Consider the following 45,192-nt stretch of genomic DNA (forward strand, 5'->3'; position numbering starts at 1 on the left):
ACGAAGTTGATCTGGCTCAGCACCGCCGTGCCGCGGATGCCCATGGTGGCGACCGGCGTGTCGACCTTCATGTCGCCATGCTTGGCGGTCTCACCGGCAACGAAGGTGATGGTGCCCGCGACCAGACTGAGCAGAGAGGAATTGTTCGACCCGTTGGGGTCGTAGACCATGTCGTTCAGCACCATCCGCGCGTTAGAGGACAGGCCGAACACCGTGCCGTCGATGAACGTGATGCCGAGCGTCGAGTCGCCACCGGTCGAGACCACGTCGCCCTTCTCGACGTTGTCGCCGTTGTTCAGGATGACGGAGACGCCGTTACGGACCGCGGTCGCGCTGCCGGAGAGCTTGGTGACGTGACCGATGACCTGCGCGGCGGCAATGCCGGAGGCGGCCTGCGCGTATTGCACATGGCCGGTGAGTGCGTTGACGACGTCGCCGGTGAGATGCGCGCCGTCGGGCGAGGCGATCGCCGCGCGCTTGTCGCCCCTGAAATAATCGTGAACGACGTGATCGTGCCCGTCATGGGACAGCACGAGGTCGAGACCGGCGCGCTTGAAATCGCCGTTGAAGATCAGGTTCGGGTCGGGAACGACGAAAGCGCCGTCAGGCACGTGGCCGTGTGCCTTCGCGGTAAAGGAATCGACGTGGCCATCGGCGGGCGATCGGGAACCCAAGCCGTCCAAGGAAATCGCGGCGTCAAATTTGCCAGCGTAATTCAATCGGGGCACCAAAAAAGGAGTTAAAATCTAAGTAAGTATCGCTCGCCTAAACTTGCATATCATTACCAAGTCCTTAGCGAAACCACCTATTGCTTGTGTGATTTGGCATCACCAAGCGGTCGATGCTCTCAGGCGGCTGGGCGTCCGCAGAGAAGCCAAAGTAATTTTTGAAATACTCATAAGTAAAGTAGCGCTTATTTCCGCTCATTTCCAGTAACCCCATGTATTCCATTGTAGAAATTCTACAATAGATACTTCTGTCATCTTTTGTTCGTGGTGCCCCGCACCACCCTGCGGCAAATACGGAGCCAAATCTGTGATCCAGCTAACAGAACTCGTGAAATAGCGGGCCGTTAGCCATAAGGCGCAGAATCAGTTCCGCGACAACTTGTGCCTGCAATTGGTCCTTCTTCGCGGCAACTGCCGCCCTCCTAGCCGGCTAATCGTAAAATTTTACGCAATTTAAGCAGGCCCGTTTCAGCCTGTTGCCCGGTTTTGGGACCCCGGCCGGGCGCGTTAAGCAGAACAAAACCGCCTGCCTCGCACTATCTCCGCGAAAGCAACAAAGCCCGGCACGTACAGGTCGAGGGGGACCTGGCGAAGCCGGAAGGGGATGTCAGATGGAGACCGCTGCTCGCTCGCGCGCTTGGCGCGCAATCCTTGTGCTGTGCGGATTGATCCTGCTCGGATCGGCCGCCGAGCTTCGCGCTGGCACTCTGCTGTCGCCGGGAGCCGGCGTCCTCGTGCGCAAATCCGCCGAGCCGTTCGGCGTGTTCGCCTTCGCCATCTCCGCCGGCAGCCTGCAAGAGAAATGGCTCGCGCTGAGGTCCAGGCTCGACGATGACATGGTGCAGCTCGCGCTGTGCGACGGCGACCGGGACAATTGCGCTTCGCCCGCTGCGCTGAAACTGCTCGCCATCGTCGACCAGGCCCGCAGCCGTGACGGCCGCGCCCTGCTCGGCGAAACCAATCGCGCCATCAACCTCGCCATCCGTGCCGCCGATGACGGTACCGAGGACGTCTGGAGCTCACCGCTCGCGACCTTCGCGCGTGGCGCCGGGGATTGCGAGGACTATGCCATTGCCAAGCTCGCCGCCCTGCGGCTCGCAGGCGTCGCCACCGAAGATCTCCGCATCGTCGTGGTGCGTGACGTCAGGGCCGGCGAAGAGCATGCGGTTGTCGCTGCACGGCTCGACGGCCACTGGCTGATGCTCGACAACCGCCGCATGGCAATGGTCGAGGACGATGTCGCACGGAGCTACCAGCCGCTGTTCGTGCTTTATCAATCGGCCGTGCTGAAATATGTCGACGAACCTGTGCGATTCTCGATGATCGCCGCCGAGGCGCGTTGATCTTGTTGTCGCCCGGATGGAGCCACCGGGTCGGCGCATAGCGCCGACCCGGTGGCTCCGTCCGGGCTACCAGTATAAAGTACGCTTACCCCACAAAGCCATTTCGCCGCGCGATTCGGGACGCTAGCATGACCGCGGCTATGCGGGGGCGACTGGAATGCAGTTCATCGTGCTGACTGTGCTTGCGCTGCTGGCCTTGCCGGCGGCTCCAGGCTTCGCACAATCCAGCCCGTCCGACCGCTCCGTCGCCGACAGGCTGCCGCTGTTCGCCAGGAACAACTGCCAGCAGATCCGCGATCCCGGCAATCAATTGTTCTGCGGTGATGCCGAGCTTGCCGCCGCCGCCGAGAAGCTGAGCACGGGAATCGAGGCGCGGCTTGCCCGCCTGCCCGATCGCCTGCCTGGGATCGAGGAGAACGCGATCTGGGTTCGCCAGCGCAATCTCGGTTGCGGCATCGTCGGCCAGACCGCGATCCGCACCGACGATTTCGACCGGGTGAAGGCATGTCTTCTCAAGGTGACCGATGAGCGCGCCGCGATCGTGCGCGATCCGGATTTCGACTGTCTCGCCGCTAACACCGCCGCGGGCGCGCTGATCTGCGCGGACCCGTCGCTGGCGCTGGCCGAGACCGAGTTGAACAGCCAGGTCCTCGGCCTGATCGGCAAGCTCGATCCGACCGCGGCACGCTTTGCCTTCGCCGAATATGGCCGGTGGACGCGGGAGCGCGATCGCAAATGCAATCTGGTCGGCAAGGAGAACGTGCCGCTCGGGGAGCTCGAGTCGGCGGAGGACTGTCTCGCCGGCTATCTGAAGCACAAGGCCGACGAGATTGGCGCTGCGAAAGGCGACCCGAAGAAGGTGTTCGGCCGGCAGGTCGCAGCCCGCGCGCCCGATACCGATGCCGTCGATTTCTGCGCCGCGCGAATCCACGCGGCCAATTCCTGCGGCAACTTCCTACGCATCAACCGCGTCTACGCGCTCGACAGCCAGGTGGGCGAGCAGGAGGCGCAGGTCACGGGCGAAATCGAGATGGCCGTGCTGGCACCCTTCGCCACCTGTAGCAAGATCGCCACGACGTGCACGGGCACCTGCTGGGACGCCAGAACGGGCCGTCCGCAGCCAGGCGTCGGCACCAAGGAGCGCTCCGCAGACGCCTTCAATGTCACGCGCCGCCTACGGATCCAGCGCACGTTTGCGTTTGTCAAAGCCGCCGATGGCTGGCGCTGCCGGGAAGACGAGTTGGCCCCGGTGAATTCAGGCACCGCGGGTGGGGGATCGTAGGGCTGTGTCCTCTCCCTCGCCCCGTTCTTACGGGGTCGCGACGAGCTTCGCTCGCGCTGAGAGGGTTGGGGTGAGGGGCTGCTTCAGCGGATCCGGCGACAGTTCGACTCGCGGAGAGCCCCCTCACCCGGAATTTGCTGCGTAAATTCCGGCCTCTCCCCGCATGCGGGGAGAGGCGAAGAAATCAAAACATCAGATTGTCCTTCACCAGAACCCAGCGGCCGCCCTTGACCTGCTGCACCTGGGTGATGGTGTTGGCGAGGTGGTCGGTCTTGGAGAATTTGGTCGGCGGCGAGTTGAAGATGTCGAGGAACTTGTCGCCCGATTCCAGCGCGTCCAGCATTTTCTGGCCGGTCAGATCCTTGCCCGCCTTGTTGGCGTAGAACGCGAACGTCATCACCGCGTTGTAGCCAATGATGGCCTGCGTGTTGGCATCGGTGCTGAACATCTTCTTGTAATTGACCAGCCAGTCTTTCACCTTGCCCTTTGCGGTGTCCTCGTAGGGGATCTCGAATCCGGACGCCGCATAGAGCCCTTCGACCGCCTCCTTGCCGAGCATGGGCACCTCCATCACATTGGTTGGCGTCGCGCCGAGGAAGGTGACGTCCCAGCCGAGCTTCTTGGCTTCCGTCATCGCGCCGATGGGCTCACGGAGCACAGCGCCGAGCACGACGAGGTCGCAGCTGTCGGACTTCATCTTGGCGACCTGCGCGCTGAAGTCGGAGGCACCGCGCTTGTAGCTCGTGATCGAGGCCGGCTGGACCTTCATGGCAGTGAGCTGCTGGTTGAAGCCGTCGAGCACGTTCTTCCCGTACTCGTCGTCCTGATGCATGATGCATGGCTTCTTGAAGTTCTTCCACTCCATCATGTATTTCAGCGCCGCCCGCGTGCTCTCCACATAGGGCAGCAGATTGTTGAACTTCAGCCGCTCCTGCGGCTTGGCGGGATCGAACTTGAACGTGAACTCCGCCGCCGTCAGCGGGAACAGCTGAAGCACGCCGGCGTCGAGCAGGATATCCTGCGCCGCCAGGACAGTCGGCGAACCCATTGGCCCCACCATCGCGAAGATCTTGTCGCGCTCGATCAGCTTCTGCGATGCGAGCACAGCCTTCTTCGGGTCGTAGCCGCTGTCCTCGACCACAAGCCGAATCTTTCGCCCCTGGACGCCGCCGGCGGCGTTGATCTCCTCGACCGCCATCTTCATGCCGTTCGAGACCGGCACGCCCCAGCCTTTGATCGGCCCCGACAGATCTTGATGGGTGCCGATGACGATCTCGGAGGCCGAGATGCCTTCATTGGTGACCTTGGTTTGCGCGACGGCCGGCAAACAGGTGAGCACCACCGCGCCTGCCGCAAAGCCGAACGTTCTCAACGATCTCGACATTGACGTCTCCTCTCCTTGGGGCCCTTATGGTGCGAAGGGTGGGGCCATCACTCCTTCGCTGTTGTTCAAACAAGATTGTTCAAGCCACCGCCCGCGCCGGGTACATCGCGTCGATTTCGGCGGCGTAACGCTTGTTCACGAAGCCGCGCTTCAGTTTCATGGTCGGCGTCAGCTCCTCGTCCTCCGGAGTGAGCTGGCGTTCGATCAGATAGAATCTCTTGATGGTCTCGACACGGGCGAAATTGGCGTTGACCGCTTCGATCTCGCGCCAAATCAGGTCCTGGATCTCCGTCGCGCGGCACAGGCTGGCATAATTGGTGAAGGGGATGTCGTGGTCTTGCGCGAATTTCTCGACATTCTCCTGGTCGATCATCACGAGGCAGGTGAGGTATGGCCGCTTGTCGCCGATCACCACGGAGTCCGAGATGTAGGGCGAGAATTTCAGCTGGTTCTCGATCTCGGACGGCGTGATGTTCTTGCCGCCGGAGGTGATAATGATGTCCTTCATTCGGTCGGTGATACGGACGAAGCCCTCATTGTCGATGGTGCCGACGTCGCCGGTATGCAGCCAGCCGCGATGGTCGATGGTCTCTGCTGTCCTCTCCGGCTGGTTCAGATAGCCCATGAACAGGAAGTCGCCCCTGATCAGGATTTCCCCGTCGGGCGACAGCGCCACTTCACCCCACGACACCGCCTTGCCGACCGAGCCGAGCTTGATCCGCTCCGCCGGCATCATGGTGGCGACCCCGCAATTCTCGGTCTGGCCGTAGACCTCGTGGATGTCGATCCCGAGCGCGAGATACCAGCGGATCAGCTCCGGCGCGATCGGCGCCGCGCCGGTGAAGGCGATGCGGCAACGATCGAGCCCGATCATGCGCCGGATGTTGCGGAAGGCGAGCCGGTAAGCGATGCCATTGGCGAGCCGCAACAACAGCGGCGGCGGCTTCCCTTCCATCCTGCAATCGACCATGCGATAGCCGATATCGATGGCGCGGCGGTAGACCCATTGCTGCAGCGGCGTCGCATCCTTCAGGGCGATGGTGATCGCGGAATAGAATTTCTCCCAGATCCGCGGCACCGCGAGGAAGATGGTCGGCTGCACCTCGCGCAGATTATCCGGCACGGTCTCCGGACTCTCGGCAAAATTCATCACCGAGCCGAGCGCGACCGAGATGTAGTAGCCGCCGATCCGTTCGGCGACGTGGCAGAGCGGCAGGAAGATCAGCCGGTCCTCGTTCTCGCGCGCCGGAATGAAATCGTTGGCGTGCCGCATCTGGTGCGTGACGCTGCGGTTGGCGTGCATGGCGCCCTTGGGCGGGCCCGTGGTGCCGGATGTATAGACGAGGACCGCGAGATCGCTCCCGCTGCGACTGTCGATCATCTCCTGCCACAGCGCCTCACGGCCGGCCATGTGGTTGCGCCCGAGCGCACGGAACTCGTCGAGCGACATCACCATCTCATCGGAGAAGCCGCTGAGGCCCTCCATGTCGAACACGATGATCTTTCGCAGAGACGGACAGCGTGCGCGGCAGGCCAGGACCTTGTCGAGTTGCTCCTCGTCCTCGGCGAAGATCACTTTCGTCCGGGAATCGTTGACGAGATATTCGACCTGGGATGAGGCATCGGTTGGATAGATCCCGGAAGAGACGCCGCCGGCGCACAGAATGCCCATGTCGACATGGACCCATTCCGGCACGGCGTTGGCGATGATGGAAGCAACGTCGCCGGGCCTGAAGTCGATGGCGTGCAGCGCGTAGGCGATCTCCTTCGAGATCTCCAGCCATTCGCGCCAGCTGGTCGGCTGCCAGATCCCGAATTTCTTCTCGCGTATAGCCGGCCTGTCGCCCCGCGTTTCCGCGGCGCGCAAAAAGCTCTTCGCGATGGTGTCAGCGACCGTCAGCACCGCCGGTCGGGCCATGCAAGTCTCCTCCTTGTCGCGTTCCCCTCCGCTGCCTGCCTTGCCGGCGGTCTATTGTTCCGGACGGGTCTCCCGATCTAACGCCAATTCTTCCTTCAACGCCAAGTCTTGCTTCAGGGCCAAGTCTTGCTTCAACGCCAAGTCTTCTTCTTTTTCCAGCGCCGCTCGCCTCGTGCGCCCGCTTCCTTGGCGCCAAGATAGAATTCCTGGATGTCCTTCGAATGCATCAAACGGTCGCAGCTGTCGTTCATCACGATCCGGCCGATCTCCAGCACATAGCCATAATGCGCCGTCTCCAGCGCCACCTTGGCGTTCTGCTCGACCAGCAGGATCGACATGCCCTGCTCCTCGTTGACGCGGCGTATGATAGCGAAGATCTCCTTCACCAGGATCGGCGACAGCCCGAGCGAGGGCTCGTCGAGCAGCAACAGCGTCGGCCGGTTCATCAGCGCGCGGCCGATCGCAAGCATCTGCTGCTCGCCGCCGGAGAGCTGTCCGGCCGGCTGGTTGATGCGCTCCTTCAGCCGCGGGAAATAGCCGTAGACGCGCTCCAGATCGTCCGCGACACCATCGCGATCGCTGCGCGGATAGGCGCCCATCATCAGGTTCTCGCGCACGGAGAGGAACGGGAACACCTCGCGTCCCTCCGGCACGTGGCTGAGGCCCAGCCGCACGATCCTGTCCGCCTCCATGCGCTGGATCGACTTGCCCATGAACTCGATGGCGCCCTTCTGCGGATCGAGAATGCCCGAGATCGTCTTGAGCACCGTGGTCTTGCCGGCGCCGTTGGCGCCCAGCAGCGTGACGATGCGGCCGCGCGGCACTTCGAGCGAGATGCCGCGGATCGCCATGATCGGCCCGTAATAGCTCTCGATGTTGGAGAGTTTCAGGATGATGTCTGGTGTCACCACGGCATCCATCGCGTCAGGCTCCCAGATAGGCGGCGACGACATCGGGGTGCTGTTGCACTTCGGCGGGCGAGCCCATCGCCAGGACCCGGCCGTAGTTCAGGGCGATGACGCGGTCGGAGACGCGGTTGATCAGTGACATGTCGTGCTCGACCATGAGCACGGTGACGCCGAGTTCGCTCTTGAGGTCGCGGATCCAGAACGACATGTCGTCGGTCTCCTCCACGTTGAGGCCGGAGGACGGTTCGTCGAGCAGGATCAGCTTCGGCTCCGAGCACAGCGCTCGCGCCAGCTCGATCACCTTGCGCACGCCGTAAGGCAGACCCGAGATCAGCTTGTCGCGGTAAGGCTCGAGATCGAGGAATTCGATGACCTGCTCGACCCTGCGGCGATGCACCTTCTCGTCGGCGCGTACGCCTGGCAGGAACAACAGCTCCTGCCAAAGCTGCGTGGTCGAATGCCGGTGGCGGCCGACCAGCAGGTTCGACAATACCGTCGCATTCTCGAACAGCTCGATGTTCTGAAACGTGCGCGCGATGCCGAGCCTTGCGATGTCATGGGGCGGCTGCTCCGTGATGTCCTGGTCCTCGAAGAAGATGCGCCCCGAGGTCGGCCGGTAGATCCGCGAGATCAGGTTAAAAATCGAGCTCTTGCCGGCGCCGTTGGGCCCGATGATCGACAGGATCTCGCCCTTCTCGACCGCGAACGACACCGCATCGACGGCCTTCAGCCCGCCGAAGTGCAGCGACAAGCTCTCGGCGCGAAAATAGCTCATCGGTTGCGCTCCGACTTCACATAGATCTTCTGCCGCTTGAAGGTGGCGCGCTTGTAGAGCGGGAACAGCTGGAAGAAGAGTTTGATCTTGAGCCAGCGACCGTAAAGCCCGAGCGGCTCGAACAGCACGAACAATACGATGATGATGCCGTAGATCGCGCCTTTCAGGCCGTTGAGCGAGGCAAAGGCCGCGACCTTGGACTGGACATTGGCGGCGGTCTGCGTGCCCGCTCCGAAGGTCGCGGCAATGCCGGCGATGATGCCGGGCATGTCGTCCTTGAGGTAGGTCAGGAACGGATCGATCATCACGATGAAGATCGCTCCCAGCACCGCGCCGTGCAGGCTGAAGGTGCCGCCGATCAGGATCACGATGATGAACTCGATCGAGAGCTGGAGCGTGAACATCTCCGGCGAGATGAAGGAGAGCTTGTGCGCGAACAGGACGCCCGCGAAGCCGGTGATCGCCGCGGAGATCGCAAAGGACTTCACCTTGTACAGCGCGACATTGACGCCCATGCTGCGCGCCGCCGTCTCGCTGTCGCGGATCGCGACGAAGGCGCGCCCCGTCGGCGAGCGCAAGAGGTTGAGCGTGCCGACGATGGTCAGCACCAGCACGGCGAGGCAAAGGAAATAGAAAGTGGGGCTGTCGCGCGAGACGGCGACCCCAAACAGCGACACCGCCTTGATCCGCATGCCCTCGTTGCCGTTGGTGACGCTCTCCCAGCGCGCCAGAATCTCCTCGACGATGAAGGCGAAGGAGATGGTGGCGATGACGAGGTAGATGCCTTGCAGCCGCAGCGCGGGGAAGCCGACCAGCGCACCGATCAGCCCGGTCAGGAGCCCGGCGGCGAGAAAGTAGACCGGGAACGGCACACCATATTTCTGCAAATAGGCCGCCGTATACGCACCGATCGCGAGAAACGCCGCATGCCCGAGCGAGGCTTGCCCGGTGAAACCCGTCAAAATCAACAGCGCCACGCCGACTGTCGCGTAGATGCAGACGAAGACGAGCTGGCTCATCAGATAGCTGGAGAGAACATAGGGCGCGATCAGCAGCACGGCCAGCAGGAGACCGTATGAGACGTAATAGCCCGAATGCGGAAACAGCCTGATGTCGTCCTCGTAGTCGGTCTTGAACAGGAAGCGCATGCGTTCAGACCTTCTTGCGGACGTGAAGGCCGAACAGGCCTTCGGGCTTGAGCAAGAGCACGGCGAGCAGCACGATGTAGGGCGCGACGTCCTTCCAGCCCTCGGCCAGATAGAAGCCGGCCATACTCTCAATGACGCCGATCAGGACGCCGCCGACGACGGCGCCCGGGATCGAGCCGAAGCCGCCGAGCACGGCGGCCGGAAACGCTTTCAGGCCCAGCACGAGACCGACATTGGAATGGATGAAGGTGATCGGCGCCAGCAGCACGCCGGCGCAGGTCGCAACCGCCGCGCTGATCGCCCAGACGATCGACACCACGCGCTTGACCGGGATGCCCATGTAATAGGCCGCCAGCATGTTCTCGGAACTTGCGCGCATCGCGGTGCCGAGCGTGGTCTTGTTGAAGAACAGCCAGAGCAGCGCGCAGAGGATGACCGTCGCCGCGATCACCGAGAGCTTGTCATGGGCGAGCACCAGCGAACCGATCCGCAGCACGCCCTGGCTGAATGGCGTGTCGATCTTGAAATCATCGGTGCCCCAGATCATGCCGGAGACCGAGCGCAGGAAATAGCCGAGCCCGATGGTGGCCATGATGATGGAGAATTGCGGATAGCCGAGGATCGGCCGCACCACCACGCGCTCGGCCAGCATGCCGAACAGCGCCATCGCCGCCACCGCGCCGGCAAAGCCGATCCAGTAGTTCAGCCCCATCATGCCGATGAAGGTGAAGGCAAAGAAGCCGCCCAGCATCATCAAATCGCCCTGGGCGAAATTGACGACCTCGGTGGCCTTGTAGACGAGCACGAAGCCGAGCGCGATCAGGCCGTAGACGCAGCCGAGCGCAACACCGCTGACCAGCTGCTGAACGAAATCCAGCATCGTCGCGCATCCTCCCGATACAACCGGCGGTTCTTCCTGACCGCCTTGCCGCATCTTGTGTTCAGTCGCTACGCAGTCGTTTCGCTGCGTTCGCGCCATTCGTCCCTTCGCCAATTCAGCCTGAACCGCCAAGCGCTGTCAACAAACGGTGACTTGAAACGGTGACTTGCCTTTAGTCCTATCCGGATGACGGAATTTGCGGCAGCGCGATTCACGGTGCCGAAACATCTTCGGGTCATGGTCGCGAGCGATGCAAAACCGCAAGGTGTGGCCGTGATGAAGCGGGACGACTCGGCGCTCGAAGTCATGGGGTTAACGAAGCGTTTTGACCGTCTGGCGGTCGATAACCTCGATCTCACCATCCATGCCGGCGAATTCTATGCGCTGGTCGGCCCCAACGGTGCCGGCAAGACCACCAGTTTGCGCATGGTTGCAGGCCTTTTGCGGCCCGATGCCGGCGCGGTCTCCATCTTCGGCATCGATGCGCTCCAAAACCCTGTCGCCGCCAAGCAGGTGATGGCGTGGGTCTCCGACGAGCCCATGATCTATGACAAGCTCACGCCGCTCGAATATCTCGAATTCGTGGCCGGTCTGTGGGGCATCGCACCATCCGTCTCGGAACCGGTCGCAGCGGAGCTCCTGAACTCGCTCGGGCTCGAGCCGCACCGGCATGAACGCTGCGAGGGTTTTTCCAAGGGCATGCGCCAGAAGGTCGCCCTCGCCGGCGCCCTGGTGCACGATCCCCGCCTCATCATCCTCGACGAGCCGCTGACGGGACTGGATGCCGTCTCCGCCCGCCATGTCAAGGGACTCCTCAGCGGGCGCGTCCGCGCCGGCTGCACCGTCATCATGACCACGCATATCCTCGAGGTCGCCGAACGCATGGCCGACCGCATCGGCGTGATCGCAGCCGGCCGCCTGGTTGCCGAGGGCACGTTGACCGAGCTGCGCCAGCAAAACGGGCACGCCGATACCAGCCTGGAAGATCTCTTCATCGCACTGGTGACGCTCCAGGAAGCCGCATGAGCTCGGCCACCGCGCTGTCCTGGTTCGCCCGCCACGAACTTCGGCTCGCCTGGCGCGAATGGCTCGCCATGATGACCGGCGGGCGGCGCAAACGAACGCGTGCCGCGGTCATCGGCCTGCTTTTCTTTGCGGTGCTGCTGCACGTGCCGGCCTGGGCGGTGATCGGACGCTTCGCCGACCTGCAATTGCCGCTCGACAAATCGTCGCTGATCGTGATTTCGGCGACGATTTTTCTCGCCTGGACGCTGATGCTGTCACAGGCGATCGAATCGGTGACGCGGGTGTTTTACGCACGCGCCGATCTCGACCTCATCATGTCCTCACCCGCGACGCTGGCCAATCTGTTCTCGGTGCGCATCGCTGCGATCGCGCTCGCCATCACGGTGATGGCGCTGCTGTTCTCGACGCCCTTCATCGACGTGCTGGTATTCGGGGGCGGCGCGCGCTGGCTCGCAGCGTTCGGCGTCGTCGTCGCGATGGGCCTGTCGGCCGCAGCGATTGCGATCGCCGTCACCATCCTGCTGTTCCGCCTGATCGGTCCGGCGCGGACACGGTTCGTCGCCCAGATCCTCGCCGCCATCATCGGCGCCGGCTTCGTGATCGCGCTCCAGGTGGCCGCAATCATATCCTACGGCACGCTGTCGCGCTTCACCATCCTGACCTCGGGCACGATCGCCAACTGCGCGCCCGATGTCGATAGTATCTGGTGGTGGCCGGCGCGAGCGGCGATGGGCGACCCCGAAGCGCTGCTGCTGCTCCTGGCGCTCGGGCTCGTGCTGCTCGGAAGCGTCATGGCGATCTTCTCGGGCCGCTTCGCGGATACGGCGATCGATGCCGCCGCCTATGGCGCGTCCGGTCGTCGACGCGCGAAGGTACGCCCGTTCCGCGGCGGATCGCGGCAGCATGCCCTGCGGCGCAAGGAATTTTTGCTGCTCTGGCGCGATCCCTGGCTGATCTCGCAGACGCTGATGCAGTTGCTCTATCTGGTCCCGCCGGCGCTGCTGCTCTGGCGCAACTTCGCCGACAGCTCCGCGGCGCTGACACTGATCACGCCCGTCATCGTCATGGCGGCGGGTCAACTCGCCGGCGGGCTTGCCTGGCTGACGATCTCGGGCGAGGACGCGCCCGACCTGGTTGCGACCGCGCCATTGACGCCGTCCAGCGTCATCCGCGCCAAGATCGAGGTGGTGCTGATCGCGATCGCCGTCATCTTCTGCCCGCTGATCGCGGCGCTCGCTTTCGCCTCGCCGTCCCAGGCCGCGGTCAGCGCCGGTGCGGTCATCGTCAGCGCGGCCTCAGCCACCGCAATCCAGCTTTGGTTCCGGGTGCAGGCCCGGCGCAGCCAATTTCGCCGCCGCCAGACCTCGTCGCGGCTTGCGACTTTTGCCGAGGCGTTCTCCTCGATCGGCTGGGCTGCCAGCGCCGCACTGGTGCTCACGCTGCCCATCGTCGGTCTCGTCAGCGGCCTGATCACCGCGGGCCTCGTCGCCATCACCTGGAAGTTCAGCCCGCGGCGGGAGTAGAGCCGGCTCCGCCTAGCGCTCACTTGAAAGTAAGGCGGTATTGCCTTACTTAAGCTTATCAGCGAGCGAGGATTTCCATGGGTACGCTTACCGTCACGGCAAAGGGACAGGTCACGTTGCGGAAGGACCTCCTGGAACATCTCGGCGTGCACCCGGGCGACAAAATCTCGATAGAAAAGCTTCCTGGGGGACGAGTTGAGGTGAAGGCAGTTCGGCCTACCGGGAAGATCTCGAATGCCTTTGGCTTCCTGAAGGGAAAGACGAACGGCCGATCGCTCTCGATCGAGGAGATGAACGCGGTCATTGCTGACGGCTGGGCCGGCAAGCGATGAAGATAACACCCGACACCAACGTCTTGGTACGGGTGCTAGTCGAAGATGATGCCGAACAGAGCAAGGTGGCCGAAGCCCTTCTCGACAACGCGGACCTCATAGCCATCTCGATCCCCGCATTGTGCGAGTTAGCTTGGGTCCTCTCACGAGGCTACAAGACCTCTGCTGGAAATATCGCCGCTTCGATCCGGCACTTGATCAATGCCTCCAATGTGGTCGTCAACCGGCCTTTGGCAGAGGCCGGGTTGGCACTCCTCGATGCTGGCGGCGATTTTGCCGATGGTGTCATTGCTCATGAGGGTTATTGGCTTGGCGCCGAGACCTTCGTTTCATTCGATAAAGTGGCAGTGAAGCTAGTGGAAGCAAGCGGCGGAATGGCGCGGCTGCCGTAGCGACGCATGACGTCGTGCAAATTCGACGATACACTCTTCGGGCCGCCGGGTGCGCAACGGATGATCGCGTTATGTCTCAACTGGTCCTGACGATCTTTGCCTTCTTCGGCTTGTTCCTCTCACCTGCCCTCGCGCAGCAATCACCTCAGCGCAGCGAATGCCTGGCGATGGCGAATGCGGCACCCCGCGCGACGCCGGTCGCGTTCCGGCAGGCCGCAGCTTCGGCTGAAGTCCAGATTACCTATGCCGGACATTCCACCTATTTCATCGACACGCCCGGCGGCTTGCGCATCGCCACCGACTATAGCGGGGCCTACCAGGTGGGACGGCTGCCCGATGTCGTCACCATGAATCGGGCCCACAGCACGCACTACTCTTTATATCCCGACAAGCGCATTCCTCGTGTGCTGCATGGCTGGGGCGAGGACGGCAAGCCGGCCATCGTATCGGAGCGCATCGGCGACACCTTCATCCGCAACGTCACCACCGACATCCGCCGCTACTTCGGCGACGATTCCGGCGCCGACATGATCCGCGACGGCAACTCCATCTTCATCTTCGAGGTCGCGGGCCTCTGCATCGGCCACCTCGGCCATCTTCACCACAAGCTCGACGACAGCCACTTTGCCCAGATAGGGCGGCTCGACATCGTGATGGTGCCGATCGACGGCACCTACACCATGTCGCTCGACGGCGTCTCCGAGATCACCAAGCGGCTGCGCGCCTCGGTGGTGCTGCCGATGCACCGCTTCGCCACCCCGCTCGACGATTTCATGCAACGCATCGGCCAGCAGTTCGAGATCGAGCGCCGCATGGAACGAAGTTTCCGGATCTCGAGGGATGCGTTGCCCTCGAAGCCGACGGTGATCATTCTCGACGGCGTCTGACGCGCAATTTTCTCCAAGTCGGCTGCCGCCCGATCGTGCTGATCTCCTGAGCATAGGAGATCGACATGACCGACTTTGCGAGATTATTGCACGCGGAGGGACCGAACCCCGAGCACGCGGCGGCGCTCCAGCTTTATGGCCGCTTCGTCGGAGATTGGGACGCCGAGATCACCGCCCATGGACCCGATGGAACGAAGCATACCGCCCCCGGCGAAATCCATTTCGGCTGGGTACTGGAGGGCCGCGCCGTGCAGGACGTCTGGATCATTCCGCGCCCAACCGGCAGCCCGGCCTTGCCGATCGCCGGCAACTGGTACGGCACGACGCTGCGGGTCTACGATCCGACCATCGATGCCTGGCGGATCTCCTGGTTCGATCCCGGCCGCTGCATATTCCGCCAGCAGATCGGCCGTCCACGCAATGCCGACATCGCGCAGGAAGGCACGACCGAAGCCGGCGAACTGACGCGCTGGAGTTTTACGGAAATCACCGAGGATTTCTTCCACTGGCTCGGCGAGGTCAAGCCGGCCAGCGCAACCGATTGGCGGCTGGTGGTCGATGTGAGGGCGAAGCGGCGCAAGGGTTGATGACGGCGCCGCTGTGCCCGCGATGACGGGTGCGGTTGCGCAACGCGCGCTGCTGCGCGCGATGACGAGGTGCTAGGCTCCCCCGAACAAGAAGCATACGTAAGGGGAGCGAACACCGATGGCAGCAAGCGGTCTGCCCGCCAACACGAGCGGGCTATTCGTCGAGCCGCGCGAGGACTGGCTCGCGCTGCATCGGGAGGAGATCATCGATCCCTCGCGGCCGATCGTCGATCCCCATCACCATCTCTGGAATCGCGGGCACCGCTATCTGATCGAGGAGATGGCGGCCGATATCGCCTCCGGCCACAACGTCACCGCCACCGTCTATGTCGACTGCCGCTCGATGTATCGTGCGCACGGGCCCGAGGCGTTCCGGCCGGTGGGCGAAGTCGAATTCGCCAATGGCGTCGCCGCGATGAGCGCCAGCGGCGGTTACGGCAAGGCCGCGATTTGCGCCGGCATCGTCAGCCACGTCAATCTGCTGCTCGGCGATGCCGCAGAACCGGTGCTGGAGGCCGAGATCGCGGCAGGCAATGGTCGCTTCCGCGGCATCCGGCATTCCTCGGCCTGGGACCCGGCCGGAATCGGCCGCTTTGCCGGACGGCGCGAGGCGGTGTTTCCGCAATGGCGCGCCTCGATCCAGGAGATCGCTAAATGCGAGAACGTGGTGGTGAAGCTCGGCGGGCTCGCGATGTGCCTGCTCGGCTACGACTTCCATTTGCGCGAGAGGCCGCCGTCATCCGAGGAGCTTGCCGCGGCGTGGCGGCCTTACGTCGAAACCTGCATCGAGGCGTTTGGACCCGCGCGCGCGATGTTCGAGAGCAATTTCCCCCCGGACAAGGGCCAGTGCAGCTACCAGGTGATCTTCAACGCCTTCAAGCGTATCGCGGCGCCCTTGAGCGAGACCGAGAAGACGGCGTTGTTCTCGCAGACCGCGAGCAATTTCTACCGGCTCGATTTGCCTTAAAGGGATTGGCGCCATGACGAGAAGGGGGCCGGGATGTTGATCCCGGCCCCTCTTCCGTCGTGACCGCTGGGAAGCGTCCTTGAAACTGATTGAACTCTAACCGGCGCCCATCAGCGAGGCCGGACGGCGCTCGCCTGTGGAGACGAATATCTTCTTGAGCTTGTTGACGACGCGGATCAGGAAGCCGATCATCACGGGATTGGTCTTGCGGCAGAAGGCGATCTTCTTGACGTGGCCTTCGACATGCCATTTGGCGTGCGCACCGTTGCGGAAGAAGATGACGTCGCCCGGGCCGTAGCGCTTCGGCGGCATGCCGTCGCTTTCGAGCACGATCGATCCTTCCATGATCATGATCGTCTCGTCGATGTCGTAGTACCAGTTGAATCGGCCTTCGGTGCAGGCCCATATGATGGTCGAAGCGGTGCCGTCGGCGCTGGTGGACAGGATGTGCGAGCGCGACACCGGATTGCCCTCGATGATCCAGGACGGCTCGATCGGCCGCAGCTCAAGCTCTACATTGCAACTACTGATTTCAATCAATGTGCGCGACATCTGTTCCCCCAGGGGATAAAATATGATCCGCCGGGTCTCGGCCCGGATTGTTCAAAGATGGCGGGAACGCTAGTAGCCGGTTTTTAATTCTTTCTTACGCAGGGCCCGACAATCAGCCGCAAGTTGCAGACGCGAAACGGTTAACGTCCCAATTTCCCTGCAATTTCGCACACATGAACCCTTCTTTTTCGGGGTGCGACAAAGTGCGCGAAGCTATCTGAAAGGAGCCATACCGATGCCCCTCACCCCGGAGGTTCTCGCAGCTCAAGGCGAGGTCGTCGCCTGGCTCGGCAGCCTTGATGTCTCCTTCGCAACCGACGAGGAGCCCTGGTTCACCGTCGACGGCATCGAAAGCCCCTGGCAGATCGGCAGTGACGGCTCCGGCGGCGCGTTCGTGCTGCTGCCCTCTCAGAACGTACTCTACGTCTCGTCGGAAGGCCGCGCGGGAATCGTCGCGGAGAGTTTCGAGGCTTTCGTCCAGCTCGTTGTGGCGCGCCCCTATTGGCTCGACATCCTCAAATTTTCCGCCGGCGGTGACCTCCATGAGATGCGGCGGGCGGCGGACGCGCTGGAGGCGACACTCGACGACGAGGACGACGTCAACGAGGCCCGCGAGCAAATCCGCGGGGGTCTCGACCTGCCCGAGGCGAATGATCCGGTCGGTGCGCTCTACGACGCGGTGGCGGCCTCCGACGCCGTCGTGCGGGCCACCGACGGCAGCCCGTTCACGACCCTGTTCAACCGCTTCAGCATCGACAACAGCCCGATGCTGCGCAACGCGGCGGCGTAGTTACTTCGCCCATTCGCCCTTGCGAAACACCGGCACCTTGCTGCCGTCGGCCAGAATGCCGTCGATGTCGGTCTCGGCCGAGCCGATCATCCAGTCGATATGGATCAGGCTCTGGTTGCCGCCTTGCGCCGCGATCTGCTGCGGCGTGAGCTGCGCGCCGTTGACGAAGCATTTCGAATAGCACTGGCCGAGCGCGATGTGCGAGGCCGCGTTCTCGTCGAACAGCGTGTTGTAGAACAACAGCCCGCTCTGCGAGATGGGCGAGGAATGCGGCACCAGCGCGACTTCGCCGAGACGCCGCGCGCCCTCGTCGGTGTCGAGCACCTTGTTCAGGACCTCCTCGCCGCGCGAGGCCTTGGCGTCGACGATCCTGCCGTCCTCGAAACGCACTGCGATGTTGTCGATCAGCGTGCCCTGGTAGGACAGCGGCTTCGAGCTCACGACATGGCCGTAGACGCGCCGGCAATGCGGCGTGGTGAAGACCTCTTCGGTCGGGATGTTGGCGTTGCAGCTGATGCCGTTCTTGGACAGCGAGGCGCCGCCCTCCCATTCATGACCATCGGCGAGGCCGATGGTGAGGTCGGTGCCCGGGCCCGAATACTGGAGCGCGCGGAACCGCTGGCCGTTGAGCCAGTTGGTGCGCTCCCGCAGCACCGCATTGTGGCTCGCCCAATTGGCCGGCGCGTCCTCGCGATCGACGCGGGACGCCGCGAAGATCGCGTCCGCGAGCTTGCCGATCGCGACCTCTTCAGGATCGTTCGGAAAGACTTGCTTCGCCCAGGACGGGCTCGGATAGGCAATGATGTTCCAGTTGGTGTCGAAATTGACGATCTTTTCCAGCGCCGGCTGATAGGCCATGGAATTGGCCTTGCTGGCGCGCGCGACCTTGGAAGCATCTTCGCCCGAGAGCAGCATCGGATTGTCGCCGACGATGGCAAGACGCGCGGTGTTGTTCGAGAACGCCTTGGCCATGCCCTCGTAGAGCCAGTTGGCGGCGCGATCGAAGCTGTCGTCGTGACCGTGACGGTAGCGCGCCAGCGTCATCTCTTCGTCCGAGAGTATGGGCGTCACGATGCCGGCGCCGGCCTTGTAGGCATGCACGGCGATCCGCCGCACCAGCGGCAATGCGATCGCAGGTGCCGTCAAGAGCAGATCCTGGCCCGGCCGCAAGCCCAGACCAACCTTCACCGCCACCTCGGCCAGCCGGTCGAGCTTCACGGGATCGATGGGAGTGGAAGTGATGCGTTGACCAGTCATGCCGAATCCTCTGCCGAACGTCTCTCGCTCAATCTAAGTCTAGCATCGCGAGACACAAGTGCGCGAGTGCCTTGCGACACCCCAAAGATCCGCGGTTTCGCGCATTTTGGTTTTCAACGCGTTGCCGATTTCAGCACCCGGTCGACCATGGCGGGAGCAAGGCCGAGGTAATTTTTCGGTGATGTCAGCGCCTCGATCGTGGCACGGTCGATTCTGGCAGAGACGCGAGAATCGGACGATAGCGCGTCCGCCAGTGTAAGACCTTTCTCATGGGCGAGCCGGCAGGCGTCATAGACCACGTCATGGGCCTCCTGCCGCCCGATCTGCGGCGCGAGCCCCATCATGACGGCTTCGGCCACGATCAGACCGCGGCTGACGGCCAGATTGTCGTTCATCTTGCTTTCGTCGACGATGAGGCCGGCGAGCGCGAATTTCGCCTGATGCAACGCGCCGGCGGTCAGCACGAAGCTCTCGGGGATCGCCATCCATTCGGCGTGCCAGGGCCCGGTGGCGCGCTCGAAATCCTGCACCATGGCATCCAGCATGAGGCCGGCGTGCTGGCGCACCGCCTTGGACGCCGCGAGCATCAGTTCCGAGGAGATCGGGTTGCGCTTCTGAGGCATGGTCGAGGAAGCACCGCGTCCCTTGACGAAGGGCTCGTAGACCTCGGCGAATTCGGTCGAGGCCATGATCATGATGTCGAGCGCGATCTTGCCGAGGGAGCCGGTGACGAGCGCCAGGAAATTCACCGCCTCGGCAAAACCGTCGCGTGCGACATGCCAGGTCGAGGCGGGAACGCCAAGCTTCAGTTCGGCGCAGAGCGCTTCCTGCACCTCGAACCCCTTGTCGCCGAGCGAGGCCAGCGTGCCGGCGGCGCCGGCGAACTGGCCGACCAGGACGCGCGGCTTCAATTCACTGATACGCTCGGCATGGCGGTCGAACATCGCGAGCCAGATCGCTGTCTTGTAGCCGAAGGTGACCGGCAGCGCCTGCTGAAGATGGGTGCGCCCCGCCATCGGCGTGTCGCGGTAGCGCTTCGAGAGGTCGGCGAGGATTGTGCGCAAGCTCGCGATGTCCTGGTCGACGATCTCGAGCCCGGCGCGCAGTTGCAGCACCACGGCGGTGTCCATGATGTCCTGCGTGGTCGCGCCCCAATGCACATAGCGGCCGGCATCGCCGCATTGCTTCACAATCTGATGCACAAGCGGCAGGATCGGATAGCCGACGACATCGGTCTCCTGCCGCAACAGGTCGAAATCCAGCGCGGCAGCGTCGGTCCGAGCCGCTATCTGATCGGCGGCATCCTGCGGAATCACCCCGCACTTCGCTTCCGCCTTCGCCAGGGCGACCTCGACCTCGGCATAGCGCGCGACCGTCGCGATATCGGAAAACACCTCCCGCATCTGCGGCGTGCCGAAGGCATCGCGGAACAACATGGAATCCAGCACGGTGGTCGAGGCATGAAAAGCGGGCATGGGCGCATCTTCGTGTTTGCGTTTGTGTGGGGGCAGCTTACGCACACGGAACTGTTCGGCAATGGACATTCATTGCTTGCCACACATTCGATGTCGTCGCGAAGGCCAGGACAAAATGGGAAGCTCCCGCGCGCCATTGCCTCAACACCGTCATTGCGAGGAGCCCTTGCGACGAAGCAAATCCACGCTGTCTCCACGGCGAGAGCCTGGATGGCTTCGCTGCGGTCGCAATGACGTGAGGAGACCCTGACAATCCGGCCGAACCGGCTATGTTCTAACCAAGGCTGCATTCCTCCCCGTAAACTGCATGCCTGCCATCACGCGATCGTGGTGAACCGGGCAGGCCCCTCGGTGGACTCATGGGCATCAGCCGAAATCCGTCTTGATTTCATCGTTGCCCGATGTCGTGAGGTCTGAGTTTTCGACGTGCAGTTTCTGTTCCGGGATCACCTGCTCGATACCGACTTGCGCGAGCTGAGCCGCGAGCAGGTTCCCGTTGCCGTGGAGCCGCAGGTCTTCGATCTCGTCGTCCACCTCATGGAGAACCGCGACCGGGTGGTCAGCAAGGACGAGCTGATCGACAAGATCTGGCACGGGCGCAGCGTCTCCGAATCCACCCTGACCAGCCGGATCAATGCGGCACGCAAGGCGGTCGGAGACAGCGGCGCGAGCCAGGCGCTGATCCGCACCATCTCGCGCAAGGGTTTTCGTTTCGTCGGCGACGTCGAGACCAAGCGTGGGGCGACCGCGCCGGAATCCGACTTCGGAGCGAACCTTCTGCAGGCCCCGCTGCCGCTACCGGACCGGCCGGCGATTGCGGTGCTGCCCTTCACCAACATGAGCGGCGACCGCGAGCAGGATTATTTCTCCGACGGGATCAGCGAGGACATCATCACCGCGCTGTCGAAGCTGCGCTGGTTCTTCGTCATCGCGCGCAACTCCTCCTTCGTCTACAAAGGCCGCGCAGTGCATATGAACGAGGTCGCACGCGAGCTCGGCGTGCGCTACGTGCTCGAAGGCAGCGTGCGGCGGAGCGGTGATCGCGTGCGCATCTCCGCGCAGCTCAACGACGTCTCGACCGGCAGCCATCTCTGGGCCGAACGCTACGACCGCGAGCTTGCGGACATCTTCGCGGTGCAGGACGAGATCACCGAGGCGATCGTCGCCGCGATCGAGCCGCAGCTCTATACCGCCGAGAGTTTTCGCGCCCAGCAGAAGCCGCCGGGAAGCCTGGATGCCTGGGATCTCGTGATGCGCGCATTGTCGCATTACTGGCGCATCACCCGCGAGGACAATGCCGCCGCGCAAGGACTGCTCGAAAAGGCCGTCGCGCTCGATCCCACCTATGGCAAGGCGCTCGGCCTGCTCGCGACCAGCCACATCTTCGGCGCGCATATGGGCTGGTCCGACATGGCCTCGACCGTGCCGATCGCCGAGGGCGCGGCGCTCGCGGCGGTGGAGGCCGATCGTGAGGATGCCTGGGCCCATCACGGCCTGGCATACACTTATCTATTCCGCCGCCGCTTCGACGACGCGCTGGCCGAATTCGAGCTGGCGCTGAACCTCAATCCGAACTTTGCGATGGCGCATGCCTTCTACGGCGTGACACTGTGTTACGCGGGACGATGGCAGAACGGCGATGTCGCCGCGCGCCGCGCGCTGCGGCTGAGCCCGCGCGACCCGCTCGCGGCGATCTATTGCGGCGTTGCCGCCTATGCCCGGTTCATCGGCCGCGATTACGAAGGAGCCGCACAGATGGCGCGCGAGTCGATGCGGCAGCGCGCCGATTTCGTCGGCGCGCATCGGGTGCTGACGGCCGCCGCCGGCATGTCGGGGGATTCCGCGCGCGCGGCGTCCGCCCTGGAAGGCTTGCGCCGCGCCCAACCCGGCATCTCGCTCGCCTGGATCACGCGTGAGCTGCCGATGCTGCGGGACGAGGATCGCGAGCATTACCTTGAGGGATTGCGGCGCGCGGGGATGAGCTAGCGAATTTCTCCTCTCCCGCTTGCGGGAGAGGAGATGGGGGCCGCTACTCCTGCATCATCTCGCCGCTGCCGCCGAACTCGGCCGGGAAATCCTTGAGCTTGGGCAGGCCGTCACGCATTGGCAGCACCGTCTCGGCGTAGTTGACGTGGACGCCGGGCGTGAACGCGAGAGTGGGGATAGCGGCGGTGAAGACGTCGATCAGGCCGAGCGGCGGATGGTTGGTCATCAGATGACCGCCGCATTTCTTGCAATACTTGCGCTGGCTGAGCGGCGTCTTGGTAAACGTCTCGACGTTCTCTGTACCTTCGGTGATGCGCACCGCTTCGGGCTTCCACAGACTGAAGGCATTCACCGGACCGCCCGACCACGAGCGGCACGAGCTGCAATGGCAATAGCCCATCGCCTCCGGCGCACCCGTGACCTCGATCGTGACTGCGCCACAGAAGCAGTTTCCAACATGTTTCATTAGGTCGTCTCCGTTGATGATTGTTGAGATTCCTCTCCCCGCTCCTGTTTGCCGAGAACTCGGCAAAAACGAATGCGGGGTCGCGACGAGCTTTGCTCGCACTGATAGCGTCAGGGTGACGGGGGATCACCCCGAGAAGCGTTGAAGGTTGCGTCCGGCAGGATCCGTTACGCGCCTCGGCGCCGCCGCGCGTCCTCCTTTCGGTGGACGCGGCCGAACGACGCGTAAGCTATACCGACTTGCGCCAGGGAATAAGCATCGAGACCCGTTGTTTGTACTGCCGGTACTCGTCGCCGAAGAGGTCGATGAGATCGTGCTCCTCCAGCGCGATGCCGACGAAGATGTAGAGCGTGGTCACGGCGGCGAACAGCAGATGGCCGGCGGTCATGACCGGCGCCGCCCAGAACGCGATGATGAAGCCGAGATAGATCGGATGACGGACGAACTTGTAGAGCAGCGGCGTCTTGAAGCGCGGCGGCGACGCCTCCTTGCCAACGAGATGATTGGTCACCTGATGCAATCCGAACAGCTCGAAGTGATTGATGATGAAGGTCGAGGTAAACACCAGCACCCAGCCCACCAGCGACAGCGTGACGATCGTCACAGCAAGATCCGGGTTCGCGACATCCCATATGACCGTGGGCAGCGGGCGCCACTGCCAGAACAGGAGGAGCAATGACAGGCTCGCAAACAACACATAGGTGCTGCGCTCGACCGGCTTGGGGACGTACTGCGTCCACCAGGCCTTGAATTGCCGGCGCGCCATCACGCTGTGCTGGACCGCAAACAGGGCCATCACGAGCAGATTGATGATGACGGCCTCGGCCGCGGGCGTATCGGTCCCGGTGTCGATGGTCTTCGGCACCACCAGCCCCATGACGAAGCCGATGGCGTAGAGAATGGTGACGAAAAACACGAGATACGCCGCAATTCCGTACAGAAAGGCGATGAACTTGAAAATGCGTGAGCCCGCAACCGGGCCGATGGGATGAACCTGATGATCAATTTGGGTCATAAACAGCTCCGTTGTGCCAAAACGCCGGCACTTCATTGGTCGCTGCACCATGGCGCACCCAAGGTCCCAAGACTTTCGCGGACGGTTGATTTTCGCCTGAGACGACTTTGATTTTTGCTTGAGACGACAGAAACGTGCGATTTTGCTTTGAAAACAATGTGCTCGACGGCGACCTGCGGGAACTCACCTGCAGCGGAGCCGCCGTGCCGTTGCAGCCGCAGGTGTTCGATCTCCTGCTTTATCTGGTGGCGCAGCGCACCCGCGTGGTCAGCAAGGATGACCTGATCAGTCAGATCTGGAGCGACCGGATCATCTCGGATTCCGCCCTGAACAGCCGGATCAACGCCGCCCGCAAGGCGCTCGGCGACGACGGTGCGAGCCAGCGGCTGATCAAGACCATTCCGCGCAAGGGCTTTCGTTTCGTCGGCGAAGTCCGGGAAGAAGTGGCAGCCGCGACCGCCCCCACGCAAGCCGTCGCTGCTTTGCCGCGCGCCCTGGCGGACCGTCCGGCGGTCGCGGTGCTCGCTTTCGAGAACATGAGCGGCGATCCCGCACAGGACTATTTCGGCGACGGCATCAGCGAGGACATCCTCACCGCGCTATCGAAGCAGCGCTGGTTCATGGTGATCGCCCGCAACTCGTCCTTTACCTATAAGGGCCGCGCTGTCCACATCCGGCAGATCGCCGAGGAACTCGGCGTCCGCTACGTCGTCGAAGGCAGCGTGCGCAAGTCGGACAACCGGGTGCGCATCACCGCGCAGCTCAACGACGCCACGTCGGGCAGCCATCTCTGGGCCGAGCGCTACGACCGCGAGCTGGTCGACGTGTTCGCCGTGCAGGACGAAATCACCAACGCGATCGCCGCGGCGATCGAGCCGCAGATTCATGCGGCGGAAAGTTTTCGCGCCCATCGCAAGCCCCCCGCGAGCCTGGATGCCTGGGATCTCCTGATGCGGGGGCTGTCGCATTACTGGCGCGTGACGCGGCGGGATCACGAGACCGCGCGGGCGCTGCTGGAACGTGCGGTCGGAATCGATCCGAACTACGGCCAAGCGCTGTCGGTGCTCGCGGCGAACCACATGTTCGGCGTGCATCTCGGCTGGGCCGAGCTTGCCGTGGTGGCGCCAGCGGCGGAAGCCGCCGCGCTCGCCGCGGTGCGCTGCGATCATGAGGATGCCTGGGCGCACGCCGCGCTCGGCAGCGTCTACTTCTCGACGCGAAGGCTTGCGGACGCACTGTCCGAGTTCGAGCAGGCGCTCGCGCTCAATCCGAACTTCTCGCTGGCGCAAGGCTATTACGCACTGGCGTTGTCCTATGCCGGGCGACCGAAGGATTCATTCGAGGCAGCGCAGAGGGCAATGCGGCTCTCGCCGCGCGATCCATCCCTGGCGATCTATCACGGCATCGCCGGCTATGCCCGCTTCACCGAGCGGCGCTATGGCGAGGCCATCGCGCTCGCGCGCGAGGCGATCCGCCACCGGGGCGACCTCACCGGCGCCTACCGCGTGCTCGCGGTTTCTGCCGGCATGACCGGCGACGGCGTGCTTGCGGAGATGGCGCTGGGCGAGCTCCGCCGTACCCAGCCCAACATCTCGCTGCACTGGATTTCGACGCAATTGCCATGGGCCAACGAGGCCGACCGCGAGCACTATCTGGAAGGATTCCGGCGGGCCGGCTTGCGCTAGACGATCCTCATGTCGAGTCTGCGTCGCGCTTGCGGCGCAGATGGACGACGACGTCGAGCCGCGCGATCTCGTGGCCCGGGAGCGCCTCGGGCATCCTGGTGAAGGTCAGGCCGTCGGTGACGTCGACCAGCACATCCTCGCCTTCGAGGTAGAAATGCGGATGCACGGACGTGTCGGTGTCGAAGAACGACTTGATGCCGTCGGCCGCGATCCGGCGCAACAGGCCGGCTTCGGTGAACTGGTTCAGCGTGTTGTAGACGGTCGCGAGCGACAGCCGCAGATTGGCGGCCGTCGCTTCTTCATAAAGCCCCTCCGCTGTCACATGACGATGGGGGCAGAGGAACAGCATTTGGCCCAGCGCCAGACGATGGCGCGTCAGCCTGAGGCCGGCATTGCCGAGCAATTGCGCGCAACGTGCCGACGCCTCGTCCGCGAAGGAGATGAAGATATCGTCTGAATCCGCTTCGGATGGGGTGGAACGGACGTTCATCGCCGATGCACTCGCATTTGACCAGGCACGCGGGGCTTCACCCGTCCTACCATCAGATCGCAGAAGCGGCAGCCCGGCTTTGATCCGAATCAAATCCGGAACGAGCCCGCCTCTGACCTATCGCAAGGCGGCCGAGTTTATTCCCGGCCAGAATAGCCCCACACAAATGAGGCTCACATGTCCAAGCCGGTTCCCGACAAGGCAGAGATCGCGCTCGAATATCCCGACAAGTTCTATGTCGGCACCTTCGGGCATTCGTCGCGGTTCGAGGCACGTCTCGACGGCAGCGGCGTTGCGCTGGTGCTGCAGCATCCGGGCACCGCGGACGAACGCAAATCGGTGCACCTGCACCTCAATTTCGGCCTGCTCGCCGGGATCCTGCGCGAACTCGCGGGCAGTGTCGCGGCCATCCCCAAGGACGACATCGCGCACCGGGAGCAACTCGCGGACGCGCTTGCCGAGTTGCAACGGGTGCTGCGGCCCTCCTGAGGCCGGGCGGCGCGGCGGCGCCGGCTTGGCCGCCAAACGCCATAACAGGACGCGCTGTACATTTTTTGTGCGAACATTGTCGAGACTTTCATCTTGCGGCGCCGAATGAGACCGTGTGAGCCTCGATCCCGGATGGGGACTGGGATGGGCCGGCCGTAGCTTTGCGCGCCATGACGTGCGAAGCGTTTGCGGCTGGTCTCGCTTGAGAAAGATACGACATGTCAAAACGAGTGTTGCTTGGTGTCCTCCTGGCTTGCGGCCTCGCTGCTCCTGCGCTGGCGCAAGAGCCGAAAGCGGGTGGAGCGATCAATGCCGTGATTCAGCCCGAGCCGCCCGGCCTGATGCTGGCGATGGTCCAGAACGGCCCGGTGCAGATGGTGTCGGGCAACATTTTCGAAGGCCTGCTTCGCTACAGCCCCAAGCTCGAACCGCAGCCGGAGCTCGCCGAGAGCTGGAGTGTCAGCGAAGACGCAAAAACCTATACGTTCAAGCTCAGGAAGGGCGTGACCTGGCACGACGGCAAGCCGTTCACCGCCGCCGACGTGCTGTTCTCGCTCGAGATGCTGAAGCAGACCCACGCGCGCGCCCGCAACAATCTCGCGCAGGTCGACAAGGTCGAGGCTCCCGACGACTACACGGTGGTGTTCACGCTGAAGCAGCCGTTCGGTCCGTTCCTCGGCATCTTCGAGGTCGGCTCGATGCCGATGGTGCCGAAGCATCTCTATGAAGGTACCGACTGGAAGACCAATCCCTACAACAACGCCCCTGTCGGCACCGGCCCCTTCATGTTCAAGGAATGGCAGAAGGGCTCCTTCATCCGCCTGGTCAAGAACCCGAACTATTACGAGAAGGGCAAGCCCTATCTCGACGAGATCTACTGGCAGATCATTCCCGACGCTGCGGCGCGCTCGGTGGCGTATGAGACCGGCAAGGTCGACGTGCTGCCCGGCGGTTCGGTCGAGAATTTCGACGTGCCGCGGCTGTCCAAGCTGAAGGATACCTGCGTCACCGGTGCCGGCTGGGAGTTCTTCTCACCGCTGGCCTGGCTGTGGCTCAACAACCGCCAGGGTCCGCTCGCCGACAAGCGGGTGCGGCAGGCGGTCATGTATGCGATCGACCGCGACTTCGCCAAGGACGTGATCTGGAACGGGCTCGGCAAGGTCGCGACCGGCCCGTCCGCCTCGACCATCAAATACTATACCAACGACGTGCCGAAATATCCTTACGATCCCGCCAAGGCCAAGGCGCTGCTGAAGGAAGCCGGCTACAAGGGCGAGAAGATCCGCCTTCTGCCGCTCGCCTATGGCGAGACCTGGCAGCGCTGGGGTGAAGCCGTGAAGCAGAACCTCCAGGACGTTGGCATGAACATCGAGACCATCGCCACCGACGTCGCCGGCGGCAACCAGAAGATCGGCGACTGGGACTACGACATCGCTTTCACCTATCTGTACCAATACGGCGATCCCGCGCTCGGCGTCGGCCGCAACTACGTCTCCAGCGCCATCGCCAAGGGCCAGGTGTTCAACAACGTCGAGGGCTACTCCAACCCTGAGATCGACAAGCTGTTCGCCGACGGCGCGGTGGCAACGCCCGACTCCAAGCGCAAGGAGATCTACGAGAAGGCGCAGAAGATCCTGGTCGAGGACGTGCCGGTGGCCTGGATGCTCGAGCTGCAATTCCCGACCATCATGCGCTGCAAGGTCAAGAACCTGATCACGACCGGCATCGGGGTCAATGACGGCTTCAAGGACGCATGGCTCGACAAGTAATGACGGGCGTTCCAAGCTCCCCTTACCTCTCCCGCTTGCGGGAGAGGTCGCTACGCTCGAAGAGCGTAGCGGGTGAGGGTTCTCTCCACTTGGCAATCCCTCTGCGGAAATACCCTCTCCCCTACCCTCTCCCGCAAGCGGGAGAGGGGGCGCACCGCAACTGCCGTGTGTTCAACCTGATCTGATCGCCATCCAACAATGCTCTCCTTTGTCGCTCAGCGTGTCGCGAAGGGCGTGATCGTCCTGCTTGCGATCGTCGTCCTCAATTTCTTCCTGATCCGGCTTGCGCCCGGCGATCCCGCCGTGGTGATGGCGGGCGAGGCCGGCGCCAGCGACCAGATCTTCGTTCAGCAGCTCAGGGAGAAGTTCGGCCTCGACAAGCCGCTGCCCGAGCAGCTCTTCATCTACGTCAAGGGCATTGCTACCCTCGACCTCGGCTTCTCCTTCCGCCAGCAGGCACCGGTCGCGAAGCTGATCGGCGAGCGGCTGCCGGCGACCTTGCTGCTGACGCTGACGGCCTTCGCGATCTCGCTCGTGCTCGGCATTCTCTTCGGCACCTTCGCCGCGCGCTTTGCCGGAACCTTTCTCGACACCGCGATCACCGTCTTTGCGCTCATCTTTTACGCCATGCCGATCTTCTGGGTGGCGCTCATGAGCATCCTGCTGTTTTCGGTCACCATGGATTGGCTGCCGAGCTTCGGCTACGAAACGGTCGGCGCCAACCTCACCGGCTTCGCTCATGCTGTCGACGTCGCAAGGCACCTGATCATGCCGGCGATGACGCTCGGCCTGTTCTTCATGGCGACCTACACCCGCATGACGCGCGCCTCGATGCTGGAGGTGAAGCGTCTCGACTTCGTCAAGACGGCGCGCGCGAAGGGTCTGTCCGACGCCGTGATCCAGCGCCGTCATGTGCTGCGCAATGCGCTGCTGCCCGTCGTGACGCTCGCCGGCGTCCACTCCGGCACCCTGATCGGCGGCGCCGTCATCACCGAGACCGTGTTCGCCTGGCCCGGCATCGGACGCTTGATGTACGACGCCCTGCTCCAGCGCGACTACAATCTGCTGCTCGGCGTCTTCGTGATCTGCTCCGCCATGGTCCTGATCTTCAACCTCATCACCGACCTGGTCTATCGCCTGGTCGACCCGCGCATCGAATTCACGACATGAAACAGTTCTGGAAATCGATGATGAGGAGCCCGAGCGGCGTCATCGGGCTGATCATCCTGCTGCTTGCGATCTCGGTCGCCTTGTTCGGTCCAATGCTGTTCCCGAACTCGCCTTGGCGCATGGTTCAGCGGCCGTTCCTGCCGCCGTTCACGCTCGCGACCGTGCCGCTCGGCACTGACGCGCTCGGCCGCGACGTGTTCGCCGGCATGATCTTTGGCGCACGCGTCTCCCTGCTCGTCGGCATGGTCTCCACCCTGGTGGCGCTGGTCGTCGGCGTGCCGATCGGCGCCATGTCCGGCTATTTCGGCGGCAGGGCCGACGACGCCCTGATGCGCTTCACCGAGTTCTTCCAGACCATTCCGAGCTTTGCGCTCGCGATCGTGCTGGTCGCAATCCTGCAGCCCTCGATCTATTCGATCGTCGCCTCGATTGCGCTGGTAAGCTGGCCGCCGGTCGCGCGCCTCGTCCGCGGCGAGGTGCTGTCGCTGCGCACGCGGGAATACGTCCAGGCCGCCGTGGTCACGGGCCAGAGCAACACCTGGATCATCCTGCGCGAAATCCTGCCGAACACGCTGTCGCCGGTGATCGTGCTGGCCTCGCTGATGGTGGCAACCGCGATCCTGCTGGAATCCTCGCTGGCATTCCTCGGCCTCGGCGATCCCAATCTGATCTCCTGGGGCTACATGGTCGGCGCCGGCCGCACCGTGATCCGCCAGGCCTGGTGGATCACCGTGTTTCCCGGCGTCGCCATCCTGATCTCGGTGCTCGGCCTCAATTTGATCGGCGAAGGCCTCAACGACGCGCTCAATCCGCGACTGTCGCGGGAGGGCCGCTGATCATGACCGCACCGCCCGCCGTCTCCATCAAGAATCTGCGGATCGCGTTGCCCAAGGGGGCGGAACGGCCATTCGCGGTCGACGGCGTCTCGCTCGATTTGAGGCCCGGCAAGATCGTCTGCGTCGTCGGCGAATCCGGCTCCGGCAAATCGATGTGCGCGCACGCGCTGATGGGCCTGTTGCCTGACACGGTCACCGTCACCTCCGGCGAGATCCAGTTCGAAGGCCGCGACCTGCTCAAACTCGACGACGACGGCTGGCGCGATCTGCGCGGCCGACGGCTCGCGATGATCTTCCAGGAGCCGATGACCGCGCTCAATCCGTTGATGCGGATCGGCGACCAGATGGCGGAGATGTTCGAGGCGCACGGCCTGCTCACGCCGAAGGAGCGGCGCGCCAAGGCGCTGTCGCTGGCGCGCGAAGTCGGCCTGCCCGACCCCGAACGCATCGTGCGCGCCTATCCGCACCAACTGTCCGGCGGCCAGCGCCAGCGCGCCATGATCGCGATGGCGCTCGCGCTCGAACCGGCGGTGCTGGTCGCGGACGAGCCGACCACCGCGCTCGACGTCACCACACAAGCGCAGATCCTGAAGCTGATCCGCAACCTCCAGCGCAATCGCAACATGGCGGTGATGTTCATCACCCATGATTTCGGCGTCGTCGCCGACATCGCCGACCAGGTCGTCGTGTTGCGCCATGGCAAGGTGGTCGAGGAAGGGCCCGCCTCGGCGGTCTTCAACGCGCCGCAGCACGACTATACCAAGGCGCTGCTCGCCGCCGTGCCCACGATGGACCCGCCCACCCGCAGCCCCCTCGACGACCAGGCCAAGGCGGTCGAGGTGATCGGACTGGACAAGACCTACGTCACCTCGGGCGGCTGGTTTCGCGAGGACCGCCGCGTCGATGCCGCGCGCGAAGTCAACTTCACGATTCTCAAGGGCGAGACGCTCGGCCTCGTCGGCGAATCCGGTTCCGGAAAATCGTCGGTGGCCCGCCTGGTGATGCGGCTGATCGAAGCCGATCGCGGCACCGTGCGGATCGGCGAGACCGATCTCACAAAGCTCGCGGGCAAGGCACTACGCGCCGAGCGCCATCGCATCCAGATGATCTTCCAGGATCCGTTCGCTTCGCTCAATCCGCGGCGCAAGGTCGGCCACATCATCGCCGACGGCCCGATCGCGGCCGGCACCGATCCGAAGGTGGCGTTGGACCGCGCTCGCGATCTCCTCAAGATGGTCGGGCTCGATGCCGGCGCGCTCGAGCGTTATCCGCATGAATTCTCCGGCGGCCAGCGCCAGCGCATCGGCATTGCGCGCGCGCTCGCGCTCGAGCCCGAGATCATCGTCGCGGACGAGGCCGTCTCGGCGCTCGACGTCTCCGTGCAGGCGCAGGTCCTGAGGCTGCTCGAAGACCTCAAAGCTCGCCTCGGCCTCTCGATGCTGTTCATCACCCACGACCTTCGCGTTGCGGCGCAAATCTGCGACCGCATTGCGGTGATGCAGCGCGGCGCCATCGTCGAGCTGAAACCGACCGCTCAGCTGTTCGCCGCGCCCGAGCATGCCTATACGCGCGAACTGCTCGCGGCCGTCCCCGGGCAGAGAGAGCACGCGCCGACAGCTTAAATCAGCCGATCGCGGCTTCTACTTGGTTCTGGGGTTCGTGTTGTTCCAGGTGGGGACTGAGTTTGTTACGCCGACGGAGGGCTGGTTGGACGTTCCGATCGACGGCGCTGTCACGGTTCCGACGGTCTGCCCGGAACTTCCAATGGTCCCTTGCTGTACCGGTGCTCCGGAGCGTCCGCTCGTGCTGTTTGGTGTCCCCGTCCCCGACGTTTGTGCGTTTGCAGCGAGTGGCGTTGCAGACAATCCGAGAGCAATAAGTGCAGCAATGGAGCGTTTCGTTCTTGTCATGGCTGATCCTTTCGGGCGCGGTCTCTCAATCGCGATGCCGTTCGTCGAGGCAACCCGTGCACTGAGTGACCTTACAACCCCACGCGCGACAAAATGTGCCGCCGTGCCATCATCCCGCGGGGCTCAACTCTTCATCACGATGAAGCGAAGCGGTCCCCACCGAACAGATGCGCCGTGAGATCGGGCGCATCGTTGAAGGTATCCTGCTCCACCTCAGGAACGGAATACTCACGGGCTTTTTATCCCTCGTGACCGCCCGCACGGCTGCAAAGCCGGAGCCGGCACCCCACATCCGGATGAAATGATTTCCATCATGTGATGATGGATCGAGGATCTATTGGAGCCGACATGGGCCAGGTTATTGAGTTTGTCTCGAAATCCGAGCGCGAGCGCATTCGCCTCATCCAGGAAGCGCGCGCGATCTACGACAGCATTTTCCCGCCGGCTGATCCGGCAAGCGAATCGTCGAGCGGAGCCTCCGCGCGTCGCGGCGACGGAGGCAACCTCGCGTGATCAAGATCATCGCCGTGCTCTGCAACCTCGCCTCTCCAGCGAACTGTCACGAGCAGACCGTCACCACATCCGACTTCGCCGACGTCTCGATGCAATCGTGCCTGATGGGTGCGCCACAGCTCGCCGAATGGATGAACCAGCATCCGGCCGAGCGTCTCGCCGGATGGCGTTGCGTGATCGGCCAACAGGCCGGCCGGGGAATTTAGGATCGAGCTGCGCTGTCCCTGAACGATCCGAAATGCCTGGTCCACCGCCATGATCATTACTGGTCGCGCTCCATCTTCTCTGGCATTGCGACCGGCAGGCGGAGACCGGGATTGGCTCGCCGAACAGGCGCGCCTACCGGGCGGGCGGGTTTGTGTTACTCCAGGTCGGGACTGCGTTGGTCACGCCGACCGACGGCCAATTATACGTGCCGATCGACGGCGCCGTGACCGTCCCGACCGACTGTCCTGAGCTACCGTAAGCCCTCGACGGCGCGGCCATCGCCCCTCCAGCGCTGCCATAGTTCGGGGCCGCGAGACCGGAGCTGTAATGTCTGGCGGATCTGTGCTTCTTCGCCTCGACAACGGAGGGGGCCGTAGTTAGGCCAACCGTGATAAGTGCGGCAATTGCGAATTTGAGGCTTGTCATGGCTGATCCTTTGGTCGCCGTGGACCCCTTGCGCCAAGTGTTCATTGTTCGGAAGAATTCCATAGCGGTCCCGTTCATAACTCCGTGCGCGGGCGAAGGTGCCGGGGAGCGGTTGCACGGCTTGATCAGCGCCGCCGCGGACGACAGGCCTTGCGGTTGTGGCGCTCCTTGACGGTCGCGACCGAGTGCATCAGCTCCTTGAAAGCCGTGATTGCCTTGTCGTCGCCGAGTGCGCTGTCACCGAGCGCTTCCAGATGCTCAATGACCACGAGCAGCGCATCCGCAACCTGGCCGATCTGCTTGCCGTAACTGCCGACATCCGACAGCAGGTCCTTCTCGACATCGGGCGCCGAGGATTGGCCCACCGTGATGTTCACGAGACCGAACTGGCCGCCGGTCGGGCTGAAGAACGACGTGATCGGGTTGATGGACTGCACGACGTCCCCCGACAGAGGCAGCTTGAACACGGGCATGCGGCTATCCTTTCCTTTGCTGAGCCCGGCGGGCGCGAGACTAGCACGCCCGCCTCTGACGCGCGGCTCGCCTTCGGATGGACCCGAATCAGCGCTAGTGCATTCACCTCATCGACTGCGCGTATTGAGGCGACATGACCGGTCCCGAACTGAAGCAACTCCGCAACGATCTCTCAGACGTCCTCGAACGCAAGCTCACCGCGGCCGACATGGCCCGGCTTTGCGGATTGCCGGAGAAGGGCGGCGCCGACACCATTCGGCGCTGGGAAGTGAGCGGCCCGACACCGTCGGCGACCAAGGTGCTGCGCGTGCTCGCGATGGCGAGCGAGCGCTATCCGATCCTGGAGAAGTTCGACGTCTTCGATCGCCATGACGTGCGCGAGGAAGACCGGCCCGCAAAGCGCGCTGCATTCCGCGAACAGATGCGCGATGAGGCGCGGCGCCGTCTTGGTTAAGGAGATGCGCGCGCAAGTTACCCTAATAGCGCCGGGTTAAGCCTTCCTTCACCATTTCTTAAGCCGCCATTAAGCACGAAAATCATTTGCAGCCCAATACGTTAGGTTGGCTGCCGCTGTGCCACGGATGTGACAGCATTTTCGTCAAAAGCGAGCTATCTGCAGAATCAACGACGGCGCGGAAAGCGCGCCTGCCGGGGACCTAAGTGTTGGAGTTTGGACGATGAAGAAGTTTCTGTTTGCGACCGTTGCGCTGCTCGTGGTGGGCGCTGCCGCACCGGCGGTCGGTGCCGATCTCGGTAACCGCAATTACTATAAGGCGCCCGCGCCCGCTTATGCCGCGCCGATCTACAACTGGACCGGCTTCTATATCGGCGGCCATGTCGGCGGCGCGTTCTCCAGCGACAACAATTTCAGCGGCCTCTCCACCGGCAATAACGGCAACGGCCGTTTCCTCGGCGGCTTGCAGGCTGGTGCGGACTGGCAGTTCAACCCGAACTTCGTTGTCGGTGTCGAAGGCCAGTATTCCTGGCTCTCCGGCAGCGTCGGCGCGGTGTTCCCGGGTGGCGTCGCCTACACCAACGACCAGCGCGGTCTCGGCTCGATCACCGGCCGCGTCGGCTACACCTGGGGTCCGGGCCTGCTCTATGTGAAGGGCGGCTACGCTTATTCGGACAACAACGAAAAGGTCACTGTCGGCGGCGTGCCGGCTGCCTTCGTCATCACGGGCGACCACCGCAACGGCTACACCGTCGGCGCCGGCCTCGAATACATGTTCGCCCCGAACTGGTCGGCCAAGGCCGAGTACCAGTACTACAATTTCGGCGACGCGCACTTCACCGGTGGTCCGCTGGCGGGCACCGGCAACTTCACCACCGACGACCACACCATCAAGGCGGGCGTCAACTACCGCTTCAACTGGGCCAACTCGGCGGTCGCGCGCTACTAAACGGTTACCAAGACCTTATCATGATGAAGGGCCGGCATCGTTGCCGGCCCTTCTTTTTTCGCTGTGCGGAACGCACGCAACCGATTGAGCAACTTGCGATTTTTTAACCCGTCCCAAGGATACTCCGCGGCGAAAACATAAAGATCACGCGTGGGGGAATTTTGATGGCAATCCGTCTGGGCCTTGGCCGTTTGCTTGGTCGTATCCGGCCTCGTTTCAAAATGCCGACATGGGGCGTGCGCGGCAGCCTGTTCACGGCCTTCGCGGTGATCGCGGGCATGGGCCTCGTGATTGCAGCCGGCGCCGGCTTCGTCTTCAACCATCTCGGCAGCACCATGATGGACCTGAGCGGCCGCGACATCCCGCGCCTTTCCGCCAGCCTTCAACTCGCATCGCAAAGCGCAACGCTCGCGGCGCAGGGGCCGGGCCTCCTGGCGTCGCCGTCCGACGAGGCGCTGAACGAACGCACCAAGAAGGTGCAGGAGATCCAGCAGCTCGCCATGGCCAAGCTCGGCGAGATCATCGAGCTCGGCGCCGACAAGCAGGTCGCAACCGCGTTGCGCGACACCGCCAAGAGCATCGACGAGGCGACCCAGAGTCTGGTGTCGGCAGCGCGCGAGCGGCTCGATACCGGCGCGTTGCATGACAAGCAATATGAAGCGCTCCGCAAGGCGCAGCTCACCTTCGTCGGTGCGGCCGGTCCTGCCATGCTGGACGCGCAGACGCGCCTGAACGCGATCCTCGGCGCGGCGGAAGTTTCCGCCGACGATGCCACCGAAGCTGCCCGCACCGTCTCCCAGGTCGCGACCATCTCCGCCAACGGCAATTTGATGGCCGCCGACATGATGGCGGCGCTGTCGGCCAACAACAGCGATACGCTGGAGGCGATCGAGAAGGAGTTCAAGGCGACTCGCGACCGCGTCAAGTCGAACCTCGAGGACCTTCCGAACATGGCCTCGATGCAAGCGGTGCGCGACACCGTGCAAAAGCTGTTCGCCTTCGGCGAAGGCAAGTCTGGCGTTTTCAAGATCCGCCAGAAGGAGCTCGACGCCATCGACTACGGCCAGACCATTCTGGACGAGACCCGCAAGCTCAATGTCGGCCTCGGCATCAGCGTGCAGCAGCTCGTCGAAGGCGTGCAGAAGGAGACCAACGCGTCGACCTTCCAGGCGCGGCAGGAGATTTCGCTTGCGACCACCGCGATGCTGGCACTCGGCGCATTGACGCTGGTCGGCTCGGCGCTGTTCGTCTGGCTCTATGTCGGCCGCAACATCCTGCGCCGCATTCGCGAGCTTCAACGCGCCATGCAGTTGCTCTCTGCCGGCGACCTCGATACCGAGATCGTCCGCTCCCGGCAGAACGACGAGATCGGCGCGATGAAGGAAACGCTGACGGTGTTCCGCGACAGCATGATCGAAGCCCGGGCGCTTGCGAGCGAGCAGGACAGGGATCGCGTCGCCAAGGCCGAGCGTGCGGCGCAGATGGAGGCGAAGATTGCAGACTTCGAGAGCACGGTCCGCTCCGCACTCGACAATCTCGCGCAATCAGCCAATTCGATGCAATCGACCGCGCAGAGCATGTCGAACACGGCAGATCAGTCCAATGCGCTGGTGAACGCGGTTGCATCCGCAGCCGAAGAGACCTCGGTCAACGTGCAGACCGTATCGTCAGGCACCGAGCAGCTCTCGTCCTCGATCGAGGAGATCAGCAAGCAGGTCGTCACCTCGGCCGCGATCGCCAGGAAGGCGGTCGACGAAGCCGGCGCGACCGATGCCACGGTACAGAGCCTCGCCGACAGCGCGAGCCGCATCAGCGTGGTGGTCGACCTGATCCAGACCATCGCCTCGCAGACCAATCTGCTCGCCCTCAACGCCACCATCGAGGCGGCGCGCGCGGGCGAAGCCGGCCGTGGCTTCGCGGTGGTCGCCTCCGAGGTGAAGAGCCTCGCGAGCCAGACCGCGAAAGCGACGGAGGAGATCCGCAGCCAGATCGCCAGCATGCAGTCAGTAACGACTTCGGCGGTCGGCGCCATCCAGGGCATCGGCCGGATCATCGGCGAGATCAACGACGTCACCACGACGATCGCCGCCGCGGTCGAGGAACAAGGCGCGGCGACACGCGAGATCGCCCGCAACATCCAGCATGCGGCCGGCGGGACCAGTGAGGTCTCCAGCAACATCGTCGGCGTCTCCACGGCTTCGGCGGAAGCCGGCGCGGCGGCGAACGAAGTGCTCGGCGCCTCCGACGCGCTCCGCCGCGAGGCCGACATGCTGCGCGGAGAGATCGACGCGTTCCTCAACAACATGCGGGCGGCGTAAGAGGTCGTTCCGTAGCCCGGAATGACCGCTATGCGGGCCGCGCCAGCGTCCTTTTTCGGCTGGCGCGCCGTGACGAGCGGGTTTAAGCCGGTAGCATGAACGCAAAGACCGACACCGTGCAGTCCTCCGCCGACGCCCTGCGCTATCCCTGGGAACAGCATCCCGGCCCCGAAGAGGTCGTCGAGGTGAAGCCGGGCGTGTTGTGGGCGCGGTTGAAGCTGCCGTTCCGCCTCAACCATGTGAACATCTACCTGCTCGCCGACGGCGACGGCTACGCCATGATCGACGCCGGCTTCGGCAATGAGGAGACCATCGAAGCCTGGACGAAGCTGTTCGACGGGCCGTTGAAGGGCGTCAACATCACGCGCCTGATCGTAACCCATTCCCATCCCGATCATGTCGGTCTGGCCGGGTGGATCGTCGAGCGGTTCAACTGCCCGCTGGTGATGTCGCAGGTCGAATATCTGCAATCGGTCTATCACCAGAACCGCGGCACCGAGGAGCGGAAGGAGGCGCAGCGGCTGTTCTTCCGCCGCCACGGCATGGACGATTCGCTCACCGAAAAACTGCTCGGCCGCGGCCAGGACTATCTCAAGCGCGTCTCGGTGTTGCCGCCGTCCTACCGCCGCATCTCGCATGGCGAGGACGTCGTGATCGGCACGCGCCGCTTCAAGGTGATCACCGGCGGCGGACACGCGCTCGACCAGGTGATGCTGTATTGCGCCGACGACAAGCTGTTCCTCTCGGCCGACCAGGTGCTGAGCAAGATCTCGCCGAATGTCAGCGTGTGGGCGGTCGAACCCGACCAGAACTCGCTCGGCGAATATCTGGCCTCGCTCGCCAGCCTCACCACCACGCTGCCCTATGACGTGCTGGTGCTGCCCGGCCACGGCGTGCCGTTCTATGGACTGAAGACCCGCATCAAGCAGCTCGCCGATCACCACGAGGAGCGCTGCCGCCTGATCGCGGAAGCCTGCCGCGAGGTGCCGCAGACCTCGCGCGCGTTGGTGCCCGTGGTGTTCAACAAGCACGTGCTGGACGAACACCAGATGGGTTTCGCCGCCGGCGAACTGGTCGCCCACGTCAACTACATGATCGTGGAAGGCCGGCTGACGGCTGAGATGAAAGACGGCGTGTTGCAGTTCAGGACGACCTGAGGGCTGCGCTCAATTCACCGGATGGTGCAGAGCAACATTGCATCTCGCGTGAACTTGATCCGGATCAAGTTTCAAATCGCATGATAGGGCATTTTGCCCAAATGCCCCGCAGGTCCAAATGTGGGATAGCGCATAGACATTGGAGCTGGAAAAGCTCTAAGGATATGCGGGTCTTTGGTCGGTTCCGCTGCAGGTTTGACGATGGATTACGCCCAGTTCTTCAATTCCGCCCTTGATCGTCTCCACTCCGAGCGGCGCTACCGCGTGTTCGCCGATCTCGAGCGCATCGCCGGCCGGTTCCCGCATGCGCTCTGGCACTCGCCCAAGGGCAAGCGCGACGTCGTGATCTGGTGCTCCAATGACTATCTCGGCATGGGCCAGCACCCGAAGGTGGTGGGCGCGATGGTCGAGACCGCGACCCGCGTCGGCACCGGCGCCGGCGGCACCCGCAACATCGCCGGCACGCATCATCCGCTTGTGCAGCTCGAGGCCGAACTCGCCGATCTCCACGGCAAGGAAGCCTCGCTGCTCTTCACGTCCGGCTACGTCTCGAACCAGACCGGCATCGCGACCATCGCAAAGCTCATTCCGAACTGCCTGATCCTGTCGGACGAGCTCAACCACAATTCGATGATCGAGGGCATCCGCCAGTCCGGATGCGAGCGGGTCGTGTTCCGCCACAACGACCTCGCCGACCTCGAAGCGCTGTTGAAGGCTGCGGGCCCGAGCCGGCCCAAGCTGATCGCCTGCGAGAGCCTTTATTCGATGGACGGCGACATCGCCCCGCTCGCCAAGATCTGCGACCTCGCCGAGAAGTACGGCGCGATGACCTATGTCGACGAGGTCCACGCCGTCGGCATGTACGGCCCGCGCGGCGGCGGCATCGCCGAGCGCGACGGCGTGATGCATCGCATCGACATTCTCGAAGGCACGCTCGCCAAAGCGTTCGGCTGCCTCGGCGGCTACATCGCCGCCAACGGTCAGATCATCGACGCCGTGCGCTCCTATGCGCCGGGCTTCATCTTCACCACCGCGCTACCGCCGGCGATCTGCTCGGCCGCGACCGCCGCGATCAAGCATCTGAAGACATCAAGCTGGGAGCGCGAGCGTCACCAGGATCGCGCCGCCCGGGTCAAGGCGATCCTCAACGCCGCCGGCCTGCCGGTGATGTCGAGCGACACCCACATCGTCCCGTTGTTCATCGGCGACGCGGAGAAGTGCAAGCAGGCTTCCGACCTCTTGCTCGAACAGCATGGCATCTACATCCAGCCGATCAACTATCCGACGGTCGCCAAGGGCTCCGAACGCCTGCGCATCACGCCCTCGCCCTATCACGACGACGGCCTGATCGATCAGCTCGCCGAAGCCCTGCTGCAGGTGTGGGACCGCCTGGGCCTGCCGCTTCGCGAGAAGTCGCTGGCCGCGGAGTAGACGTTTCCCTCGCCTCTCCCCGCTTGCGGGGAGAGGCCGGAATGCGCGCGAAGCGCGGATTCCGGGTGAGGGGGAGTCTCCGCGAATCCAACTATCACCGTCACCGGGGAGAGTCGCCTCACCCCACCCTCTCCCCGCAAGCGGGGCGAGGGAGAGCGGGCAGCTCGCCCCACACCTTAACGACACCCCCGGTTCCCGCACCCACACGGCATTTCGCTGTCGCCTCCACCCGTCCAACGCGCTAGATTTACAGCGAAAATGAGATCGGGCGCGGCCAGCGCGCCCCCGGGAGAAGCACGCTCGCCATGCTGCACGATTGGGGCGTGATCGCCGCCGCCTTCGGCTATATCGGCTTTCTGTTCCTGGTGGCGAGCCATGGCGACCGCCGCAGGCCGGCCGGGCGCGGCCGCGCCTCGGGGCTGATCTATCCGCTGTCGCTGGCGATCTACTGCACCTCCTGGACCTTCTTCGGCTCGGTCGGCTTCGCCACCCGCACCTCCACCGACTTCCTCGCGATCTATGTCGGCCCGATCCTGATGATCGGGTTAGGGGCCGGCGTCCTCCGCCGCGTGATCCAGCTCGCGAAGGCCCACAACATCACCTCGATCGCCGACTTCATCGGAGCGCGCTACGGCAAGAGCCAGGCGGTGGCGGCAACCGTCGCGCTGATCGCCATCATCGGCTCGGTGCCCTACATCGCACTCCAGCTCAAGGCGGTCGCCTCCTCGCTCGAAACCATCCTGAGCGAAGACCAGGCCTTCTCCCACATCCCGATCTTCGGCGACGTGGCGCTGATGGTGACGCTGGCGATGGCGGCCTTTGCCGTGCTGTTCGGCACGCGGCAGACCGACGCCACCGAGCACCAGCACGGCCTGATGCTGGCGGTCGCAACCGAATCCATCATCAAGCTCGTCGCCTTCCTCGCCGCGGGCATCTTCGTCACCTTCTGGATGTTCTCGCCGCACGAGCTGATCGAGCGGGCGATGAAGACGCCGGAGGCGGTGCGCGTCATCAACTATTCGCCGTCGATCGGCAACTTCCTGACCATGACGCTGCTGTCCCTGTGCGCGATCATGCTGCTGCCGCGCCAGTTCCACGTCAGCGTGGTCGAGAATTCCTCGGACGCCGAGGTCGGCCGCGCGCGCTGGCTGTTCCCGCTCTATCTCGTCGCCATCAATCTGTTCGTGATCCCGATCGCGCTCGCCGGCCTCGTCAGCTTCCCGTTCGGCGCCGCCGATCCCGATATGTACGTGCTGGCGCTGCCGATGGAGGGCGGCGCGGATCTGCTCAGCGTCGCCGTCTTCGTCGGCGGCCTGTCGGCGGCGACCGCGATGGTGATCGTCGAATGCGTCGCGCTCTCCATCATGGTCTCGAACGATCTCGTGGTGCCCCTGGTGCTGCAACGACGGCCCGAGGGGCGCACCGGCGGCGCCGATTTCAGCGACTTCCTGCTGCGTTCGCGCCGGCTCGCGATCTTCGCCATCATGGTGATGGCCTATTTCTACTACCGCGCGCTCGGCAACACCCAGCTTGTGGCGATCGGTCTGCTGTCTTTTGCCGCCATCGCCCAGCTTGCACCGAGCTTCTTCGGCGGACTGCTGTGGCGGCGCGCGACCGCGCGCGGCGCGATCGGCGGCATGCTGGTCGGCTTCGCGGTGTGGCTCTACACGCTGTTCATCCCGAGCTTCATGGATACTTCGACGGCCGGCATCCTGCTGCTCCAGCACGGCCCGTTCGGAATCGAGGCGCTGCGGCCGCAGGCGTTGTTCGGCGCCGATTTGCCGCCGCTGATGCACGGGGTGGTCTGGTCGCTGTCGCTCAATATCCTCACTTATGTGCTGCTGTCGCTGGCGCGCCGGCCGTCGTCGATCGAGCTGGTGCAGGCCGATCTGTTCGTCCCCAACACGCTCGCGCCGATCTCCCCGAACTTCCGCCGTTGGCGCACCACCGTCACGGTGCAGGACATCCAGACCACGGTGGCGCAATATCTCGGGCCTGACCGCGCACGGCATTCGTTCGAGGCATTCTCCGCGCGGCGCAATGTGCGGCTGGAGTCCGGGGCGCCCGCCGATTTCGAGCTGCTGCAGCATGCCGAGCACCTGATCGCGTCCTCGATCGGTGCGGCCTCCTCGCGTCTGGTGATGTCGCTGCTGCTGCGCAAACGGACGGTGTCGGCGAAGGCTGCGCTCAAGCTGCTCGACGATTCCCATGCGGCGCTTCATTTCAACCGCGAGATCCTCCAGACTGCGCTCAACCATGTGCGCCAGGGCATCGCGGTGTTCGATGCCGATCTGCAACTGATCTGCTCCAACCGGCAGTTCGGCGATCTCCTCAACGTTCCCCCGCATTTCATCCAGTTCGGCACGCCGTTGCGTGAAATCCTGGAATTCATGGGCGTGAGCGAGCCGGCCGATCCGATCGAGCGCGAGGCCATGCTGGAGCGCCGGCTGGTGGCCTACACCACCGACGGCGAGCCCTATCTCGAGCGCCTGCCCGATCGTCACATGGTGATCGAGATCTTGACCAACCGCATGCCCGGCGGCGGCTTCGTCATCACCTTCACCGACGTCACGCCCACGTTCGAGGCGGCCGAAGCGCTGGAGCGCGCCAATGCGACGCTGGAGAAGCGGGTGCGCGACCGCACCGAGGAGCTGACCCGGCTGAATTCCGAGCTGGCGCTGGCCAAGAGCGCGGCCGAAGACGCCAGCATCTCCAAGACGCGCTTTCTCGCCGCCGCCAGCCACGACATTCTCCAGCCGCTGAACGCGGCGCGGCTCTATGTCACGAGCCTGGTCGAGCGTCAGCACAGCGGCGAGGAGACGCGGCTGGTCGAGAACATCGACGAATCGCTCCAGGCGATCGAGGAGATCCTCGGCGCGCTGCTCGACATCTCCAGGCTCGACGCCGGCGCGATGACGACCTCCATCTCGAGCTTCAAGATGGCCGATCTGATGCGCTCGCTGGAGATCGAATTCGCGCCGATCGCACGCGCCAAGAATCTGGCGCTCGTCTTCGTGCCATGCTCGCTGCCCGTCGAGTCGGATCGTCTCCTGCTGCGGCGGCTGCTCCAGAACCTGATCTCCAACGCGATCAAATATACCCCGCGGGGGCGCGTGCTGGTCGGCTGCCGCCGCCATGGCGCCTCGCTCAAGATCTGCGTCTACGACACCGGCGTCGGCATCCCGACGGTCAAGCGCGGCGAGATCTTCAAGGAATTCCACCGCCTCGAGCAGGGCGCTCGGATCGCCCGCGGCCTCGGCCTTGGCCTGTCGATCGTCGAGCGGTTGGCGCGCGTGCTCAAGCACGACATCGCCATCGATTCCAATGTCGGCGGCGGCTCTGTGTTTTCCGTGACGGCGCCGACGGCGAAGGCGATCACCCACACCGCGGCCGTGACCAGCGCAACGCCGCTCGCACGCACCTCGATCTCGGGGACCCTGATCGTCTGCATCGAGAACGACGCCGCGATCCTCGACGGCATGCGCACGCTGCTGAAGGCGTGGGACGCCGAAGTGATCGCGGTCGCCGATCCCGAGGGCGCGATCGCCGCGATCGAAGCCGCCGGCCGCCGCGTGACCGGCCTGCTCGTCGATTATCATCTCGACCGCGGCAACGGCATCGCCGCGATCCGCGACATCCGCCGCCGCTTCGGTGACGGCATCCCCGCGATCCTGATCACCGCCGACCGCAGCCCCGCCGTGCAAATGGCTGCACGGGACGAAAAGGTCGCGGTGCTCAACAAGCCGGTCAAGCCGGCTTCGCTGCGCGCCCTGCTCGGCCAGTGGCGCACGCAGCAGATGGTGGCGGCAGAGTAGCGGGTCAGGCACCGCCGTCGGCGTCGATGACGGCCTTGGCAAAGGCTTGCGGTGCTTCCTGCGGCAGATTGTGGCCGATGCCGCCGGTAATCAGGCGATAGTCGTAGCGGCCCGAGAACTTCTTGGCATAGGCGCTTGGATCGGGATGCGGCGCGCCGTTGGCGTCGCCTTCCATCGTGATGGTTGGGACGCTGATCACCGGAGCTGCCGCAAGTTTCTTTTCGAGCTCCTCGTATTTGGCTTCGCCCTGGGCGAGCCCGAGCCGCCAGCGGTAATTGTGGATCGTGATCGCGACGTGATCCTTGTTGTCCAGCGCCGCCGCGCTCCGGTCGAAGGTGGCGTCGTCGAACTTCCACTGCGGCGAGGCCAGCTTCCAGATCAGCTTGGCGAAATCATGCGTGTATTTCTCGTATCCGGCGCGGCCGCGCTCGGTCGCGAAATAAAACTGGTACCACCATAGCAGCTCGGCCGACGGCGGCAGCGGCGCGTTGCCCGCGGCCTGGCTGGAGATCAGATAGCCGCTGACCGACACCAGCGCGCGGCACCGCTCCGGCCACAGCGCGGCGATGATGTCGGCGGTGCGCGCGCCCCAATCGAAACCGGCGACCACCGCCTTTTTGATCTCGAGCTTGTCCATCAGCGCGATGATGTCGGCAGCCATTGCTGCCGGCTCGCCGTTTCGCGGTGTCTCCTCGGAGAGGAAGTGGGTCGAGCCGTAGCCACGCAAATAAGGGACAATGACGCGATAGCCGGCCTTCGCCAGGATCGGCGCGACGTCGACGAAGGCATGAATGTCGTAGGGCCAGCCGTGCAGCAGGATCGCGACCGGACCGTTCGCAGGACCGGCCTCCGCGTAACCGACGTTGAGGACGCCGGCATCGATCTGCTTGATCGCGCCGAACGACGCATTCGTTGCGGCCGAGCGCGGCGCTTCCGATTCGGCGCGGGCGAGGCCGATCACGCCGAGGCCGGCGGCGACAGTTCCCGCGGCGACGCCGAAAAACTGGCGCCGGTGCTGATCGATGATCTGTTTCATGATGCTGCTCCCTCGTTGATCGGTCGTGCACTGACTAGCAGCGGCGACCGCGAGACACCCGTTTGGAGTTGTGAGAAGTTGTGAGGTTCCGGTTCCAGCATCTGCGGCCCGATTGCCGGGGCGGCAAACTGGTTCTCCAACCAGCGCTGTCATTCCCGGCAAAAGCGGGAATCCAGTACGCCGCGGCGTCTCGACTCCACCACAGGCGTCTCTGGAATACTGGATCGTCCGCCTGCGCGGACGATGACACCGAGCGCGAGGCGACGCACATGCGCTCGCCTTCTCGCGGCGCGTTTCGCCCGAGCTTTGCTTCGTCACTCCGCCTTCTTGACCAAGAGGGCGCAGGGAAGGCCGGGTGCCGGCTGGCACCCGCGGTCCGCTGCGCGAAAAGCACACGCAGGAAAACCGCACAGCAGCATACAGGTGTAGCCAATCACTCGGC

General features: G+C 63.9%; 42 protein-coding genes. 25 read left to right on the forward strand and 17 right to left on the reverse strand.

Features of this window, described 5'->3' with window-relative positions; genetic code table 11:
• A partial coding sequence (locus tag AC0L3S_RS34560) for a FecR family protein (protein WP_473284215.1) occupies positions 1–719 on the reverse strand: 719 nt, incomplete at its 3' end.
• 620 nt (positions 720–1,339) lie between these two features.
• Here AC0L3S_RS34560 and AC0L3S_RS34565 point away from each other — a divergent pair.
• Together AC0L3S_RS34565 and AC0L3S_RS34570 are read left to right on the forward strand one after the other, a co-directional pair.
• The gene (locus AC0L3S_RS34565; RefSeq protein WP_473284217.1) at positions 1,340–2,071 is read left to right on the forward strand and encodes a transglutaminase-like cysteine peptidase; all 732 of its coding nucleotides are present in this window, start codon (positions 1,340–1,342) and stop codon (positions 2,069–2,071) included.
• A 157-nt stretch (positions 2,072–2,228) separates the two neighbouring features.
• Entirely contained in the window at positions 2,229–3,353 is a 1,125-nt protein-coding gene (locus AC0L3S_RS34570) for a lysozyme inhibitor LprI family protein (RefSeq protein ID WP_473284219.1), read from the forward strand.
• A gap of 184 nt (positions 3,354–3,537) precedes the next feature.
• Here AC0L3S_RS34570 and AC0L3S_RS34575 read toward each other — a convergent pair whose 3' ends face one another.
• The 6 genes from AC0L3S_RS34575 to AC0L3S_RS34600 form a co-directional block, all read right to left on the reverse strand.
• A complete protein-coding gene (locus tag AC0L3S_RS34575; protein WP_473260969.1) occupies positions 3,538–4,737 on the reverse strand; it encodes an ABC transporter substrate-binding protein in 1,200 nt (399 codons plus the stop codon).
• Between the two features lie 79 nt (positions 4,738–4,816).
• Positions 4,817–6,655 (reverse strand): AMP-dependent synthetase/ligase, encoded by a 1,839-nt coding sequence (locus AC0L3S_RS34580; protein WP_473260972.1) that lies wholly within the window; start codon positions 6,653–6,655, stop codon positions 4,817–4,819.
• A 131-nt stretch (positions 6,656–6,786) separates the two neighbouring features.
• Positions 6,787–7,575: an ABC transporter ATP-binding protein gene (locus AC0L3S_RS34585; protein ID WP_473261148.1), complete on the reverse strand. Its 789-nt coding sequence runs from the start codon at positions 7,573–7,575 to the stop codon at positions 6,787–6,789.
• A 4-nt stretch (positions 7,576–7,579) separates the two neighbouring features.
• Entirely contained in the window at positions 7,580–8,338 is a 759-nt protein-coding gene (locus tag AC0L3S_RS34590; protein ID WP_473284221.1) for an ABC transporter ATP-binding protein, read from the reverse strand.
• Complete coding sequence (locus AC0L3S_RS34595; RefSeq protein ID WP_247283228.1) at positions 8,335–9,486, reverse strand: branched-chain amino acid ABC transporter permease; 1,152 nt, start codon at positions 9,484–9,486, stop codon at positions 8,335–8,337. The genes AC0L3S_RS34590 and AC0L3S_RS34595 overlap by 4 nt, the downstream gene beginning before the upstream one ends.
• 4 nt (positions 9,487–9,490) lie before the next feature.
• Positions 9,491–10,366 (reverse strand): branched-chain amino acid ABC transporter permease, encoded by an 876-nt coding sequence (locus AC0L3S_RS34600; RefSeq protein WP_027570079.1) that lies wholly within the window; start codon positions 10,364–10,366, stop codon positions 9,491–9,493.
• Between the two features lie 276 nt (positions 10,367–10,642).
• Here AC0L3S_RS34600 and AC0L3S_RS34605 point away from each other — a divergent pair, with 276 nt between their 5' ends.
• The 7 genes from AC0L3S_RS34605 to AC0L3S_RS34635 all read left to right on the forward strand — a co-directional run bounded on the left by AC0L3S_RS34605 (position 10,643) and on the right by AC0L3S_RS34635 (position 16,080).
• Complete coding sequence (locus tag AC0L3S_RS34605) at positions 10,643–11,392, forward strand: ABC transporter ATP-binding protein (protein WP_473284224.1); 750 nt, start codon at positions 10,643–10,645, stop codon at positions 11,390–11,392.
• Positions 11,389–12,915 (forward strand): permease, encoded by a 1,527-nt coding sequence (locus AC0L3S_RS34610; protein ID WP_473284226.1) that lies wholly within the window; start codon positions 11,389–11,391, stop codon positions 12,913–12,915. Before AC0L3S_RS34605 ends, AC0L3S_RS34610 begins: the two co-directional genes overlap by 4 nt.
• A 77-nt stretch (positions 12,916–12,992) precedes the next feature.
• Positions 12,993–13,247 carry an AbrB/MazE/SpoVT family DNA-binding domain-containing protein gene (locus tag AC0L3S_RS34615; protein ID WP_473284228.1) on the forward strand — a complete coding sequence of 85 codons (255 nt, stop codon included), beginning with the start codon at positions 12,993–12,995 and terminating at the stop codon, positions 13,245–13,247.
• Entirely contained in the window at positions 13,244–13,639 is a 396-nt protein-coding gene (locus AC0L3S_RS34620) for a type II toxin-antitoxin system VapC family toxin (protein ID WP_473284230.1), read from the forward strand. The genes AC0L3S_RS34615 and AC0L3S_RS34620 overlap by 4 nt, the downstream gene beginning before the upstream one ends.
• Before the next feature lie 71 nt (positions 13,640–13,710).
• The gene (locus AC0L3S_RS34625; protein ID WP_473284231.1) at positions 13,711–14,526 is read left to right on the forward strand and encodes an MBL fold metallo-hydrolase; all 816 of its coding nucleotides are present in this window, start codon (positions 13,711–13,713) and stop codon (positions 14,524–14,526) included.
• Between the two features lie 65 nt (positions 14,527–14,591).
• A complete protein-coding gene (locus AC0L3S_RS34630) occupies positions 14,592–15,113 on the forward strand; it encodes a hypothetical protein (RefSeq protein ID WP_473284233.1) in 522 nt (173 codons plus the stop codon).
• A gap of 118 nt (positions 15,114–15,231) precedes the next feature.
• A complete protein-coding gene (locus AC0L3S_RS34635; RefSeq protein WP_473284235.1) occupies positions 15,232–16,080 on the forward strand; it encodes an amidohydrolase family protein in 849 nt (282 codons plus the stop codon).
• A 96-nt stretch (positions 16,081–16,176) separates the two neighbouring features.
• Here AC0L3S_RS34635 and AC0L3S_RS34640 read toward each other — a convergent pair whose 3' ends face one another.
• A complete protein-coding gene (locus AC0L3S_RS34640) occupies positions 16,177–16,632 on the reverse strand; it encodes a cupin domain-containing protein (protein ID WP_247432216.1) in 456 nt (151 codons plus the stop codon).
• A gap of 235 nt (positions 16,633–16,867) precedes the next feature.
• Between AC0L3S_RS34640 and AC0L3S_RS34645 the strand changes: the two genes are divergently transcribed.
• Positions 16,868–17,422, forward strand: a complete 555-nt coding sequence (locus AC0L3S_RS34645; protein WP_473260989.1) for a hypothetical protein — start codon at positions 16,868–16,870, stop codon at positions 17,420–17,422.
• Here the strand turns inward: AC0L3S_RS34645 and AC0L3S_RS34650 are convergent, their stop codons facing one another.
• Both AC0L3S_RS34650 and pcaB read right to left on the reverse strand, forming a co-directional pair.
• A complete protein-coding gene (locus AC0L3S_RS34650; RefSeq protein ID WP_473260991.1) occupies positions 17,423–18,679 on the reverse strand; it encodes an aminopeptidase in 1,257 nt (418 codons plus the stop codon).
• A gap of 113 nt (positions 18,680–18,792) precedes the next feature.
• The gene (gene pcaB, locus AC0L3S_RS34655; protein ID WP_473284237.1) at positions 18,793–20,154 is read right to left on the reverse strand and encodes a 3-carboxy-cis,cis-muconate cycloisomerase; all 1,362 of its coding nucleotides are present in this window, start codon (positions 20,152–20,154) and stop codon (positions 18,793–18,795) included.
• Positions 20,155–20,580: 426 nt separating this feature from the next.
• Here pcaB and AC0L3S_RS34660 point away from each other — a divergent pair, with 426 nt between their 5' ends.
• Positions 20,581–22,140: a winged helix-turn-helix domain-containing tetratricopeptide repeat protein gene (locus AC0L3S_RS34660; protein WP_473284239.1), complete on the forward strand. Its 1,560-nt coding sequence runs from the start codon at positions 20,581–20,583 to the stop codon at positions 22,138–22,140.
• A gap of 43 nt (positions 22,141–22,183) precedes the next feature.
• Here the strand turns inward: AC0L3S_RS34660 and AC0L3S_RS34665 are convergent, their stop codons facing one another.
• Positions 22,184–22,606 carry a GFA family protein gene (locus AC0L3S_RS34665; RefSeq protein WP_473260997.1) on the reverse strand — a complete coding sequence of 141 codons (423 nt, stop codon included), beginning with the start codon at positions 22,604–22,606 and terminating at the stop codon, positions 22,184–22,186.
• A 229-nt stretch (positions 22,607–22,835) separates the two neighbouring features.
• Complete coding sequence (mddA, locus tag AC0L3S_RS34670) at positions 22,836–23,621, reverse strand: methanethiol S-methyltransferase (protein ID WP_473260999.1); 786 nt, start codon at positions 23,619–23,621, stop codon at positions 22,836–22,838.
• 134 nt (positions 23,622–23,755) lie between these two features.
• Between mddA and AC0L3S_RS34675 the strand changes: the two genes are divergently transcribed.
• Positions 23,756–25,306, forward strand: coding sequence for a winged helix-turn-helix domain-containing protein (locus AC0L3S_RS34675; RefSeq protein ID WP_473284241.1), 1,551 nt, complete (start codon positions 23,756–23,758; stop codon positions 25,304–25,306).
• A 7-nt stretch (positions 25,307–25,313) separates the two neighbouring features.
• Here the strand turns inward: AC0L3S_RS34675 and irr are convergent, their stop codons facing one another.
• Positions 25,314–25,796, reverse strand: coding sequence for a Fur family transcriptional regulator Irr (gene irr / locus AC0L3S_RS34680; protein ID WP_473284243.1), 483 nt, complete (start codon positions 25,794–25,796; stop codon positions 25,314–25,316).
• Between the two features lie 177 nt (positions 25,797–25,973).
• Here irr and AC0L3S_RS34685 point away from each other — a divergent pair, with 177 nt between their 5' ends.
• From AC0L3S_RS34685 to AC0L3S_RS34705, 5 genes are all read left to right on the forward strand, one after another.
• On the forward strand, positions 25,974–26,285 hold the full coding sequence (locus AC0L3S_RS34685) for a hypothetical protein (RefSeq protein WP_007599501.1): 312 nt from the start codon (positions 25,974–25,976) through the stop codon (positions 26,283–26,285).
• A 218-nt stretch (positions 26,286–26,503) separates the two neighbouring features.
• Positions 26,504–28,054 (forward strand): ABC transporter substrate-binding protein, encoded by a 1,551-nt coding sequence (locus tag AC0L3S_RS34690; protein ID WP_473261005.1) that lies wholly within the window; start codon positions 26,504–26,506, stop codon positions 28,052–28,054.
• Between the two features lie 198 nt (positions 28,055–28,252).
• Positions 28,253–29,224 (forward strand): ABC transporter permease, encoded by a 972-nt coding sequence (locus AC0L3S_RS34695; protein WP_473261007.1) that lies wholly within the window; start codon positions 28,253–28,255, stop codon positions 29,222–29,224.
• Entirely contained in the window at positions 29,221–30,060 is an 840-nt protein-coding gene (locus AC0L3S_RS34700) for an ABC transporter permease (protein ID WP_473284245.1), read from the forward strand. The genes AC0L3S_RS34695 and AC0L3S_RS34700 overlap by 4 nt, the downstream gene beginning before the upstream one ends.
• A 2-nt stretch (positions 30,061–30,062) precedes the next feature.
• Positions 30,063–31,682 carry an ABC transporter ATP-binding protein gene (locus tag AC0L3S_RS34705; protein WP_473284247.1) on the forward strand — a complete coding sequence of 540 codons (1,620 nt, stop codon included), beginning with the start codon at positions 30,063–30,065 and terminating at the stop codon, positions 31,680–31,682.
• An 18-nt stretch (positions 31,683–31,700) separates the two neighbouring features.
• Here AC0L3S_RS34705 and AC0L3S_RS34710 read toward each other — a convergent pair whose 3' ends face one another.
• Complete coding sequence (locus tag AC0L3S_RS34710) at positions 31,701–31,970, reverse strand: hypothetical protein (protein WP_473261013.1); 270 nt, start codon at positions 31,968–31,970, stop codon at positions 31,701–31,703.
• Between the two features lie 348 nt (positions 31,971–32,318).
• Here AC0L3S_RS34710 and AC0L3S_RS34715 point away from each other — a divergent pair, with 348 nt between their 5' ends.
• Entirely contained in the window at positions 32,319–32,483 is a 165-nt protein-coding gene (locus AC0L3S_RS34715; RefSeq protein ID WP_473261015.1) for a hypothetical protein, read from the forward strand.
• Positions 32,480–32,689, forward strand: a complete 210-nt coding sequence (locus AC0L3S_RS34720; RefSeq protein ID WP_007605116.1) for a hypothetical protein — start codon at positions 32,480–32,482, stop codon at positions 32,687–32,689. The genes AC0L3S_RS34715 and AC0L3S_RS34720 overlap by 4 nt, the downstream gene beginning before the upstream one ends.
• Before the next feature lie 133 nt (positions 32,690–32,822).
• Here AC0L3S_RS34720 and AC0L3S_RS34725 read toward each other — a convergent pair whose 3' ends face one another.
• Complete coding sequence (locus AC0L3S_RS34725) at positions 32,823–33,116, reverse strand: hypothetical protein (protein ID WP_473284249.1); 294 nt, start codon at positions 33,114–33,116, stop codon at positions 32,823–32,825.
• A 125-nt stretch (positions 33,117–33,241) separates the two neighbouring features.
• Positions 33,242–33,589: a hypothetical protein gene (locus AC0L3S_RS34730; protein ID WP_473261022.1), complete on the reverse strand. Its 348-nt coding sequence runs from the start codon at positions 33,587–33,589 to the stop codon at positions 33,242–33,244.
• A 134-nt stretch (positions 33,590–33,723) separates the two neighbouring features.
• On the opposite strand from AC0L3S_RS34730, the gene AC0L3S_RS34735 reads away from it, so the two are divergent.
• From AC0L3S_RS34735 to AC0L3S_RS34760, 6 genes are all read left to right on the forward strand, one after another.
• Positions 33,724–34,044, forward strand: coding sequence for a hypothetical protein (locus AC0L3S_RS34735; RefSeq protein ID WP_007599476.1), 321 nt, complete (start codon positions 33,724–33,726; stop codon positions 34,042–34,044).
• Positions 34,045–34,267: 223 nt separating this feature from the next.
• On the forward strand, positions 34,268–34,993 hold the full coding sequence (locus tag AC0L3S_RS34740) for an outer membrane protein (protein ID WP_473261024.1): 726 nt from the start codon (positions 34,268–34,270) through the stop codon (positions 34,991–34,993).
• A gap of 164 nt (positions 34,994–35,157) precedes the next feature.
• Positions 35,158–37,311 (forward strand): methyl-accepting chemotaxis protein, encoded by a 2,154-nt coding sequence (locus tag AC0L3S_RS34745; protein WP_473261026.1) that lies wholly within the window; start codon positions 35,158–35,160, stop codon positions 37,309–37,311.
• Positions 37,312–37,406: 95 nt separating this feature from the next.
• Entirely contained in the window at positions 37,407–38,468 is a 1,062-nt protein-coding gene (locus AC0L3S_RS34750; RefSeq protein ID WP_473261028.1) for an MBL fold metallo-hydrolase, read from the forward strand.
• A gap of 201 nt (positions 38,469–38,669) precedes the next feature.
• Entirely contained in the window at positions 38,670–39,899 is a 1,230-nt protein-coding gene (gene hemA / locus AC0L3S_RS34755) for a 5-aminolevulinate synthase (RefSeq protein WP_007599472.1), read from the forward strand.
• Between the two features lie 305 nt (positions 39,900–40,204).
• On the forward strand, positions 40,205–43,714 hold the full coding sequence (locus AC0L3S_RS34760) for a PAS domain-containing hybrid sensor histidine kinase/response regulator (protein ID WP_473284251.1): 3,510 nt from the start codon (positions 40,205–40,207) through the stop codon (positions 43,712–43,714).
• Positions 43,715–43,718: 4 nt separating this feature from the next.
• Here AC0L3S_RS34760 and AC0L3S_RS34765 read toward each other — a convergent pair whose 3' ends face one another.
• The gene (locus tag AC0L3S_RS34765) at positions 43,719–44,750 is read right to left on the reverse strand and encodes an alpha/beta fold hydrolase (RefSeq protein ID WP_473284253.1); all 1,032 of its coding nucleotides are present in this window, start codon (positions 44,748–44,750) and stop codon (positions 43,719–43,721) included.
• Positions 44,751–45,192 lie beyond the last annotated feature (442 nt).

This window comes from Bradyrhizobium sp. Ken01, assembly GCF_055807355.1.

What these genes read in the sequence shown, in the direction of transcription:
- AC0L3S_RS34565 (WP_473284217.1), top strand. Translation starts at nt 1,340, where the DNA reads ATGGAGACCGCTGCTCGCTCGCGCGCTTGGCGCGCAATCCTTGTGCTG.
- AC0L3S_RS34570 (WP_473284219.1), top strand. Translation starts at nt 2,229, where the DNA reads ATGCAGTTCATCGTGCTGACTGTGCTTGCGCTGCTGGCCTTGCCGGCG.
- AC0L3S_RS34575 (WP_473260969.1), bottom strand. Translation starts at nt 4,737, where the DNA reads ATGTCGAGATCGTTGAGAACGTTCGGCTTTGCGGCAGGCGCGGTGGTG.
- AC0L3S_RS34580 (WP_473260972.1), bottom strand. Translation starts at nt 6,655, where the DNA reads ATGGCCCGACCGGCGGTGCTGACGGTCGCTGACACCATCGCGAAGAGC.
- AC0L3S_RS34585 (WP_473261148.1), bottom strand. Translation starts at nt 7,575, where the DNA reads ATGGATGCCGTGGTGACACCAGACATCATCCTGAAACTCTCCAACATC.
- AC0L3S_RS34590 (WP_473284221.1), bottom strand. Translation starts at nt 8,338, where the DNA reads ATGAGCTATTTTCGCGCCGAGAGCTTGTCGCTGCACTTCGGCGGGCTG.
- AC0L3S_RS34595 (WP_247283228.1), bottom strand. Translation starts at nt 9,486, where the DNA reads ATGCGCTTCCTGTTCAAGACCGACTACGAGGACGACATCAGGCTGTTT.
- AC0L3S_RS34600 (WP_027570079.1), bottom strand. Translation starts at nt 10,366, where the DNA reads ATGCTGGATTTCGTTCAGCAGCTGGTCAGCGGTGTTGCGCTCGGCTGC.
- AC0L3S_RS34605 (WP_473284224.1), top strand. Translation starts at nt 10,643, where the DNA reads ATGAAGCGGGACGACTCGGCGCTCGAAGTCATGGGGTTAACGAAGCGT.
- AC0L3S_RS34610 (WP_473284226.1), top strand. Translation starts at nt 11,389, where the DNA reads ATGAGCTCGGCCACCGCGCTGTCCTGGTTCGCCCGCCACGAACTTCGG.
- AC0L3S_RS34615 (WP_473284228.1), top strand. Translation starts at nt 12,993, where the DNA reads ATGGGTACGCTTACCGTCACGGCAAAGGGACAGGTCACGTTGCGGAAG.
- AC0L3S_RS34620 (WP_473284230.1), top strand. Translation starts at nt 13,244, where the DNA reads ATGAAGATAACACCCGACACCAACGTCTTGGTACGGGTGCTAGTCGAA.
- AC0L3S_RS34625 (WP_473284231.1), top strand. Translation starts at nt 13,711, where the DNA reads ATGTCTCAACTGGTCCTGACGATCTTTGCCTTCTTCGGCTTGTTCCTC.
- AC0L3S_RS34630 (WP_473284233.1), top strand. Translation starts at nt 14,592, where the DNA reads ATGACCGACTTTGCGAGATTATTGCACGCGGAGGGACCGAACCCCGAG.
- AC0L3S_RS34635 (WP_473284235.1), top strand. Translation starts at nt 15,232, where the DNA reads ATGGCAGCAAGCGGTCTGCCCGCCAACACGAGCGGGCTATTCGTCGAG.
- AC0L3S_RS34640 (WP_247432216.1), bottom strand. Translation starts at nt 16,632, where the DNA reads ATGTCGCGCACATTGATTGAAATCAGTAGTTGCAATGTAGAGCTTGAG.
- AC0L3S_RS34645 (WP_473260989.1), top strand. Translation starts at nt 16,868, where the DNA reads ATGCCCCTCACCCCGGAGGTTCTCGCAGCTCAAGGCGAGGTCGTCGCC.
- AC0L3S_RS34650 (WP_473260991.1), bottom strand. Translation starts at nt 18,679, where the DNA reads ATGACTGGTCAACGCATCACTTCCACTCCCATCGATCCCGTGAAGCTC.
- pcaB (WP_473284237.1), bottom strand. Translation starts at nt 20,154, where the DNA reads ATGCCCGCTTTTCATGCCTCGACCACCGTGCTGGATTCCATGTTGTTC.
- AC0L3S_RS34665 (WP_473260997.1), bottom strand. Translation starts at nt 22,606, where the DNA reads ATGAAACATGTTGGAAACTGCTTCTGTGGCGCAGTCACGATCGAGGTC.
- mddA (WP_473260999.1), bottom strand. Translation starts at nt 23,621, where the DNA reads ATGACCCAAATTGATCATCAGGTTCATCCCATCGGCCCGGTTGCGGGC.
- irr (WP_473284243.1), bottom strand. Translation starts at nt 25,796, where the DNA reads ATGAACGTCCGTTCCACCCCATCCGAAGCGGATTCAGACGATATCTTC.
- AC0L3S_RS34685 (WP_007599501.1), top strand. Translation starts at nt 25,974, where the DNA reads ATGTCCAAGCCGGTTCCCGACAAGGCAGAGATCGCGCTCGAATATCCC.
- AC0L3S_RS34690 (WP_473261005.1), top strand. Translation starts at nt 26,504, where the DNA reads ATGTCAAAACGAGTGTTGCTTGGTGTCCTCCTGGCTTGCGGCCTCGCT.
- AC0L3S_RS34695 (WP_473261007.1), top strand. Translation starts at nt 28,253, where the DNA reads ATGCTCTCCTTTGTCGCTCAGCGTGTCGCGAAGGGCGTGATCGTCCTG.
- AC0L3S_RS34700 (WP_473284245.1), top strand. Translation starts at nt 29,221, where the DNA reads ATGAAACAGTTCTGGAAATCGATGATGAGGAGCCCGAGCGGCGTCATC.
- AC0L3S_RS34705 (WP_473284247.1), top strand. Translation starts at nt 30,063, where the DNA reads ATGACCGCACCGCCCGCCGTCTCCATCAAGAATCTGCGGATCGCGTTG.
- AC0L3S_RS34710 (WP_473261013.1), bottom strand. Translation starts at nt 31,970, where the DNA reads ATGACAAGAACGAAACGCTCCATTGCTGCACTTATTGCTCTCGGATTG.
- AC0L3S_RS34715 (WP_473261015.1), top strand. Translation starts at nt 32,319, where the DNA reads ATGGGCCAGGTTATTGAGTTTGTCTCGAAATCCGAGCGCGAGCGCATT.
- AC0L3S_RS34725 (WP_473284249.1), bottom strand. Translation starts at nt 33,116, where the DNA reads ATGACAAGCCTCAAATTCGCAATTGCCGCACTTATCACGGTTGGCCTA.
- AC0L3S_RS34730 (WP_473261022.1), bottom strand. Translation starts at nt 33,589, where the DNA reads ATGCCCGTGTTCAAGCTGCCTCTGTCGGGGGACGTCGTGCAGTCCATC.
- AC0L3S_RS34735 (WP_007599476.1), top strand. Translation starts at nt 33,724, where the DNA reads ATGACCGGTCCCGAACTGAAGCAACTCCGCAACGATCTCTCAGACGTC.
- AC0L3S_RS34740 (WP_473261024.1), top strand. Translation starts at nt 34,268, where the DNA reads ATGAAGAAGTTTCTGTTTGCGACCGTTGCGCTGCTCGTGGTGGGCGCT.
- AC0L3S_RS34745 (WP_473261026.1), top strand. Translation starts at nt 35,158, where the DNA reads ATGGCAATCCGTCTGGGCCTTGGCCGTTTGCTTGGTCGTATCCGGCCT.
- AC0L3S_RS34750 (WP_473261028.1), top strand. Translation starts at nt 37,407, where the DNA reads ATGAACGCAAAGACCGACACCGTGCAGTCCTCCGCCGACGCCCTGCGC.
- hemA (WP_007599472.1), top strand. Translation starts at nt 38,670, where the DNA reads ATGGATTACGCCCAGTTCTTCAATTCCGCCCTTGATCGTCTCCACTCC.
- AC0L3S_RS34760 (WP_473284251.1), top strand. Translation starts at nt 40,205, where the DNA reads ATGCTGCACGATTGGGGCGTGATCGCCGCCGCCTTCGGCTATATCGGC.
- AC0L3S_RS34765 (WP_473284253.1), bottom strand. Translation starts at nt 44,750, where the DNA reads ATGAAACAGATCATCGATCAGCACCGGCGCCAGTTTTTCGGCGTCGCC.